Here is a 57,671-nt window from a genome sequence, read left to right on the forward strand (position 1 = left end):
GATGCCGGGCAGGGTCAGCGGTGTGTCCAATGGCGCCTCCCAGCGGCTATCGCCTTGCCAGCCGCTGACTGTCTGGAATGAAAAAGCCCGCCGATTCGGGCGGGCTGTGCTGACGGGGATGCCAAAAGCATGGCCCGGTCTATTCTTCCGTATCGGCCAGGGTGACGATGGCGCGCGCCCATTTCGAGTATTTCAGGTTCGCCAGATCGCGCACGGTCTTAATATTGAATGCCTGCTTGAGCAGCTCCGCATCTTTCTCGCTCACGCCTTGCAGCGCGTCGACGGGGGCATCAGCGATTTCCTTGAACGTCTTTTTTTCGTAAGCCTTGTCTACCGCTTTATTGATGTTCATATGTTGATACTCCTCAGTAAGTAGGAAAATTAATTCTACACGTTTTTGCGCACGATCAATTTACGCTTGCAAGTTGTGCCGAACTAAATATGATGGAGGTGGGCGCCTCGACAGTGAGGCTGTCTGTGCGTTCGCCTTGGGATTGTAATTATGTCACTGTTATTATTCATAGTATAATTATTTCCATGGCGGAGAATGGTCTGCGCCATACCGACGCCGCAGTCACGCGGCACTAATCGATAGCGTTCAGGAGAATACGATGAGTTTGCTAGACCAACTTGCAGGACAGGCGATGAGCGCTTTGGGCAATAAAAGTGCTGACGGGGAAGCCCCATCGGGATTGATGGCCAGCGTGATGGACCTGGTTAACCAGCATGGCGGCTTGCCCGGCCTGCTGCAGAAGTTTCAGGAAAGCGGCCTGGGCGACCAGGTGGCCAGCTGGATCGGCACGGGCGCCAATGCGCCCGTGTCCGGCGAACAGATCAAGGATGCGCTGGGCAGCGACACGATCACCCAGATCGCCGAAAAAGCGGGCGTCGCACCGGACGCGGCCTCGGGCGGTCTGGCAGCCTTGCTGCCCCAGCTGATCGACAAGCTGACGCCCGATGGTCAGGTACCGGAAGGCAATGACCTCGTCAGCCAGGGCTTGAATATGCTCAAGGGCAAGATCTTCGGTTGATTCCCTGGTCTTGCAAGTGAAAAACCTCGCAGCGATGCGAGGTTTTTTTGTTTTCAGGCGGCGGCCATCATGCCGAAGTGGGGCTGCTCAGCAGTCAGCCGCGCCGTACTCCCCTCGACCAGATACGAGCAATAGCGGCGCCGCTCGGCGATGCCGCCGCGCCGCTCCATCAGTTCACCCAGCATGGCGACGGCATCGGCGGCCATCTTTTGCACGGGCTGGCGCAGGGTGGTGATGTCGTAGCTGAGCCAGCCGGACGCTTCCAGCGCGTCGAAGCCGGCCACCGACATCTGCAGCGGCACCTGGATACCCATCTGGTGGCGCGCCGTGTCCAGGCAGCCGATGGCCATGATGTCGTTGCCGCAAATGACGGCGTCCGGCACACGGCCCAGGCGGTCGATGACCTTGCGCAAGCCCCGTCCGCCGCTGGCATAGTCGTAGTTGCCGCTGACGACGATGGGCGCGGGCAAGCCCAGGGTCAGCAGCCGGTCCAGCATGCCAGCCTTGCGTTCCTGCGCGACGGCCGAGTCGCCGGGGCCGTCGATGATGGCAAACTGGCGGTGGCCCGCCTCGGCCAGGCGCGAGACCAGCAGGCGCGCCGCTTCGGCCTGGTCGCACAGCACGGCGTGCACGGCATGTTCGCGCGGGCTGCGGTTGAACAGCACCAGCGGCACGTCGCGCCGGCCGAATTCAGCCATCTGCTCGTCCGACAGGCAGGCGGCCACGACCGCACCGTCGACCTGGTATTGCCACACATCGCACAAGACCTTGCCAATGTCCGCTTCGCGTTCCAGGGTAAACAATAAGAGACGCTTGCCCAGGCGGGCGATTTGCTGGCTCAGGTCGGACAACACTTGCGGATAGTACAGATTGGCCAGGTTGGAAATGATGACGGCCACCAGGTTCGAGCGGCGCGTGATCAGGCTGCGCGCGGCCGCGTTCGGGATGTAGTCGAGGGTGATGGCCGCCTGCATGACCTTGGCATGGGTGGCGGGCGAGATGCTGGCGCCCGGCTTGAAGCAGCGTGACACGGCCGATTGCGACACGCCGGCCAGCAGGGCCACGTCATACGAAGTCACGCGTCGTCCGGCGCCGGGTATGGCGCGGGTGGTGGTGATGGGTGTCCGGGCTACAGTATTCTTTTTTCGCATATTGGTCTGGCAAGCAACCTGTCTCAAAGTATTCCTGCAGGCCCGGCCGCTTGTGACGGCCTGGGCGGGCAGAATGAGCATAGCGCAAAAGATTGCCTTATGGCAAGACTGCATGCTTATTCACGCTTATTGTTCATGTTGCAAAGAAATATGACTGAATGGCAAGTGCTCGGGCAGCCCCTCAATCGCTGCTGTCGCACGGCCCGCTGCCATAGGGGCTGAGGCGTCCCGGCGGATCCACGCGGCGGGCGCTGAAATCGCTGGCCAGGGTAGGCAATGGCCATTCCGCCGTGGCGCTCGCCTCCGTACCGCTGACGCTGCCCCGCACAGTCAGGACGACGTCCACCCAGGAACCGTAGTTGCGCGGATAGCTGACGGTGACGGTCGCCATGCCCAGCGCGTCGCTCAGGCCGCTGGCGCTGACGGTCAGGGGGATGCCCGGGTCGAGCGCGCCATTGCCGTTGCGGTCGTAGGCGGCGTCAAAAATGCCGTTGCGCAAGACGTCCTCGTTGGCGCAGCTGTAGTGGGGCAGGGCCAGGCGCCAGACGCCCGTGTCGGGGAACTCGGGCTTGTCCGCTTGCCATACATAATATCCCTTGGCGTAGCGGCTGGGCCAGGCGGCGGCCGTGATGGCAACGCCGGGCACGGCATTGCCGGCGCTGTCGGACACGAATACGGCAAAGTCCTTCTGCAGCACGCTGGCCGAATGCTCGCGCAGCAGGCTGCCCGTGCCCAGCTTGATCGACAGCGCTTGCCGCGCCACCGTCAGGCGCACGAGGGCCGTGGCCGCCGCTTGCGGCGCGCCTTCGATGCGGGCCTGGATCAGCACGCCGTCGCGGCCGCTGTCGGCCGGCCCCGCCACATACACGGCGCGCGCCAGGCCGTCGCTGCCCGTCAGCACCCGGCCCGCCTGCCGCAGGTAGCCGCCGCTGGGGTCGCTCAAGATACTGAACAGCACAGGCGCGTTCTTGACCAGGTTGTTGACGGCGCCATCGCGCACGACGGCGCCGATGGTGCTGATGCTGGTCCTGGCATTGTCGGCCGAAGTGGTCGTATTCGCGCGCAGCACTGCCGGATCCGCTTGCACGGTCAGCTTGCTGGCAGGACTCAATGGCGCGATGAATTCCAGCCGTGTTTGCGCCGTGGGCCCGCCTGCCACGGCGGCCGTGATGGTGGCCACGCCCGCGTTGGCCGATTGCACATAGCTGCGCGGCAAGTTGCCATCGCTGAAAATCAGGCTGGCGGGCAAGGCCTGGCTGCAGGCACTGTCCGCAAACAGGCTGCCGCGCGAGGTCGACAGGCTGGCGCTGCCCGCTTGCGCCACGCCCGCTCTGTCATAGCGCGCGTCGATGGGCTGGCACGCCAGGGTGGCGATCTCCGGCAGCACGTCCGCACCGCTGGCGTCCTGGCCCACGGCCGGGCTCAGGCGCAAGTCGCTGCCGGCCACGGCATACACCTGCGTGGTGGCGGCGCCCAGGGCGCTGACGGACACGGCATCCTTGCCCAGGCTACCCGCCGTCAGGCGCAGCACCAGCTGGCCTTGCGCATTGCTGAGCGCCGCGCCGCCGTCCTTGACGCGCACGCCGTTGCCGCCACCCGTGCTGTAGGCGATGGCGGCGCCGGCCACGGGTTTGCGCGCCGAGTCGCGCACGGTGACGGTGAGGTCGGCACCCTGGCCCAGCAGCAAGGCGGCCGGCCCCAGCACTTCCACGCTGCTGCCCGTGACGGCCACCGTACCCTTGCCGCTGCGCGTGCCGACATGCGCCGTCACGGTGATGCTGCGGTTGCTGTTGGCGCCGCCCGTCCCCAGCAAGGCGCGCGCCTGGCCGTTCTTGTCCGTCACGGCATCGACGCTGCCGAGGATGCCGGAATCGGCGGCAAAAGAAATCTTTGCGTTTGGCAAGGCCAGGTTGGCGCCATCCTTGACGAGGGCCGTGACGCCCACTTCACTGCCAGCCAATCCCGCCGAGGCCAGTTCCGTGCTGGAAAAGACCAGGTTGACGGCGCTGGCCAGGCTGGCCGGCTCGGGCGGCGTGACCGGCGGAATCACGGGTGGCGTCACGGGCGGGGTGACTGGCGGCTTCACGGGCGGCACGGTGGGCGGCGGGCTGCCGCCGCAGCCTGCCGTGCTGTGCAGAGAGCAGCCGGCGCCGGCCTGGGTATCGGCCGAACCGCCGCCGCAGCCGGCCAGGGAAACGAGGAAGGCCGCCAGCAAGGTAGCAGGCAGCAAAACAGCGGGCAGGTGGCGCGGGTGGCGCAGGCGGGCGAGGGGCACGATGGGTCTCCGGGAGCTGGCCGAGTTGCTCGGCATCACTTCCAAGAGTAGCTTTTGCGCGCGGCCGCTACTTGATGCAAAGCAAGTTTATGCTGTTGACCCCGTCGAACGGGTTTTGCTGGTGCAATGGCCTGCCTTCTGATAACATAACGCCCCTTTATTCAGGGAAGGGTCGACATGGCCAATGCTTGCGGCGTCGATTTCGGCACGTCAAATTCCACGGTAGGCTGGGCACGTCCCGGGCAGAGCACCATGCTCGGCCTGGAAGATGGCAAGACGACCTTACCGTCCGTTGTCTTCTTCAATGCGGAAGACGAGGAAGTCAGTTTTGGCCGCGCGGCGCTGGCCGGCTATCTGGCCGGTTACGAGGGGCGCTTGATGCGCTCGCTGAAAAGCTTGCTGGGTACCAGTCTCATCGATGGCCAGACGGAAGTGGGTGGCCGCGCCTTGCCATTTCGCATGTTACTGGCGCAATTCATTGGCGAAGTGAAACGCCGCGCCGAGCAGTCCGCCGGCCGCGAATTCTCGTCCGCCGTGTTCGGCCGTCCCGTCTTCTTTATCGACGACAATGCGCAAGCCGACCAGCTGGCGCAAGACACGCTGGCCGAAGTGGCCCGCTCCGTCGGTTTCAAGGACGTCGCCTTCCAGTTCGAGCCGATTGCCGCCGCGTTCGACTACGAGTCGCAAATCGACAAGGAAGAACTGGTGCTGATCGCCGACATCGGCGGCGGTACGTCCGACTTTTCGCTGGTGCGGCTGTCGCCGGAACGGGCGAAAAAGACCGAGCGGCGCGACGATATCCTCGCCACCGGCGGCGTGCACATCGGTGGAACGGATTTCGATAAATACCTGAGCCTGTCTTCCGTCATGCCTCTGCTCGGCTACGGCAGCCGCCTGCATAACAATAGCGAAGTACCTTCCAGCTATTATTTCAACCTGGCGACCTGGCACACGATCAACCTGGCGTACACGAAGAAGATCTGGGTGCAGCTGGCCGACGTGTGCCGCGATGCGCGCGAGCAAGACAAGATGGGGCGTCTGCAAAAGCTGATCGACGAGCGCGCCGGCCACTGGCTGGCCATGAAAGTGGAAGAGGGCAAGATTGCCCTGTCCGACGCGGCCGAAGTGCAGCTGGAACTGGATCGTCTGTCGCCCGCGCAAAGCCTGTTGCTCAAGCGTACGCAGTTCGACGACGCCATCGGCCACCTGTGCGGTTCCGTGGAAGAAACCGTGCTGCGTCTGCTGCGCGACGCGGGCGTGGCGCCGGAAGCCGTCGACACCGTGTTCTTCACGGGTGGCTCCAGCGGCGTGCGCTTGCTGCGCGAAAAGATCGCCGCCCTGGTGCCGGCTGCGCGCAAGGTCGAGGGCGATCTGTTCGGCAGTATTGGCGCGGGACTCGCGCTGGACGCCGTGCGTAAATTTGGTTGATAATCATCACCCATTGCCGCACCCACGAAAGAACGCCCCATGAATGTGTTTGACAAACCGATCGTCATGATCGACTTCGAGACGACCGGTTTATCGCCCGACATGGGCGACCGCATCACGGAAGTGGCGGCGCTGCGCATCGAGGGCGGGCGGATCACGGACCGCTATGTAACCCTGATCAACTGCAATGCGCGCATTCCCTCGTTCATCACGGGCTTGACGGGCATCACGCAGGCGATGGTGGACAAGGCGCCGCCCGTGGCCGAGGTGGTGCCGCAGTTGCTGGATTTTATTGGCAGCGATGCCTTGTCGGCGCACAATGCCAGCTTCGATGAGAAATTCCTGCGCGCGGAAAGCGCCAGGCTGAACCTGACACCGGCGCACCAGTCGCTCGTGTGTTCCTTGAAACTGTCGCGCCGCGTGTTTCCCGGCATGGCCAGCTACAAGCTGGGCTTGTTGTCCAGCCAGTTGGGCATCGCCTTCAAGAGCGCCGCCCACAGGGCTGAGTCCGATGCGGAAGTGGCGGCGCAAGTGCTGATCCATATCGGCCGCCATTTGCGCAGCAGCTATGGCATCGCCGATGTCGACGCGGATTTGCTCGTGTCGCTGAACAAGTTGGCCGCCGCGAAAGTACCGCAATTCCTGCAAAAGCACCCGTCGCGCCGTTGAGCGCCGTTCCCCTCTAAGCAGGCTCATCAAAACGATATAATTTTGTTATTTCGTTTGAGCCTGCTCAAGTCCTTCCCCCGCATCGAATTTAAAATTTAAGCAACACACGATTTCGCCGCCCTGGGCCGCCGTTTTGCGCGTGCTGCCGGCAAGCGCAATGTGGATGGGGGCGCACATGGACAAGCACCATACTGCCAGAGATAGCCATCAGGCGTATATCTGGTTCCGCACGGCGGCCGAGCAGGGCAATGCCTACGCCCAGTTCAACCTGGGATTGATGTACAAGAAGGGTGAAGGCGTGGCGCAGGACGATGCGCGCGCCTTTGTCTGGCTACGCCTGGCCGCGTTGCAAGGGCTGGCCTTCGCGCAGAACCACCTGGGCGCCCTGTATTATCACGGCCGCGGCGTGGCGCAGAGCGACGAGGACGCCGTGCTGTGGTTTCGCCGCGCGGCCGCTCAGGGCGATGCCTCGGCCCAGCAAAACCTGGGGCAGATGTACCGCAAGGGACGGGGCGTGCTGCAGAGCGACGAGCTGGCCCTGGCGTGGTTTTACCGCGCCTCCGAACAGGGCGTGGCCAGCGCGCAATCGCTGTTGGGCGAAGCCTATGCGCAAGGGCTGGGGGCGAAAAAGAACGATGCGCTGGCCCTGGCCTGGTTCCGCAAGGCCGCCTTGCAGGGCGATGCGCAGGCGCAGCTGAACCTGGGACTCGTCTACAAGCGGGGCCAGGGCGTGGTGCAGAGCGATGCGCAGGCGCTGGCCTGGTTCCGCCAGGCCGCTGCCCAGGGCTTGGCCGTGGCGCAGCGGCAACTCGGCGTGGCGTATGCGGAAGGCCTGGGCGTGGCGCCCGACCAGCTGCGCGCGTATGCCTGGCTGCAGCGGGCGGCCGAGCAGGACGACGCCGACGCCCAGTTCAACCTGGGCCTGATGCTGGCGCGCGGCCAGGGCGTGGACAAGGACGAGGCGCGTGCCGTCGTCTGGTACCGGCGTGCCGCCATGCAAGGCCATTGCATGGCGCAATACAATCTGGGCGGCATGTTTGCGGGTGGACGCGGCGTGGGCCGCGACTTGCGCCAGGCACTGGACTGGTACGCCAGGGCGGCGGACCAGGGCGCGTCGAATGCGCAGTTCAACCTGGGCGTGATGTATGCCAACGGCCAGGGCGTGGAGCGCGACGAGGCGTGCGCCGTGCGCTGGTATCGCACGGCCGCCGAGCAGGGCGATGCGAGCGCGCAGAACAACCTGGGCGTCATGTATGCGAACGGCCATGGCGTGCCGCAAGACGACGGCCTGGCCGTGCAATGGTATGCGCGCGCGGCCGGCCAGGGCCATGCTCTGGCGCAATACAACCTGGGCGGCATGTATAACAGCGGGCGCGGCGTGGAGAAGGATCCCGTCTGTGGCTACATGTGGCTGGCACTGGCGGCCGAGGGCGGCGACAGCGGGGCTGCCAGGGCCAGGGAGGCGGCTGGCGCCAGGCTGGAGCCGGCCCAGCTGCAAGAGGCGCAGCAGCGCATGCGGCAATGGCACCAGGTGCGCTTCCCTGCGCGGCCTCCGCGCGACTGAAGCACTGGCACCGTGCGCGCGCGGACGCGTGCTGCATGCGATAATTGCCGGTAAGCATGTCGCGAAGGCGGCAAGGTTTTTGGCACAGTGAAAGGTGAACCATGGTAAGGCAGGCAGGCGAGGATGCATCCGAGCAAAAAGTCATCGATGACATCGCCACCCACGGCTGGCATGGCGTGCATATCGGTGCGGATGAAGAAGGTCCCGGCTATGCGTTCACGATAGGCGCTTGCCACAGTTTCGGCCAGCCTGAGTTCCTCATCATGGGCTTGCCGCGGGCCATGGCCCACCAGATACTCGATGTGGCGCTGGACGCCGCGCGCAGCGGCGCCATCACGGATTTCACGGCCACCACGGATGTCTTGCTGGAGGGCCATCAGTGCGCCTTCGTGCGCGTGCCCGTCGAGCAATACCGCAACTATGTCGGCTATGCGCGCTGGTATTACCAGGGCGATGATTTTACGCTGTACCAGATCGTCTGGCCGTCGCGCGATGGCCATTTTCCGTGGCAGGCGCAAGCCAGTGCGCAGTATGTGGAGAGCCAGCCCTTGCTGGGGCCGGCGCCGCTGCCCGCATGACGGCAGGCCCCGCCGTCAGCATTGTGACCGGCACGGCGACCGTGTGCGTGTTCGACCCGGCGCTCTTGCGCCACAAGCTGGAAGAGGACTGCGACTGGTGGAGCCTTCCCAGTGCGGAACTGGCGGCCGTGAATGCGGGGCAGGTGGCATTTTTCAACGTGGGCGGCGACGGCGCGTATGAACTTGCCTTGCACGCCGAACTTGCCGAACCGCATGTGGAAGTGCATCTGGCTGTCGTCTCGGGCCGCGTCTTCATCGGTGCCGGGGAGGATGTCACGGGTGGCGGCCTTGAACCGGACACGGCATACGGCGGCCTCTTCGTGGATGTGCCTGTGGGCAGCTACCGCGTGCAGGCGCGCCGCGACGGCGCGCATATCAGCCTGGCATTCGTGCCCGATGCCTGCGGCAGCAATGCGTTTGGCGACCTCGTGCGTATTTGATCGTGCGTCTCCGATTCCCGTTCAGCTTCTGATTCTTGGCCCTGGCTACGCATCCATGCGCGCCACGCCCCCACCTTGCCGCCGGTCCAGGAACAGGCTGTTGCCGTGGATTTTCTTTGCCTGTTTCTTTGCTTCGGCCGCTTGCGTGGCGATCTGATGGTGCGTGTAGTACTGGTGCGCCTCGACCTTGATGACGCCCAGCGATAGGCTGATCAATGAGTAAAACACTTTCTTGCCTTGCCGGTCTTCGCTGATATAGCCGCCCCGTTCGCAGTCGCTGGTGCTGTAGTAGGCGAGGATGGCGGCCGCGAAGTCGTCCAGCATGGCCTGGCAGCGCGCTTCCCAGTCTTCGCTCTGGAACAAAATCATGAAATCGTCACCGCCGATGTGGCCGATGAAGTCGCGGTTCGGATCGCAATGGCCGCTGAGGATTTCTCCCGTCAGCTGGATCACGTCGTCGCCCTTGCGGTAGCCGTACACATCGTTGAAGGGTTTGAAGTGGTCGAGGTCGCAATAGCAGACCCAGAAGCGGCTGCCGCTGTGCAATAAGCGGTCGATATGCTCGTTGATGGGCACGTTGCCGGGCAGTTGCGTCAGCGGGTTGGCATAGCGGGCCGCGTTGATCTGCATCTGCGTAATTTCGCGCATCAGGTCGTGTCCCGTGCCCATGCCCAGGTAGCGGCCGTGTTCGGTAATGATGAAGCCGTTGAACAGGTGGTGGGCATCCGACTGCACCATGGTGTAGCTGAGTTCCTGCAAGCTCGTTTCGTGGTCGGCGATCAGGGGCGTGGCATCCATGAACAGGCTGCATGATTTCTTGCCATACAGTTCACGCTGGTAGGGGCGGGCGAAGTGGTCGATCATTTCGAAGCGGCTGATCAAGCCCAGCGGCACGCCGTCGTCGACGACGGGGATGATCATCAGCTTCGGGTCTTTCAGGAAGATGTCGTACACCTCGTTATTGTTTTTCTCAGGCGAAACGGCGATCACCCGGTGCAGCAGCTTGCGGATGCTGGCGCCATTCTTTTCCAGGCTGCTGCGCTGCGGATACACGGCCACGCCATTGCGCCCCAGCGCCTGCACCACTTCCGCCGGCAGGGCCCGTGCCGGCACCGCATTGGGCCGGCCCAGATGATAGCCTTGTCCGAACGCCACGCCCAGGTCGCGCAAGACCAGCAATTCCGTCTGCGCCTCGATGCCTTCGGCGATCACCAGCGTGCCCGATTTCTCCGCGATTTCCTGGATCGAGCGCACGAACTGCAGTTTCACGGGATCATTATTGATACCCTGGATGAAATGCATGTCGATCTTCACGTATTCCGGGCGCAGTTCCGACCACAGGCGCAGGCTGGAAAAGCCTTCGCCCAGGTCGTCGATGGCGATCTGGAAACCCATGTTGCGGTAGTGCAGCACCGCTTCGCGCATCAGCTCGTAGTCATACGTGGGCTGGTTTTCCGTCAGCTCGATGATGACGCGGTCCGGATTGATGCCGATGTGCTCGATGTATTCCAGGGTTTCGCCATGGCGGGCATTGCGCAGCAGCAGGCATTCGGGGCTGACATTGAGAAACAGCTTGCCCGGCAGCTGCAGTTCGGCAAAGCGCTCGAGCACCACTTGCCGGCACAAATGCTCCACTTCCAGGGTCAGGTCATGCGCGCGCGCCACCTTGAACAGATTCATCGGCGCGTGCAGTGGGCTGTCGGACGGTCCCCGTATCAAGCCTTCGTAGCCGATGATGTCGCCGCTGTGCATGTGGATGATGGGCTGGAACAGCGCGTTGAGCTTGCGGCCCGCCAGGATCTCGTGCAAGGCATCCGTCCCTTCGATGCTCATGGTGGCCGATGGCGGCTTCAGGTAAGCCACATTCGATGGCGTCGGGCCGGGCGGCGCGGCGGTGGCGGCAGGGAGGGCGAGAGTGTGCATAGGCGGATGTGGCGGCACGGCCTCTGGACGGGCCATGAACATGTTGCCGATAGTAAAGAAGATTTATGACAACTTGATGAAACGACTTTGTTTTTGATAATGTTTCTTGCATGAACGTCAGTTTGCCGATTCCGGCGAAAGCGAGATTTATCATGGCCATCCATGTAAATTACCCAAACAAAAGACGGCAAATCCATCCGATAACTGTGTTTTAAAAGTGGCAATCCGCGCTATGATTTCTCTTGGCGAAAGTCAACATAGGCAGCCGTGCTTGAGCGGTATGCTTTCCCCGACATCCAACAATGAGACGACAACCCATGCAATTACGTAGTGCAACCCTCATATTCAGCTTGATGGCCGCCTTCGGTGGCAATGCCCTGGCGCAAAGCGCCGCGATGCCATCGTGCCCGGCCGGCGACGGCGCTGCCGTGACGTATCCTGTCAGCAAAAAAGTCGACCAGCAAGACAGCTATTTCGGCACCACCATCGCCGATCCGTATCGCTGGCTGGAAGACGCCAACAGCGCGGAAACGGGCGAGTGGGTGACGGCGCAAAACAAGCTGACGCAGTCGTATCTGGGGACCATCCCGGAGCGCGCCGCGATCAAGCAGCGCCTGACCAAGCTGTGGAACTATGAGCGTTTCTCTACGCCAACGAAGCAGGGTGGCCGTTACTTCTACAGCCGCAATGACGGCTTGCAGAACCAGGCCGTGCTGTACACGGTGAAAAAACTGACGGACGAGCCCCGTCTGCTGCTCGATCCGAACACCCTGTCCACGGATGGCACGGTGGCGCTGGCCGGTACTTCGATCAGCCCGAACGGCAAGTATTTGGCGTATGCCACGTCCGCTTCCGGTTCCGACTGGAACGACTGGAAAGTGCGCGACATCGAATCGGGCAAGGATTTGACGGACCACATCAAGTGGGCCAAGTTCTCCGGCGCTTCGTGGACCAAGGACAACACCGGTTTCTTCTACAGCCGCTATGACGCGCCGAACGAAGCCACCAAGCTGGCCGATATCAATTACTTCCAGAAATTGTATTTCCACAAGATCGGCACGCCGCAAAGCGACGACGTGCTGGTCTTCGACCGCCCCGACCAGAAGGAATGGGCGTTTGGCGGCAGCACCGTCAGCGACGATGGCAATTACCTGATCATCACGGCCACGCAAGGCACGGAACGCAAGAACCGCATCTTCTACAAGGACTTGCGCCAGAAGAACGCCAAGGTCGTCGGCTTGCTGGAAGCGTTCGATGCTTCCTACTCCTTCATCGACAATGACGGCCCCGTATTCTTCTTCAAGACGGACAACAAGGCGCCAAAATCGCGCGTGATCGCCATCGATACGCGCAAGCCGCTGCCCTCCGACTGGAAGGAAATCGTGCCGCAAAGCGCTGAAACCCTCGTGGCCGTCAACCTGATCAACAACCAGCTGGTGCTCGATTACTTGAAAGATGCGCAAACGCAAATCAAGATCGTCGACCTGAATGGCAAGCTGGTGCGCGAAGTGGCCCTGCCGGGCATCGGTTCGGCTGGCGGCTTTGCGGGCAAGCGTGGCGATACGGAAACGTTCTACTCGTTTACCAGCTTCACGACGCCAGCGACCATCTACCGCTACGACATGAAATCGGGCAAGAGCAGCGTGTACCGCCAGCCGAAGGTTGATTTCGACCCGAACGCCTTTGAAACGCGCCAGCAATTCTTCACCAGCCGCGACGGCACCAAGGTGCCGATGTTCATCGTCTCGAAAAAAGGCATGAAGCTGGACGGCACGAACCCGACCTATCTGTACGGCTATGGCGGCTTCAATATTTCGCTGACACCGAGCTTCTCCGTGGCGAATCTTGCCTGGGTGGAAATGGGCGGCGTCTACGTGATGGCCAATCTGCGCGGCGGCGGCGAATACGGCGAAGCCTGGCACCAGGCTGGCACCAAGCTGAACAAGCAAAACGTGTTCGACGACTTTATCGGCGCGGCGCAATGGCTGGTGGACAACAAGGTCACCTCGCCATCCAAGCTGGCGATCGGCGGCGGCAGCAATGGCGGCCTGCTGGTGGGCGCAGCCATGACGCAGCGTCCGGACCTGTTCGCCGCGGCTATTCCGCAAGTGGGCGTGCTCGACATGTTGCGCTTCCACAAGTTCACCGTGGGCTGGGGCTGGGTGCCTGACTACGGTTCGTCGGACGATGCCGAGCAGTTCAAGGCGCTGGTGAAATACTCGCCGCTGCACAACCTGAAGGCGGGCGGTTGCTATCCAGCCACCATGATCACGACGGCCGACCATGACGACCGCGTCGTGCCTGCCCACAGCTTCAAGTTCGCCGCTGCGGCCCAGGCAGCGCAAGGCGGCGCGGCACCCGTGCTGATCCGCATCGACAGCAAGGCGGGCCATGGCGCCGGCAAGCCGACGACCAAGCAGATCGAAGAAGTGGCCGACCGTTGGGGCTTCCTCAGCCGTTCGCTGAAGATGACGCCAGTCGCGGCGCCGGAACCGGCGAAAGTGGCGGCGCAGTAATCAGGTAGCGGTAGGTCGGATTAGCCCGCAGGGCGTAATCCGACACCACCAGCGCCAACAATGTGTCGGATTACGCGGCCTGCCGCCGCTAATCCGACCTACTCCGACCTGCCTCCGCAATCCTCGCCAGTACCCCCTCCCCAAACACGGCCTGGAACGGCAAATCCTTGCGCTGCGCATAGCCGATATAGCAATCGCACTTGAAGCGCGGGCAGGATTTTTCTTGCAGCATGTCAGCCAGGTCATCCTCATATAAATTCCCCAGGCGCTCGGGCACGAAGTGGCAGCGCGCCAGTTCGCCGTCGCCATCGACGGACAGCGACGTTTCGCCCGCCAGGCACGGTTTGCCGCGCGAGGAAGAGGGGCGGCGGTTGTGCGCGAACCACGGGTCGACGGCATCAAACCAGGCCAGGTCTTCCCCGCTGTAGTAGTGGGGACCACGCCGGTCATAGGCGTTCAGCCACAGGTAGACGTGCGCGGGCAGGGCCGCGCGCAGGGCGCGGATGGCGTCCAGGTGCTCGTTCATCGCCACGACGCCGACGGAATAGCGCACGCCCATCGTGTCCAGGCGCGCGCAGCGTTCGAGAAAACGGGCCAGTGTCGTCTGATCCGGGTGGTAGGTGCACCACAGGCCGATTTTTTCCAGCCCGTCCATCCCTTTTAGCCAGTTCAGGGGGCCGGACAGATTCGTCTGCAGCGCCACCTGGCGCACGTGCGGCAGGCTGGCCAGCGTCTGCATGGCTGCGCGGTAATGGCGCCGCACCAGGGCTTCGCCCCACGGCGTAAACAGGATGCCGATGTCCCGCTTTTGTGCCGCCACCCAGCTGGTAAAACGCGCCACTTCGCGCGCATCGCGTGCCAAGGTGGCGCGGCTGTCGCGCTTCTTGGCAAACGGGCAGTAGCCGCAGGCGTAGTTGCAGCTCGCCAGAGTACCCCGGTACAGCAGGGACAACGTGCCCGGCGGCGTTGTCAGCACGCCTGCCCCTCTTGCGCCATCAGCGCGCGCACGGTGTCGGAGGCCAGCCACGGGCCGATGGTGTCGGCGTAGCTGTAGCCCCGGTCGTTCAGGCGCAGCAGGGGGCCGCTTTCTTCCACCAGTTCCAGTGCGTGCAGTTCGGCCAGCTGCGGCAAGTCTGCTTCGCAGCGGCTGCCGAAGCGCGCCGTGTAGGCGTCGCGGTCCAGGCCTGGTTCCGTCAGCAGCGACTGGATCACGTAGCGGCGGCGCTGTTCTTCGCCATCGAGCTGGTAACCGTGTTCGGCCTGCGCGAAGCGCGCCTCGTCCAGCGCCAGGTATTGTTCGATGATGCCGATGGTCTGCGTGCGCGCCACCGCGTATTCGCTCGAATAATGGAGGCTGGCCGTGTAGGAGCGGGCGCCCGCGCCCAGTCCCACCATGCCATCGTTCTGGCAGCAGTACGAGGGGCCGTTCTGTTCCGGTGCATGCGGGGCGCGGAACATGCGCATCGATACCTGCTCATAGCCCTGGGCGCGCAAATGGTCGCGCGCGGCCGCGTACAGGGCCAGGCGGCTGTCGCCGTCGCGGGCCAGCATGATGGGGTTCAGCGTATCGGCGCCTTTGCGCCGCGCGATCTTGCCAAGGCCTGTCTGTTCGCGCACGTACAGCGGATACAGGTAGATTTCTTCCGGCTGGAAGGCCAGCGCGCTGTCGATGGACGCGAGCAGGCTGGCCACGGTTTGCCCGGCGATGCCGTAGATCAGGTCCAGGTTCAGCGTGGGAAAGCCGGCCGCGCGTATCAGGCCGATGGCGTGGTGCACGGTGGCGTTTTGCTGGGGGCGCGCCAGCGCGCGCATCTCGCCGGCGGCAAAGCTCTGGATGCCCAGGCTGACCCGGTCGATGCCGTGCGCGCGGCACACGGCCAGGCGCTCGGCCGTGATGGTTTCGGGCGACGCCTCGATGCCAGCCGGCGTGGCTTGCAGGTCGATGCCGAGGATGTCGCGCGCGCCGCACAGCAAGGTGTCCAGCTGCGCCGGCGACAGATAGGTGGGGGTCCCGCCACCGAGCGCGAAGCGGGCAAAGCGCCGTTCGCCCAGCGCGCCGGCCAGGGCGCGCATCTGCACCAGCACTTGCTGCACGTAGCGCTCGACCATGTCTGCACCGGGGCGTGCCATGGCGAACAGGTTGCAAAAGCCGCAGCGCATCTCGCAAAACGGGATGTGGATGTAGGCGAAGAGGGCGGAGCGGTCTTGCCGCGCCCACAGGGGCGCAAGCGGCGCCGCCTGTGGCAAGGCGCGATAGGCCGCCTTGTGCGGATACGAATATGAATACGCCTGATAGGGCGTGTGGCGCATGCGCTGCGCCAGGGTGCCAGGTTGTTCGGCTGGGTTCACGGTGGGGATTCCTTGGGAGGTGTATCGGTATCGGTCTCGGGGACGATGAAAAAGTGCGCGTACGGTACCTGCCACACGCTGTCGTGGGCGACCCTGTGGCCCCGGTAGCCGTCTTCGCCATACGCGCTGCCATGGTCCGAACAGACGATGGCAAACGTGGGCGCGCGCGCGGCGCACGTGGTAAACAGGGGCGCCAGGGCGCCATCCACATAGCGCAGGGCCGCCGCATGGCTTTCCAGGCAGTCGGCACGGCAGCCGGGCAGGTAGGCGCGGTTCGGCGTGTGCAGGGCGGCCACATTGATGAACAAAAAAGTGCGCTCGTCGCTGGCGGCCAGGCGGGCTATGGCCAGGGCCACCTGCTTTTGCGTCGAATGGCGGCTGGCCACGCCCATGCCGGCGCTCCAGTGGCTTTCCTGGAACAGCGACGGCAGCACCGTGCCCAGCGCCGTCTGTTTATTGAAAAAGCCCACGCCGCCGATGCAGATGGTGCGGTAGCCGCGCGCGGCCAGGGCGGCGGGAAGGTCCGCTTCCTCGAACGCAAACGTGTGCGGCGAAGTGGTTTCGCTGCCGGCAAAAGCGCTGGCGAACAGGCGCGGATGGCGGCCCGGCGCCGCGGGTGTGGGCAAAAAGCCGGCAAAAAAGGCCTGGTGCGCCGCATACGTGAACGTGGCGGGCGAGTGGCGCCGTTCCCAGCCGCCAGGTGGTAAAAAACGTCCCAGCACGGGCAGTTCGCCCGCTTCATACAGCGCCTGCGCCACGTCAAAGCGCAGGGTGTCGAGCGTGATGAAGACGATGTCGTGGCTGCCCACGACGGCGCGCATGTCGGGGATGGCTGGTGTGTCTTTAAACATGTGTCAGTTGCGCTGCGTAAGTGTCCGCGCCTTGCCACAGCAGGCCTGGCAGCAGGTCGCCGAAGGCGTTCGCTTCGAGCACATGGGCCTGGCCCTGGCGCACCACGAGGTCGTAGCCCGTCACGTGGCTCTCGGGGAAGGCGCGCGCGGCCAGGGCGCTGGCCGCTTCCAGAGCCGCCAGGTCGGCTGCGTTCAACAGGCCGGCCGCATCGCCGCGCCGGTTGTCGAGATGCAGATTCGTCATCATCCGGTCGCCGATGCGCGCCACCCGGTGCGCGGGCTGGCCCGCCAGGGTCACGACGCGCAAGTCGTAGTGGCTGTCGCCGCAGCGCGGCTTGTTCAGCCATGCCTCCGCATACAGCTGTTGCGCGGCCAGCGCGTCGACGAGGGCGGCGATGTCGTGCTGCGTCTCGTAGCGGGCCATGCGCTTGACGTTGAACAAGCGTATCTGGCCGTCCGCCCGCGATAAGGTTGCCGAGGTGGTGGCTTGCTGGCGGCCAGCTCTGTTCCTGCGGTAGGCAACGACGCCCGACGCGGACGAACCGTAGCTCGGTTTCAGGTACACGCGGTCAAGCTGGTGTTCGTGCAGCAGCGACTGGAGATGGTCATAGCCGTGCACGGGGCCGAGCAGGGCGGGAATGGCGATGCCGTGCGCGGCCAGATGGCGCTGGCAAGCCAGCTTGTCCGTCATGAGGGTGATGTCGGCCGGCGCATTGAAGACGCGCGCCTGCGGCAGCTTGGCCAGTTGCGCCGCCAGCGAGGCCATGGCAGAGGCAAAGCCCGCAAACCAGGCATCCATCGCCAGCAGCTCGCCATGCGCGGGCGCCTCGACCGGCGGCCGGCCCAGCCGCCGGCAACCGTCATGCAGCAGCCGCAGGTGGGCGGCCGGATCGTCGCCGGGCGGCTCGATCTTGAACAGGCAGGGCTGGCGCAGGGCTTCCTCCAGCAGCGCCGGCCGCGCCAGCCAGTCGCGCCATTCCAGCACTTGCGCGGGCGGCAGGCGCAGTTGCGCGCGCGCCGCCTGCATCAGGCGCACGCGCTTGCTGCCGCCGGTGGCCAGCAAAAGCATCCCTATTTATTCGCCGACGGCGACGTAGCGATAGACTTCGTCGTCGTCCTCGTCGTCTTCCTGCGGATCATCGAGCCTGACCGGGAAGGGCAGGGCCTTGAGTTTTTCCTGGTTCGCTTCCGAGATATAGTGGTGCGACAGGTCCATGCGCTTCAGATTGCCCAATTGCGTGCCGTGCAGCAGTGCTTCGGCGCCGACGTCGCCCAGAGTGCCCAGCGACAGATCCAGGGTCTCGACCGTGGCCAGCAGCGGCTCGTTGGCCAGCCAGACGGCCAGCTCGTCGGCGATCTGCGCATCGCGCAAGCCCAGGTAACGCAGGGTTGGCGTGGCCAGTTGCGCCAGTACTTTCTGGTACAGCGCCACGTCGCCCGAGAAGCCGTAGTCCTCCGTGCCCAGCCACAGTTCCAGGTATTCCAGCTTGGGCATGCTCGACTGGGCCAGCGCCTGCGCGATCTTCTGATCGAGGCCGCCGGACTCGATGGTGAACTTGCGCAGGTTCTGGTGCGCGAACGGTTCGATGATCAATTCATTGCCGCCACGGATGCGCAGTTCTTCCAGCTGCGGGAAAGCGTCCAGCAGCGGCTTGTAGCTGCCTTGCACGATCCACGAGATTTCGCATTCCTCGTACGTCATGTCGCCGATGAACAGGGCGCGCAAGTTCGGCAACTGCGGCGCGTGGCTGGCCAGCGCGGCGATCACCTCGTCGGCGCCTGCCTCGTACGGGTCGCCCCACATGCCGATGATCAGCGCCTCAAGCGCATGCTTGTCGGTTTTTTCCAGGAAGCCGGCGATCAGGTCCGGCATCTTGCGCTTGTCGTCATACTCGAGCGAGAGGCGGTAGACGATATCCTGCCCGGATTGCAGCGCAATATCAGGATCGTACTGGACGACCTTTTTTTGGTGGAAGAGGGTGGTGCTTTCGGAAATCGTCATTGCTAAGGCTCCATGAAAGACAGTGAAAATCTTGTCTAATCCAAAATCTTAGCATGGGCGAAAGAGCTTATTGCACACCGCTGAAAAGCAACTATCTATGGATTACCACCAATAAGGCCTTGCCTTCCGTCTTGCCCAGGTTGCGGATGGTATGCGGCTGGTCCGCCGGATAGCGTGCCGTGCCGCCATTCTTGACCTTTTTCTTCGCCGCGCCCACTTCCAGCTCCAGGTTGCCGTGGATCACCGTCAAATGCTCGGTGGTGCCCGGATCGTGCGGTTGCGACGCCAGTTCGCCGCCCGGCGCCAGCGTCACTTCATACCATTCGTATTTGCCGGCCAGTTCCATCGGCCCGAGGATGCGCAGCACGTAGCCCGCGTGGTCGCCGGGCAGGGTGGGGGTTTCGTGGGCGTCCGTGATGCGGATGGTTTCCACGGTTTTTTCCGCGCTGGACAGCAATTCGCCGATCTGCACGCCCAGGGCGTTGGCCAGGCGCCACGTGATGGCGATGGTGGGATTGGCTTTTTCGCGCTCGATTTGCGACAGCATGGACTTCGAGACGCCCGCGATGCGCGACAAATCCTCCAGTGTCAGGCCGCGCGCCAGGCGCAGCCGTTGCAGGGTGGCACCTACTTCAGGGGGAGAATTGGTCGAAACGCTGGTTTTCATCGGCAGGTGGCTTGCAAAGTTCAAAAGGCTTGGGTAATATCCACTATATTGAATTTCAGTTCGAAATAGTGGATTTTGAGGAAAAACACGGAAACGTGTAGACTTCAAACAGCGCTTCACGGTACAGCATTGTGCGCGCACCGGTCAAGCGGCCGCTTTTCCCTATGGCGGCTGAGGTCACCCGGATACCACACATACAACAGGGACACACAAGGATCATCATGAGCGAGCAAGCGAAGAACACCTTTTTCAGCGGTCTGCAACAGAATCTCGATCAACTGCGCCAGCAGGGCTTGTACAAGCCCGAGCGCGTGATCGCCTCGCGCCAGGGCGCCGAAGTGGTGTGCGACGATGGCCGTACCCTGATCAATATGTGTGCGAATAACTACCTGGGCCTGTCCGGCGACCTGCAGACGCAGGAAGCGTCTATTGCCGCCACGCAAAAGTACGGCTACGGCCTGTCGTCCGTGCGCTTCATCTGCGGCACGCAAACCGTGCACAAGGAACTGGAACAGGCGATTTCCGCGTTCCTGGGGACCGAAGACACGATTTTGTACGCGGCGGCTTTTGACGCCAACGGCGGCGTGTTCGAGCCACTGTTCGATGAAAACGACGCCATCATCTCCGATGCGCTGAACCACGCGTCCATCATCGACGGCATCCGCCTGTGCAAGGCTGGCCGCTACCGCTACCTGCATAACGACATGGCCGACCTGGAAGTGCAGCTGAAAGCGGCGATTGCCGCCGGCAAGCGCCATAAGGTCATCGTCACGGACGGCGTGTTCTCGATGGACGGCACGATTGCGCAGCTCGACAAGATCTGCGACCTGGCCGACCAGTACGGCGCGCTGGTGATGATCGACGAATGCCACGCTTCCGGCTTCATGGGCGCGACGGGCCGCGGCACGCACGAACACCACAATGTGATGGGCCGCATCGACATCATTACGGGCACCCTGGGCAAGGCCCTGGGCGGCGCCATGGGCGGCTTCACATCGGCGCGCAAGGAAGTCATCGACACCCTGCGCCAGAAATCGCGTCCCTACCTGTTCTCGAACACGCTGGCGCCATCGATCGCCGGCGCTTCGCTGTCGGTACTGGAGCGCCTGGCCAAGTCGACGGAACTGCGCGACCGCCTGCATGACAACACGGCTTTCTTCCGCAGCGAGATCGAACGCATCGGCTTCACCATCAAGCCGGGCACCCATCCCGTCGTGCCGGTGATGCTGTTCGACGCGCCCGTGGCGCAGAAATTCGCCGCCCGCCTGTATGAACTGGGCGTGCTGGTGACGGGCTTCTTCTACCCGGTCGTGCCGATGGGCCAGGCCAGGGTGCGCGTGCAGCTGTCGGCTGCCCACACCCGCGAACAGCTGGTGCAAGTGCTGGCCGCCTTCGAGCAGGCTGGCAAGGAACTCGGTCTGCTGACCACTACCAATTAACAAGAAATCAGGATAAGAAGATGGAACGTATTTTAGTCATTGGCGCAAACGGCCAAATCGGTAGTGAGCTGGTGGGCGCGCTGGCGCAGCAGCACGGCGCGGACAACGTCATCGCCAGCGACATCGGCACGAACAACCTGTACCAGGCCAAGCGCTATGCGCAATTGAATGTGCTGGACAAGGACGGCCTGGCGAAGATCATCGCCGATGAAGGCATCACCCAGGTGTACCAGCTGGCGGCCATGCTGTCGGCCACGGGCGAAGCGGCGCCGCTGAAGGCGTGGAGCCTGAACATGGACGGCCTGCTGAATATCCTGGAACTGGCGCGCGAGCGCGGCGAGGCAGGCAAGCCGCTGCGCATCTTCTGGCCATCGTCGATCGCCGCCTTCGGCCCGAATACGCCGCAGGTGAACACGCCGCAAATGACGGTGATGGACCCGACCTCGATGTACGGCATCAGCAAGCTGGCCGGCGAGCGCCTGTGCGAGTACTACTTCAACAAGTACGGCGTGGACGTGCGCAGCATCCGCTATCCTGGCATCATCAGCTACAAATCGCCTCCGGGTGGCGGCACCACCGATTACGCCATCGCCATCTTCCATGCGGCCTTGCGCGGCGAGCGCTATGACTGCTTCCTCGATGCGAACACCACCTTGCCGATGATTTACATGCCCGACGCCATCCGCGCCACCATCGAACTGATGGACGCTCCTGTGTCGCAGATCAAGATCCGTTCGTCCTACAATGTGGCCGGCGTGTCGTTCAACCCCGAGCAGCTGGCCAAGGCCATCGTGCGCATGGTGCCGGACTTCAAGATCAGCTACAAGCCGGACAGCCGCCAGGCCATCGCCGACAGCTGGCCGCAAAGCCTGGACGACAGCAAGGCCAGCGCGGACTGGGGCTGGAAGGCGCAGATCGGCGTCGAGCAGATGGTCACGGACATGCTGGCCAATGTCGACGTGGGTCACGCCGCCAAGGCTGCCTGAAGCACGCCCGCGCATTTAAAAACATACTAATATAAAGAGACACTACATGGATATGAGCGTATTTGACCTGTTCAAGATCGGCATCGGGCCGTCGAGTTCCCACACGGTGGGGCCGATGGTGGCGGCGCGGCGGTTTCTGGTCGAATACGGTCCGCTGGACCAGGTAGTGGGCGTCGAGGCGGCCCTGTATGGCTCGCTGGCGCTGACGGGCGTGGGCCATGCCACGGACAAAGCCGTCATTCTTGGCCTGATGGGCGAAACGCCGCAGGACGTGGCGCCCGATGCCGTCGACAGCAAGCTGGCCGCCATCGAGGCGGCCGGCGAGATCGCCTTGCTGGGCACGCACGTGGTGCCGTTCACGGCCGCCACGGGCTTGATCTGGCACAAGAGCGAATCCCTGCCCGAACATCCGAACGGCATGCGTTTCACCCTGAAACTGGCGGACGGCAGCCGGGTCGACAAGGTGTATTACTCGATCGGCGGCGGTTTTATCCGCGAAGCGGGCGAGGCGCAAGCCGAAGCGGTCGTGGAGTCGGCCGCCAGCGCGCGGGTTGTCTTCCCTTTCGATACCATGGAGCAGTTGCTGGCGCACGGCGTGGAAAGCGGCCTGTCGATCCCTGAAATGCTGCGCGCGAACGAATGCGTCAAGCGCAGCGACGCGGAACTCGATGAGGGACTGGACCGCATCTGGCACGTCATGCGCGACTGCATCGCGCACGGCCTGGAAACGACGGGCAACCTGCCGGGCGGCTTGAACGTGAAGCGCCGCGCCGCGAAATTGTGGCGCCTGGCGCAGGAAGCGAAGGCATCCGACAACCGCGCCAACGACTTGCCGCACGACGCCGTGCACCTGGTCAGCCTGTACGCGATGGCCGTCAACGAGGAAAACGCGGCCGGCGGGCGCGTGGTCACTGCCCCGACCAACGGCGCCGCCGGCATCATCCCGGCCGTGCTGCGCTACTATGCGCAGGATTGCCGCCCCAGCGATCCGGTCGGCGGCGTGCGCCGCTTCATGCTGACGGCAGCCGCCATCGGCATGCTGTGCAAGCGCAATGCCTCGATCTCGGGCGCCGAAGTGGGTTGCCAGGGCGAAGTGGGCGTGGCGTGCGCCATGGCGGCCGCCGGCCTGGTGGCGGCATTGGGCGGCACCAACGAGCAGATCGAAAACGCGGCCGAAATCGGCATCGAACACCACCTGGGCATGACGTGCGACCCTATCGGAGGCCTGGTGCAGATTCCCTGCATCGAACGCAATGGCATGGGCGCCGTGAAAGCCATCACGGCCGCCTCGCTGGCGCTGAAGGGCGATGGCACCCATTTCGTCAGCCTCGACGAAGTCATCGAAACCATGCGCCAGACGGGCGCGGACATGCAGGACAAGTACAAGGAAACGTCGCTGGGCGGCCTGGCCGTGCATGTAATCACCGTCAACCACGCCGCTTGCTGATGTGTTGCTGGTAGTGTCGGATTACGCGCGGAGTGCTAATCCGACCTACGATACGCCACCGCCGGCGTAGGTCGGCTTAGCGCAAAGCGCGTAAGCCGACATCACCACGGCAGCAAGCCATCACCCTCATTCCTCCTCGAACAGCTGCTCCAGCCTCCTGGGGTAGTTATTCAAGAAATCGCGCGTCACGGCGAAGTGCTCGGTGTCTTCATATGCCACCTCGTGGATGCCGCCGCCCGTAAACATCAGGATTTTCGCGTTCGGGTAGGCCAGCAGGATGGGCGAATGGGTGGCGATGATCAGCTGGGAGTCGTCCTGCACCAGCTGGTGGATCACCGATAGCGCCGCCATCTGGCGGCTGGGCGACAGGGCCGCCTCGGGCTCGTCCAGCAGATACAAGCCCTTGCCGCGCAGCTTGTTGATCAGGGTCGCCATGAATGCTTCGCCGTGCGATTGCGCGTGCAGCGACTTGCCGCCGTAGCTGGCCAGGTATTCGGGCATGTCGTCCATGTAGGTGGCGACGTTGAAAAAGCTTTCGGCGCGCAGGAAATAGCTGTCCTCGGGCTTCTTGTAGCTCTTGCTCAGGCGCAAGTGCGCGTGCAAGCCCGATTCCTCGTCCGACGGCAGGGCGATGCGCACGTTGCGCGTGCCGCCATCCTTGCCGAAGCCCAGCGCCACGGCCAGCGCTTCGAGCATGGTCGACTTGCCGCTGCCATTTTCGCCCACGAAAAACGTCACGTCGCGGTGGAAGTCCATGTGCACGAAGTCGCGGATGGCGGGGATGGTGAACGGATAGTGGTCCATGTCGACGACAGCGTCGGGGCGCAGCGCGGCGCTTTGCAAATACGGTTTTTTACTGATCGGCATGGCCGGTTTTCGACTCCATGATTGGCACTTTACAGGGCAGAAAGCACAGTGTGGCGCAAATCGGCGGCGCACGCCAGTACGCACGCCGGCCATGTTTGCCTGGCTTGATCTCATGCCATTATGGCTGCATTGACAATATCCAGGCTCTCCAATTGTCACATCCTGAGCTGGCTGGCGCCACGCGATTCGCCTTGGACGGCGGCTGGCACTATAATATCCGCTGCCATTCATGATTAACCGCTCTCAGCTCAACTGGACTCTTCAAATCTATGCATTACGTGTCTACCCGCGCTGATAAAGCGCCATTGCAGTCGCAACAGTCATCTTTGCAGCAATTTTCCGACATCCTCCTGGGCGGCCTCGCCCCCGATGGCGGATTGTATCTCCCTGAACACTACCCGCAAGTCACTGGTGCCGAGCTGAACGCCTGGCGCACATTGTCGTATGCCGACCTGGCCTACGAAATCCTGAAGAAGTTCGCCACCGATATCCCGGCCGCGGACCTGAAGGCACTGACGGCGAAAACCTATACCAAGGCAGTCTACAAGAACGCCCGCGCCGGCGAAAACGCGGCCGACATCACGCCGCTGCGCGTGCTCGAAGAAAACGTCGTCAAGGGCGGCCAGACCACCCTGATGCTGCAGGCGCTGTCGAACGGCCCGACCCTGGCCTTCAAGGACATGGCCATGCAGCTGCTGGGCAACCTGTTCGAATACACCTTGGCCAAGCACGACGCCGAACTCAATATCTTCGGCGCCACGTCGGGCGACACGGGCAGCGCGGCCGAATACGCGATGCGCGGCAAGAAGGGCATCCGCGTCTTCATGCTGTCGCCGCACAAGAAAATGAGCGCCTTCCAGACGGCGCAGATGTTCAGCCTGCAAGACCCGAATATCTACAACATCGCCGTCGAAGGCGTGTTCGACGATTGCCAGGACATGGTCAAGGCTGTCTCGAACGACTTGCCGTTCAAGGCGAAACAGAAGATCGGCACCGTCAACTCCATCAACTGGGCGCGCGTCGTGGCGCAGGTCGTGTACTACTTCCGTGGCTACCTGGCGGCCACCACCAGCAACGAGCAAAAAGTGTCGTTCACGGTGCCGTCGGGCAACTTCGGCAATATCTGCGCCGGCCATATCGCCCGCATGATGGGGCTGCCCATCTCGAAACTGGTGGCGGCGACGAATGAAAACGACGTGCTTGACGAATTCTTCCGCACGGGCGTCTACCGCGTGCGCAAGTCCGCCGAGACCTACCATACGAGCAGCCCGTCGATGGATATCTCGAAAGCGTCGAACTTCGAGCGCTTCGTCTACGACCTGGTGGGTCGCGACAGCGACCGCGTGCGCGCCCTGTTCACGAAAGTGGAAACGCACGGCGGCTTCGACTTGTCCGGCAAGCCTGGCAGCGACGGCGACGAATTCAAGCTGGTGGCCAAGTACGGCTTCAAGTCGGGCAAGTCCACGCACCAGGACCGCCTCGATACCATCCGCGACGTGGCCGACGACTACGGCATCACCATCGACACGCACACGGCCGACGGCATCAAGGTGGCGCGCGAGCACCTGGAGCCCAACGTGCCGATGATCGTGCTGGAAACGGCGCTGGCGGCCAAGTTCAACGAAACCATCCTCGAAGCGCTGGGCGTGGACGCGGAACGGCCAAAGGGCTTCGAGAACATCGAAGACTTGCCGCAAAAGTTCGTCGTGATGGATGCGGACGTGGAAAAGATGAAGGCGTATATCGCCGCCAATACGGGCTTGTGATGAGCGGGCCTGTGATGAACGATCCGAGCGCACAACGCAAGCCGATGCTGTCGGTGGCCGAGGCGCAAGCCTTCATGCTGGGGGCGGCGCGCCCGGTGGCCGAGGTGGAGCTGGTCGACACCATGCGCGCCAACGGCCGCGTGCTGGCGGCCGCGCAAACGTCGACCCTGAACGTGCCCGAGCGGGACAACACGCAGATGGATGGCTATGCCGTGCGCGCGCAGGATTGCGCCAGCGGCGCGGCCAGCTTGCCCGTGTCGCAGCGCATCGCGGCCGGCCACGTGGGCCAGCCCCTGCAGCCGGGGACGGCGGCGCGCATCTTCACGGGCGCCCTGATCCCGGACGGCGCCGATTGCGTCGTGATGCAGGAGCAGTGCACCTTGCTTGACGGCGTGGTGACGGTCAATCACGTGCCGCAGGCGGGTGAATGGGTGCGCCGCCAGGGCGAGGATATCCGCGCCGGCGGCGAGATCCTCGGTGCCGGTCGCCGCCTGCGCAGCCAGGAAATGGGCCTGGCCGCCTCGGTGGGCCTGGCGCAGCTGCCGGTGCTGCGCAAGCTGCGCGTCGCCGTCTTCTTCACGGGCGACGAGCTGGCCATGCCCGGTGAACCCCTGGCGCCGGGCGCCGTCTACAACTCGAACCGCTTTACCTTGCGCGGCCTGCTGGAAAATCTGGGCTGCGAGATCACGGACCTGGGCATCGTGCCCGACAGCCTGGAAGCGACAAAGGCCGTGCTGCGCCAGGCGGCCCAGGGCAATGATCTGATCATCACCTCGGGCGGCGTGTCCGTGGGCGAGGAAGACCATATCAAGCCGGCCGTGGAAGCGGAAGGGCGGCTGAACATGTGGCAGATCGCCGTCAAGCCGGGCAAGCCGCTGGCGTTTGGCGAAGTGCAGGATGCGTTCTTTATCGGCTTGCCTGGCAATCCCGTCTCCAGCTTCGTCACGTTCCTGCTGTTCGTGCGCCCCTTCATCCTGCGCCTGCAAGGTGTGGCGGGGAATCTGGCGCCGCGCAGCTACAAGCTGCCGGCCGCGTTCGAGCGCCTGAAGGCGGACAAGCGCAATGAGTTCTTGCGCGCCAAGGTCAATGAGGAGGGCGAGCTGGAACTGTTCGCCAACCAGAGTTCGGGCGTGCTGACGTCCACCGTGTGGGGCGACGGCTTGATCGATTGCCCGCCGGGGCTGTCGATTGCGCGTGGCGACATGCTGCGGTTTATCCCGTTTAACGAATTGCTGTACTAAGGAAGTAGCGATGAAGATCAATCTGCGATTTTTTGCCAGCGTGCGCGAGCTGGTGGGAACCGGCCATGAAGTGCTGGAAGTGAGCGCGGAGGCCGCGTCACGGCTGACGGTGGGCGAGGTGCGAAATCTCCTGATCGCCCGCGGCGGCAACTGGGAATACGCGCTGGCGCAGGGGCGCGCGCTGCGCATGGCGCATAATCAGGTGATGTGCGATGCCGCTACCGTGGTAGGCGACGGCGACGAGGTGGCGTTCTTTCCACCCGTGACGGGCGGCTGATCCCGCTTCCCAAATGAGACGGCCACTTCATCGAAGTGGCCGTTTTTTCATGAAGACTTGGTTTTCGGTTTGTCCCCGCTGCACGTGGCGCAGGCGATGGCTTTCTTGTAGCGCCAGTATTTCGAACCGATGAAGATGGCCGACGCCACCAGCGACCAGGCCAGCGCGCTGAGGATGTCAGCCTGGCTGGTGGTGCCCTTGCTGTACTCGACCACCGTCAGGATGATGAATAAGATCGAACTGGCCAGCAAATAACGGGAAATCCAGAATCCTGCACCCATGTGTTTCTCCTCTTGTCGTCTCGTTGTCTCGTGAAGTCAAAGTGCCGATCGCTGCAGCATGTTGGCGCAGTATGCATCATTTTTCGGCATTCTTGCCATCCCCGCGCCTTATCTCGACTAAAATGCCGGGGTTTTCACCGTCTTTCCAGCTTGCCATGACCCATTCCAGCCTTCCTCCCTTTCACATCGCCGTCATCGGCGGCGGCCCTGCCGGCCTGATGGCCGCCCAGGCTGCCACCGACCAGGGTGCCAGGGTGGAGCTGTTCGACGCCATGCCGTCCGTCGGCCGCAAATTCCTGCTGGCGGGACGCGGCGGCATGAATATCACGCATGCGGAAGACTACCAGTCCTTCGTCTCGCGCTACGGCAGGCAGGCCCGCTGGCTCAAGCCGGCGCTGGACCAGTTCGGCCCGCAAAAGGTGCGCGACTGGGTGCACGGCCTGGGCGTGGATACTTTCGTTGGCTCCTCGAACCGCGTCTTCCCGACGGACATGAAGGCGGCGCCCTTGCTGCGCGCCTGGCTGCACCGCCTGCGCGAAGCGGGCGTGCAATTGCACATGCGCCACCGCTGGACAGGCTGGCGCGACGGCCAGCTGGCGTTTGCCACGCCGGACGGCGAGCGGTTATTCGCTTTCGACGCCGTGATCCTGGCGCTCGGTGGCGGCAGCTGGGCGCGGCTGGGATCGGACGGCGCCTGGGTGCCGCTGCTGCGAGAGCAGGGCGTGGCCGTGGCGCCCCTGGCGCCGGCCAATTGCGGCTTCGACGTGGACTGGAGCGAGTATTTCAGCAGCCGCCATGCCGGCGAACCGCTGGCGACGGTGGCCATCACGGCGCGCGACATCGATGGCTTGCTCATCAAGCGCCAGGGCCAGTTCGTCATCACGGCGGGCGGCGTCGAGGGCAGCTTGATCTACGCGCTGTCGGCTGCGCTGCGCGAGCAGATCGCCGCCGAGGGCAGCACCACCATCTGGCTCGACCTGGCGCCCGACCACACGCATGAACGCGTGTTCGAGGAAGTGACGCGCCCGCGCGGTTCCCGCTCCATGTCCAGCCACCTGAATAGCCGTCTGGGCATCAAGGGCGTGAAATCGGGCTTGCTGCGAGAATGCCTGAGCGCGTCCGACTTCGCCGATGAAGCCAGGCTGGCGGACGCCATCAAGCTGCTGCCCGTCCGACTTGTGCGTCCGCGCCCCATCGATGAAGCCATCAGCAGCGCCGGCGGCGTGGAATTCGAGGGTGTCAAAGGCAGCATGCTGCGCGCCATGCCGGGCGTGTTCCTGGCGGGGGAAATGCTGGACTGGGAAGCGCCGACGGGCGGCTACCTGCTGACGGCCTGCCTGGCGCAAGGCAAGGCGGCCGGCGAGCAGGCGGTCAGTTGGCTGGAAGAGAACGTTAGTGCCAGGTAATTTCGCCCGAGCCGCTTTTCTGCGTCTCGCGCTGACGCGGGTTGCCGTGGACGTGGATGTCGCCGCTGCCGCGCAGGGTCAGGTTGCTGGCGTCGCGCACGAAGACGGTGCTCGTGCCGGAGCCTTGCAGGCTGACGCTGGCCTTGTCGGCGGCCAGGTGCTCGGCATCGATATCGCCTGAACCGCTCAGATCGGCACGCAGGAACTTGGTATTGCCGCTGGCGGCGATGCGACCGGAGCCCACCATTTCCAGCACCACGCTGTCGCTGTTGCCGCCATTGATGTCGAGGTCGCCGCTGCCGTTGACCGTGGCTTGAACCTGCTTGTAGCGTCCCGTGAAACTGACATCGCCCGATCCCGTCAATTCCAGGATGAAACTGTCTCCGGAAAATCCCGTGATCTTGCTGTCGCCGTTACCGTGCACTTCGACGCGGACGAGGGCGGGCAGCACCAGTTCCACCTGCAGGGGCTGGCGGTGGTGGAACAGCATGCCTTTCGGGCCGATATGCAGGGTCGTGCCATCCTGCGTGGTGTCGACGTTGGACAGCAGACGCTGTTCGCCGCTGACCTTCAGCGATGGCGTGGCGCCGCGGCGCAGCACCAGGTCGATGGGACCGGCCAGGTCGATGCTGTTGATATTGGGGGAAACCGGGCGCGTTTCGCTGCGCACGGCGCGGCCGGCGGCGCTGCTGGGATTGCTGATTCCCTTGGCGCGCAGCGCCGCATACGACATGGCGATCAGGACCAGTGCCAGCAAGAGCATGGACAGGCCAACTTTGAGCAAGCGTTTCATGGCAGCCTTTCTAGTGACCTTTGAGCAGGGAAACATTCATGGCAACGTAGCGCTTGATGCCGATCAAGGTATAGCGCGTTACGACCAGACTGAGCAGGAAGATGGCGATGCCGCCGAGCAGCATACCCACGCCAAAGACGGTTTGCGTGGTGCGCGCATCGCGGTCCATGTCGGTGGAGATGCGGATGCCCCCGCCGGCCAGCGCTTCGGCCCGCTCCATCATGCGCGAGGAAGCGCCGGGCGCCCCGGGCTCGGACTCGGCCGGGTCATGCTGCAAGCGGCCCGGCAGGTGATCGACTTCGATGCCCGTGTCGCCGATGGTGATGCGCGTTTCGCGCCGTTCGCCGTTTTCGCCGCCGTCATCGTCGTGGATGAAGACGTGGCGCAGGGGACCGTCGAGCACCAGTTCGTTGGCGCCGGACAAACCGCTGGCCGTGATGGCGATGCCGGCCAGGTAAAAGCTCAGGCCGACGGCGTACAGGGTAGCCAGCAGGGCTGCGTACACGGCGGCAGGCACGACCATGAACAGGTTGAAGATGGCCAGGCCCACCAGCGAGACGAGCAGGCGCAGCAGGTTGACGGGGGTTTTCTTTTGTTCGAAAGCCTGGCGGTGCGTGCTGTTGCGCAAGGTAAGGGCGATTTTTTTCGGGTCGCCCAGGTCTTCTGCGATCTCGTGCTCGCTGCGGCCGGCCGCAGCGCCTTCGATGAAGGTCTGTTCGTAATAGTCGAGCGTCTTGGCGACCAGGTCTGGTGGTAAACCTGCCAGCGCGCGCCGCAGTGCGTCGAGATAATCTTGTTTGTTCATCATATTCTTCCTGTCCGCCGCTTCAGCCCATGGCCGGCAGCAGCATGCTTGCCTGGCTCAGCAGCAATGGTGCCTGTGGCGCCTGCTGTGCGTGAATGACGATGAATGTGGCCAGCACCACACCAGCCAGCAGCGCCAGGGCTTTCAAGCTGTTTTTCAAGTGCAAGGTGGTGTGCATGGTATTCCCCGTGGCATGGCCGTTGTCGATGATCAGACTGTACCCAAGCGCACGCGAGCGCACCAGCGCGGTGCGACAGAATGCAATTTCGCGGGGGCGAGCGACACCAGGGGAGGATGCACCGTCAAGTCTACTTTGCCACCTTGCCCGTGGTAATGGCCTTTGCCGCCGCCACGCCGCTGCGCACGGCGGCCTCGATGGTGGCCGGATAGTCTTGCGTCCGGTCATCATTGGCCGTGTAGTCGCCAGCCAGCAGCAAGCCAGGCACGCCGCTGGCGTTGCCGGGGCGAGCCAGGTCGGGCGTGCAGGCAAAGGTGGCGCGCTTTTCCGTGATCAGCTGGGTCCACAGGGGCTGCGCCAGGGCAGGGCGCTGCAACACCTGGGCCAGCTGCGCCGCGATGGCTTGCGCCAGCGGTCCATGGCCTTGCTCGGCGGCATAGCCGGAGGCGCTGATGACGACGGCCAGCAAGCCCGCCTGGTTGCTGTCGAGCTGGCCCCGGTCGAAGACGAACTGGCCCCAGTGCTGTTGCTCCGGCGCATCGACGAGGGCGTAGAACGGCAAGTCCAGGCGCACCGAGGCATCGTACTGCAGGTAACAGGTGCTGATGGCTTCTGGCGTGAACGCTTGCATGCGCTCAATTGCATCGGCAAGGCGCGCATCGTGCAAGCCTTGCAGCAGGCTGGTCGCCTGCGCGGACGAGGTGGCCACGATCACGCCATCATAGTGCTCGCCGTCATCGACGCCGTCATCAAGCCCCCAGCGGCCATCGGGCAGCGCCTGCAAGGCGGTGATTTTGGCGCCGGTGCGGACTGTACCGCCATGCTGCACCACGTAGCGGCTTGCCGCGTCGGGTAACAGGGCGCTCAGGTCCGCCTTCGGGATCAGCATGTCGGAGGCGCGGCGGCGGCTGGCGCCCAGGCTGTCGCGCAGCACGTTGAGGAAGACGCGGGCCGAGGCGCGCTCGGGCGGGGTATTCAATGCGGCCAGGCACAGCGGGTGCCACATCAGCCGGTTCAAACGGTCCGTCTGGTCGAAGCGCTGCAGCAATTCGCTGACCGAGCAATCGTTATACAGCTGCCAGCCCATCGTCCGCATGGCGGTGGAAAAGCGCATCAGGGCTAGCTTGTCGGCGCGCAATAATCCCTGGGCGCGCAGCAGGGCCCATGCCAGGTGCAGGGGCGCGGGCAGGCGCGGCGCGATGAAATCCATGCCGCCCGAGCCGGCCGGATAGCGCATCTGCAGGGGCAGGGTGAGGATCAGCTCGTCCGGGTCTTGCCCCGCCAGCTTGATCAGGCGCAAGGTTTCCGTGTAAGCGCCCAGCAAGATGTGCTGGCCGTTGTCGAGCACAGTGCTTTCGCGTTCGACCCGGCGCGCGCGCCCGCCCAAGGTGCGCGCCGCCTCGAATACGCTCACCGCGTGACCGGCGCGCGCCAGTTCCATGGCCGCCGCGCAGCCAGCCCAGCCGGCACCGATGACGGCGTAGCGTTGCTTCACGCTGCTCTTAGCCACGAACCCAGGTCTTCCAGGCCAGCCACAGTTTGCGGATCGGCGTGAGCGAGATGCGCTGTTTCAGCACGTGGTAGCCGTCGCGTTCGACTTCATTGAGCAGGGTGCGGTAGATGGCGGCCATGATCAGGCCCGGGCGCTGGGCGCGGCGGTCTTCTGCCGGCAAGAGCGCGAAGGCTTCGTCGTACGCCTTTTGCGCGCGCGCCACCTGGAAACGCATGAGGTTTTCAAAGTTTTCGCTGTGGCGCGCGTTCAGCAAGTCGGCCGCCGTCACATTGAATTGTTGCAGTTCGCTGATCGGCAGGTAGATGCGCCCCTTGCGCGCGTCCTCGCCCACGTCGCGGATGATATTGGTGAGCTGGAAGGCATGGCCCAGCTTTTCCGCGTACAGCAGGGTTTCCGGGCGGGTCGCGCCGAAGATGCTGGCCGACAAGATTCCCACCACGCTGGCCACGTGCCAGCAATAGCGGCTCATGGCCTGGTAGTCGAGGTAGCGGGTCTGGTTCAAGTCCATTTCCATGCCGTCGATGATGGCCTGCAAATGCTTTTCTTCCAGTTTATATACGTCCAGGTGCGGCTGCAGCGCGCGCATCACGGGATGCGTGGGATTGCCCTCGTACATGGCCTTGACTTCCTTGCGCCACCAGACCAGCTTGGTGCGTGCCACGGCTTCGTCCGTGCATTCGTCGACCGTGTCATCGACTTCGCGGCAGAAGGCGTACAGGGCCGTGATGGCCTTGCGGCGCTCGGCGGGCAGGAACAGGAAGCTGTAGTAGAAGCTGGAGCCGCTCTGGGCGGCCTTTTGTTGGCAGTATTCGTCGGGAGACATAGTCAAAAGAGCAAGGGTTGCAGATCGAAGCCGCTATTCTATCGTCTTACAGAGTGGGCGACGGTGGAAAAGCCGTTTTTACTTGTGTCTCTTGATGCAAGCTTTTGCGCGACATGCGCAGGGCGCGCCAGAAAATGATCAGCCAGTCGCGTTTCTCCAGCTTGGGACGGCGCCGGAACACGTCGTAATTGACGGCTTCGATGCACTCGAGGATGCGCAAGCCCCCTTGCACCACCAGGCGCAACTCCCAGCCGATGCGCCCGCGCAAACGCAGGGCCAGCGGCGCGCCGGATAGCATCAGGGCGCGCGTGCGGGCCACTTCAAAGCGCATCAGGGCGCTCCACTTGCCGTGCGCCTCGGGCCGCTCGAAGGCGGCGGCGGAGACGGCAAAGCGGGTCAGGTCTTCCATCGGCAGGTAGATGCGCTCTTTTTGCTGGTCGATGGCGACGTCTTGCAAGAAATTAATTAGTTGCAAAGCTGAACATATGGCATCGGAATCGCGTACATTCTGTTCATCGGCCGCGCCATACAGGTGCAGCATCAGCAGCCCCACGGGGTTGGCGGAACGGGCGCAGTAATCGAGCACGTCGTCATAGCTGGCGTAGCGCGTCGTTTCCACATCCTGCTTGAAGGCGGACAACAGATCGTGGAATGGCTTCAGCGGCAACTGGTGTTTGGCAATGACGGCGGCCAGGCGCTCGAACATGGCGGCGTTCTCGCCCCCATGGCCTTCGTGGCGGGCGATGCGGCCCAGCGCCTCTTCGTAGGCGTGCAGGGCCGCCAGGCGCTCGGACGGCGTGGCGTCGCCTTCGTCGGCAAGGTCGTCGGCGCTGCGGGCGAAGGCATAGATGGCTTCGACGGCGGGCACCAGGCGGCGCGGCAGTAAAAATGATGCAACAGGAAAATTTTCGTAATGGTCTACAGGCATGAACACACTTCTCTAGTCTTGCGTTTGTCCGGCACCCTCAAACGCTGGAATGTGGCCGGGCGTTGTACGTCTCAAGATTAATGACGCATAAGTCACTAAAAACTTTTACGCACGATTATAATTAATAACCAGAAAGTCATTAGGCGAAGAGTACTTCCGCCATGACCAAACTGATATTGTCACAAATTTAAGGATATCGCGTGCGAAAAAGTTTGGCCTGGCCCAAAGGACAGGCAAAAAGTTTCTCCGCATAAAAATATTACAGCCCGCATAGTAAAGGAAAATACCTTGTTTGCCCTGAAAACCCTGCGCCGCGAGACCGGCGCTTTCGCACTTCCTGCCCTGCGGCTGATTGCCGCCGCCGCCCTGGCGACGACCCTGGCGGCCTGTTCCAAGCCTGCCGTCAAAGTGGAAGACGTGCGCCCCGTGCGCGCGATTGTGTTGTCTAGCAGTAATGTTGACGTGAGTGCCGAGCTGTCGGGCGAGGTCGTGCCCCGTGTCGTATCGCAGTTGGGCTTCCGCGTGGGCGGCAAGATCGTGGCGCGCAAGGTGGACGTGGGCGCCAGCGTGAAGAAGGGGCAAGTCCTGATGCAGCTCGATCCTGTCGACTTGCAGCTGTCGCAGGCGCAGGCCAAGGCCTCGCTGGTCAGCGCGGAGACGAGCCGCGACCTGGCGCGCGCGGAATTGAAGCGCTACCAGGATTTGCGCGAGAAGAACTTTGTCAGCCAGGCCGTGCTTGACGGCAAGGATGCCACCTACAAGGCGGCGCAGGCAAACGTGGAAGCGGCCCAGGCCCTCTACCGGGGCCAGGCGAACCAGTCCGGCTATGCCAGCTTGCTGGCTGACGTCGATGGCGTCGTCACGCGCATCGAGGCTGAAGTGGGGCAGGTGGTGGCGCCCGGCGCGCCCGTGGTGCAAGTGGCCAGGAGCGGCGAGAAGGAAGTCGTGATCGGCATTCCTGAAGATAAGGTTGAAACCTTGCGTGGCGTCAAGGATGTGGTGGTGCGCCTGTGGGCCGACCCGAAGCAGGCGTTGCCGGGCAAGATACGCGAAGTATCGCCCGTGGCCGATGCCGCCACGCGCACCTACCTGGCGAAAGTCAGCATCCCGGACGCGCCGCAGGCACGCCTGGGCATGACGGCCGTGGTGCAGTTCGCCTCGCAAACGACCACGCCGCAGATCAAGGTGCCGTTGACGGCCCTGTTCAATGAGAAATCGCAAAGTTCCGTGTGGGTGGTGGAAAACGGCGCCGTGAAGCTCGTGCCGGTGACGGTGGGCGGCGTGGCGGGCAATGAGTTGCTGCTGACCTCGGGCGTGAAGGAAGGCCAGACGGTCGTCACGGCCGGCGTCAACCTGCTCAAGCCGGGCCAGAAAGTGACCATTCTCGGCGCCGAACTGGCCAGCAAGCCTGAAGTAGCCGCCGCCCCCGTCAGCGTGGGTGCGGCCAAATGAAGGGCGGCTTCAATCTGTCGCGCTGGGCGCTCGAACACATCCCGCTGACGCGCTACCTGATGGCCGTGCTGCTGATCGGCGGCATGCTCAGCTACGCCAGCCTGGGCCAGGATGAAGATCCCCCGTTCACCTTCCGCGCCATGGTCTTGCAAGCCTACTGGCCCGGCGCCACGGCCTTGCAGATGGCCGAGCAGGTGACGGACAAGCTGGAAAAGAAACTGCAGGAAACGCCGTACATCGACGAGATCACCAGCTATTCGAAGCCGGGCGAAACCTTGATCCTGCTGGAGCTGCGCGAATCGGCGCCGCCCAAGGAAACGGCGGCCGCCTGGTACCAGGTGCGCAAGAAGATCGGCGACATCCAGGGCAGCTTGCCGGCCGGCGTCGTGGGCCCGTTCTTCAATGACGAGTTCGGCGACACGTACGGCTCCATCTTCGCCCTGTCCGGCGATGGTTTTACGTACGCGGAAATGAAGGATTACGCGGACAAGGTGCGCCAGGAACTGCTGGCCGTGGGGCAGGTATCGAAGGTGGAACTGTTCGGCGTGCAGGATGAAAAGATCAATATCATCTTTTCGCACAAGAAATTTGCCCAGCTGGGCATTCCATTCGACGCCATCGTGCAGCAACTGTCCGCGCAAAACAGCATCAACGCCACCGGCGTGCTGGTGACGCCGACGGACAATCTGCAAGTGCGCGTGACGGGCGCCATGGTGACCGTCAAGGACCTGGAAAACCTGGAACTGCGCGCCAACGGCACGACTTTCCGCCTTGGTGATTTTGCCACAGTAAAGCGTGAACTCGTCGATCCTCCCAAGGACAAGATGCGTTTCAATGGCAAGGAAGTGATCGGCCTGGGCGTGTCGATGGAAAAGGGCGGCAATATCATCGACATGGGCAAGGCCTTACAGGCAACGGTGATGCGCATGAAGAGCGAATTGCCGGTTGGCATAGAGCTGCAGCGCGTGTCGAACCAGCCGGAAGCCGTTTCCGCCTCCGTGGGTGAATTCGTGCATACCCTGATCGAAGCCATCCTGATCGTGCTGGCCGTCAGCTTCGTCGCGCTGGGCTTGCACACGAAACCGCTGCGCATCGACGTGCGGCCCGGCCTGGTGGTGGCGCTGACCATCCCGCTGGTGCTGGCTGTCACCTTCCTGTTCATGCGCCTGCTCGACATCGATTTGCACAAGATTTCCCTGGGCGCCCTGATCATCGCGCTGGGCTTGCTGGTCGATGACGCCATCATTGCCGTCGAGATGATGGTGCGCAAGATGGAAGAGGGCATGTCGCGCTTCGACGCGGCCACCTTCGCCTACACATCGACGGCCATGCCCATGCTGACGGGCACCTTGATCACGGTGGCGGGCTTCTTGCCCATCGGCCTGGCCAAGTCGGCCGCCGGTGAATACACGTTCTCCTTGTTCTCCGTCAATGCGCTGGCCCTGATTATCTCGTGGGTGGTGGCCGTCGTCTTCACGCCTTACATCGGCTACGTCTTGCTGAAGGTCAAGCCGCACGCGCACAACGACCATGAATTGTTCGATACGCCGAACTTCCGCCGCTTCCGCCGCGCCGTCACCTGGTGCGTGGAATGGCGCAAGACGACGATCGCCGCTACGCTGGCGATCTTTGCGCTGGGCATCTATGGCTTTAACTTTATCGAAAAGCAATTCTTCCCCGATTCCAGCCGTCCCGAGCTGATGGTGGAGCTGTGGTCGCCCGAAGGCACGACCTTTGCGGCGAATGAAAAGCAGGTCAAGAAATTCGAAGCGTTCGTCGGCAAGCTCGACGGCGTGGAAAGCGTGACCAGCTATGTGGGCACGGGCAGCCCCCGTTTCTACCTGCCGCTGGACCAGATTTTCCCGCAGACCAATGTGTCGCAAGTGGTGGTCTTGCCGAAGAGCCTGGCTGACCGCGAACGCTTGCGCCAGCAAATCGTCGATGTCTTCAAGAAGGATTTTCCGGAAGTGCGGGGCCGTGTAAAACTGTTGCCGAATGGGCCGCCGGTGCCGTATCCCGTGCAGTTTCGCGTCACGGGACCGGAAGTGGCCGGTGTGCGGGCCATTGCCGACCAGGTCAAGGACATCATGCGCGCCAATCCGAACACCTTGGGCGTGAACGACAACTGGAATGAATCGGTGAAAGTGCTGCGCCTGGACCTGGATCAGGACAAGATGCGCGCGCTGGGCGTCACCTCGAAAACGGTGATGCAGGCGGCCAATACGATTCTGTCGGGCACCGTCATCGGCCAGTTCCGTGAAGATAACAAGCTGATCGACATCCAGGTGCGCCAGCCGCTGGAAGAGCGGGCGACGATTTCCGTGCTGAATGACACGAATATCCCGACGGCGACGGGTAAGTCCGTGCCCATTTCGCAGCTGGCCCGCGCGCATTTCGTGTGGGAGCCGGGTGTCGTCTGGCGCGACAAGCGTGAATGGGCCATTACCGTGCAATCGGACGTGATCGATGGCATCCAGGGCGCCACGGTGTCGACGCAGCTGGCGCCGCAGCTGGATGCCTTGCGTGCCAAGTTGCCGGCCGGCTACCGCATCAATGTGAAGGGCGTGGCGGCCGACAGCGGCGAGGCGGAAGCGTCGATCTCGGCGAACTTGCCGCTGGCTATCTTTATCATCTTTACCTTGCTGATGCTGCAGTTGCACAGTTTTTCGCGTTCCCTGCTGGTGTTCCTGACGGGGCCGCTGGGCGTGGCGGGCGCCGCCTTTGCCTTGCTGCTGCTGCACCGCCCGCTGGGTTTCGTGGCCAACCTGGGCGTCATCGCGCTGTTCGGCATGATCATCCGCAACTCGGTGATCCTCGTCGACCAGATCGAGCAAGACATCCGCGATGGTTCGGCCCCATGGGACGCCATCATCGACTCGGCCGTGCGCCGCTGCCGGCCCATCGTGCTGACGGCCGCCGCCGCGGCGCTGGCCATGATCCCGTTGTCGCGCTCGGTGTTCTGGGGGCCGATGGCAGTCGCCATCATGGGCGGCCTGATCCTGGCGACGGCCTTGACCTTGCTGTTCTTGCCGGCCCTGTATGCGGCCTGGTTCCGGGTCAAGAAGCCGGAGCCGGCGACCGCAAAAGAAGGCTAGCAGCCAGCGCCAGGGCGCGGGCATAAAAAAGGCGGCATTCCTCTGGGAAATCCAGTAGAATGCCGCCTTTGCTTTACCGAGGGCTTGCTCGTTTAGTCCACGGTAGCCAGATCGCTCCCGAGTTGTTAAAATCAGGGGAGTCGCCTGTGGCAAGCAGTGCAAAGTAGTACAAAATGCGGATGTGGTGGAATTGGTAGACACGCTGGTCTTAGAAGCCAGTGCTTCGGCTTGGGAGTTCGAGTCTCCCCATCCGCACCAATCCGGGTTGTTCCAGCCCGGACGTGCAGCACCATCAAGTTGTTCTTCAGCCTCGTTGCAGGCGTCTTTCCTGTTTTTCCTGTTGCCTTTCCTGTATTTTCGTCATCCGGGCTGCCTTTGCTTGCGCCATTTTTCGCCAGAGATCGCGCGGCAGGGAAGAGCCCGGGCGGAGATTTGCCTGAAAAATGGCCAAATTGAGGTAAATCAAAGGTTTTTTGCCCGAAATCTTCGCTCTGGGCGCATTTCTTTGTTTCGGACGGGGCGCCAGTTCGCATATACTAATGAACGAAGCAGGCTGGAAAGCCTGTCTCTGGCGAAATAAAGAATGCCGGGGCAAGAGTAAAGACAGGGCACCCCCAGGCTGTGGCGATTCATTCGCCGCCGCTGGTATCCTCTGTGGCCGGGCTGCAAAGCCAGCCACTTTCCCGAAGTCCTTTGTTATAATGCCACGCTTTACCGAATGATGGCCGGCCCTGCATTTACTTAGAAGCAAGGCTGGACGCTCGGAGCCCTGTCGCAGTACTGGAAGCGGCGGATTGTTTGGTGCCTGGTGCGGGTTTTTCCCTCAGCCGGGTAGACCAGGTCCATTGTCCTGCTTGCAGTACTTTTACAGATGAATATGCGAGCGAGTGAAGCTGGACCCATGTCTTGTTGCCAGTGATGGCGCAAGGGGTCGGGTCTTCTTTTCTCGCACCAACAGTGTTTATTTTTTGGACGATTTTTTACATGGCAACTGCAGTCGAAACCTTGGGCAAACTCGAACGTCGTATCACGATCTCCTTCCCGCTGACGGACGTCCGCACGGAAGTTGAGAAGCGCCTGAAAGTGCAAGCCCGTACGGCTAAGGCACCGGGCTTCCGTCCGGGCAAAGTGCCGTTGAAAATGGTCGCAGCACAATACGGCTACCAAATTGAATCCGAAGTGCTGAACGACAAAGTCGGCCGCGCGTTCAACGACGCCGCCAACGAAAACAATCTGCGCGTGGCCGGTTTCCCGAACATCGTGCCGAAAGAAGAAGCAGCCGAAGGCCAGCTGGCTTTCGACGCAACGTTCGAAGTGTATCCGGAAGTCGCCATCGGCGACCTGACGGCCGTTGAAATCGAAACCGTGCAAGCCGACGTGTCGGAAGCCGAAATCGACAAGACCATCGACATCCTGCGCAAGCAGCGCGTGCACTTCCACACCAAGGGCGAAGCTGGCGAACACGGCGACGGCGGTGAGCCGATCGCTGCCAACGGCGACCGCGTGACCGTCGACTTCGTCGGCTCGATCGACGGTGTTGAATTCCCAGGCGGCAAAGCTGAAGGCTACGCTTTCGTGCTTGGCGAAGGCCGCATGCTGCCAGAATTCGAAGCAGCGACCCTGGGCCTGAAAGTAGGCGAGTCGAAGACTTTCCCGCTGTCGTTCCCAGAGGACTACCACGGTAAAGACGTTGCCGGCAAAACCGCTTCGTTCACCATCACCCTGCAAAAGCTGGAATGGGCGCACCTGCCGGAAGTCGATGCCGAATTCGCAAAGTCGCTGGGCGTTGCCGATGGCGACCTGGCCAAAATGCGCGAAGACATCAAAGTCAACCTGCAACGTGAAGTCGCTGGCCGCGTAAAAGCACGCAACAAGGAAGCCGTCATGGACGCGCTGATCAAAGTTGCTGAGCTGGAAGTGCCAAAAACGCTGATCGCTCAGGATTCCGAGCGCCTGGCCGAAATGACCCGCCAGGACATGGCGCAGCGCGGCATGAACGTCAAGGACGTGCCTTTCCCAGCAGAACTGTTCGCAGAAAAAGCCGAGCGTCGCGTACGCCTGGGCCTGATCCTGTCGCAACTGGTTGGCGACAACAAGCTGCAGGCTACGCCTGAGCAAGTCAAGGCGCAAATCGAAGATTTCGCCCAAAGCTACGAAGATCCACGCGAAGTGCTGAAGTACTACTACAGCGACCGTCGTCGTCTGGGTGAGATCGAAGCCCTTGTATTGGAAGAAAACGTCGTCACCTACGTGTTGGGCCTGTCGAAAGTCACGACGAAAGCAGTTGCTTTCGACGAACTGATGGGAAGCAACGCACAAGCGTAAACCAGTTGGTATTGGGATGCCATGATAGCTTTTAACACCTGATAAAACCGTAGCGAGCGGATGGGAGTTGTGGCTGAGAAGCGGAGCTGTGCGAATGCACGGGGACGCCGAGTCAGTGAGCATCGGAGGCCGCAAATCGCGACGCGCAGTAGGTTTTGTCAGGTGTCTCAAGGTGGTGGTAGTATCCCCTAACTGCTTCACAAGGAAATGAAATGACAGGTATGAACCGTAATCCGGCGCTGGACACAGAGATGCTCGGCCTGGTGCCGATGGTGGTGGAACAAAGCGGTCGCGGCGAGCGCTCGTATGATATTTACTCGCGCCTGCTGAAAGAACGCTTGATTTTCATGGTCGGCCCGGTCAATGACCAGATGGCCAACCTGGTTGTCGCCCAGCTGCTGTTCCTGGAAAGCGAAAATCCGGAAAAGGAAATCTCGCTCTACATCAACTCGCCAGGTGGTTCGGTCTCGGCCGGCATGGCCATCTACGACACCATGCAGTTCATCAAGCCGGACGTCTCGACCCTGTGCACGGGCATGGCTGCTTCGATGGGCGCTTTCCTGCTGGCCGCTGGCGCCAAGGGCAAGCGTTTCTCGCTGCCGAACTCGCGCATCATGATTCACCAGCCGTCCGGTGGTTCGCAAGGCATGGCGTCCGATATCGAGATCCAGGCGAAGGAAATCCTTTACCTGCGCACCCGCTTGAACGGCATCATGGCCGAGCGCACGGGCCAGACGATCGAACAGATCGCCAAGGACACCGACCGCGACCGTTTCATGTCCGCCGACGAGGCCGTTGAGTATGGTTTGATCGACAAAGTGTTGACCAGCCGCGCTTGATGAGCCCCTACCGGTATTGCTAAGTACGTAAGTTAACGCCCGGGCGCTCAAACGTTCGGGCGTTTCGCTTTTATTTCGGGTAGCATGGAGCTTGTGCGCGTTGTTGACTTGCGCCATGGCTAGCGGCCTTTACGGGCGGCAACCAACATCCGGCTTGCGATTTTGCAATATTGTTAATGCAGTTCCAACCAAAATGCCTTATGTCAGACAAAAAATCCTCTAGCGGCGAAAAATTACTGTATTGCTCGTTCTGCGGCAAAAGCCAGCACGAGGTGAAGAAACTCATCGCCGGCCCGTCCGTATTCATTTGCGACGAGTGCATCGACTTGTGCAACGACATCATCCGTGATGAAACGTCGAGCATCGAGACGGTGACCGGTACCAAATCCGACCTGCCGACGCCGCAAGAAATTGCCGCCTTGCTCGATCAGTACGTGATCGGCCAGCAGACTGCCAAGCGCATCCTGTCGGTGGCGGTGTACAACCATTACAAGCGCCTCAAGCACCTGGGCAAGAAAGACGACATCGAACTGGCCAAGAGCAACATCTTGCTGGTCGGTCCTACCGGTTCGGGCAAGACCCTGCTGGCACAGACCCTGGCGCGCATGCTCAACGTGCCGTTCGTGATCGCCGACGCCACCACCCTGACCGAAGCCGGTTACGTGGGTGAAGACGTGGAAAACATCATCCAGAAGCTGCTGCAAAGCTGCAACTATGACGTCGAGAAAGCCCAGCGCGGCATCGTCTACATCGATGAGATCGACAAGATTTCGCGCAAGTCCGACAATCCGTCCATCACGCGCGACGTGTCGGGCGAGGGCGTGCAGCAAGCCTTGCTCAAACTCATCGAAGGCACGATGGCTTCCGTGCCGCCACAAGGCGGCCGCAAGCACCCGAACCAGGATTTCGTGCAGATCGACACGACCAACATCATGTTCATCTGCGGCGGCGCCTTTGACGGCCTGTCGAAAGTGATCGCCAACCGTTCCGAAAAGAGCGGCATCGGCTTCTCGGCCACGGTGCGCAGCAAGTCGCAAAGCACGGCCAGCGAACTGATGTTGCAAGCGGAACCGGAAGATCTGGTCAAGTTCGGCCTGATCCCGGAACTGGTGGGCCGTCTGCCCGTCATCGCCACCCTGGCTGAATTGACGGAAGAAGCGCTGATCCAGATTCTGGTCGAGCCGAAGAATGCGCTGATCAAGCAGTATTCGAAGCTGCTCGAGATGGAAGGCGCGGAACTGGAGATTCGTCCGGCCGCCTTGCATGCGATCGCCAAGAAGGCGCTGGCGCGCAAGACCGGTGCCCGTGGCCTGCGTTCCATCCTGGAACATGCTTTGCTGGACGTCATGTACGAACTGCCGAGCGAACAAAATGTGGTGAAAGTCGTCATCGACGAAAATACCATCACCAGCGGCGCCAAACCTTTGTTGATTTATCAAGAGACTGCCAAGGCCTCCGGAGAAAATTGATTACTGCCGAGACAAATGCATAAAAAGGGTTTTGATTCCTTAATGCATGGCAGTACAATTTAAATCAATGAGTGCAGGCTTCAATCGGAAAGCCACTCGCGGCGCTTAGCTGCGCGTGGCTTTTTTACTGTGAAAACTGCATTTATTACCGTCATGCGGGTGTGTTTTGCGAAATAGACAGAAAAATGTTTGTTTCACAGAATTATTTATTCTCGCCGGTCTTGTGTTTTGGCAGCGAGCGCCAACATCGTAAACACGCTTTCTATAAGGTACGCCATGACAACTTCCAAATTAACTGAGCAAACTCAACTGCCGTTATTGCCGTTGCGGGATGTCGTCGTTTTCCCGCATATGGTGATACCGCTGTTCGTTGGCCGTCCAAAGTCGATCAAGGCGCTGGAAGCTGCGATGGAGCAGGGCAAGAGCATCATGCTTGCCGCTCAAAAAGCAGCCGCGAAGGACGAGCCGTCTCCTTCGGATATCTATGAAATTGGCTGCGTCGCCAATATTCTGCAAATGCTGAAGCTGCCCGATGGCACCGTCAAGGTGCTGGTCGAAGGCGCGCAGCGTGCCCGCATCAACCACATCAGCGATGCGCCGACGCACTTCATCGCCGACCTGACGCCGCTCGAGTCCGAGCCGGGCGACGAGTCGGAAGTCGAAGCCATGCGCCGCGCGATCGTGCAGCAGTTCGACCAGTACGTCAAACTGAACAAAAAGATTCCACCGGAAATCCTTGCTTCGCTGTCGGGCATCGACGATGCCGGCCGCCTGGCCGACACGGTGGCCGCGCATCTGCCGCTGAAGCTTGAGCAAAAACAAGTCATCCTGGAAATTTTCAGCGTGGCCAAGCGCCTCGAGCACCTGCTGGGCCAACTCGAAGGCGAGCTCGACATCCTGCAGGTGGAAAAGCGCATCCGCGGCCGCGTCAAGCGCCAGATGGAAAAGTCGCAGCGCGAGTACTACCTGAACGAGCAAGTCAAGGCGATCCAGAAGGAACTGGGCGAGGGTGAAGATGGCGCCGACCTCGACGAGCTGGAGAAAAAAGTCGCTTCGGCAAAGATGCCGAAGGAAGCGCTCGACAAGGCCACCAACGAGCTGAAAAAACTCAAGCTGATGTCGCCGATGTCGGCCGAAGCCACCGTCGTGCGCAACTACATCGACACCCTGGTCAATTTGCCTTGGAAAAAGAAATCCAAGGTCAATAACGACCTGGCGAATGCGGAAAAAGTGCTCGAGGGCGACCACTACGGCCTCGACAAGGTCAAGGAACGCATCCTGGAATACCTCGCGGTGCAACAGCGCGTCGACAAGCTGAAAGCGCCTATCCTGTGCTTCGTCGGCCCTCCGGGCGTCGGCAAGACTTCGCTGGGCCAGTCCATCGCCCGCGCGACGAACCGCAAGTTCGTGCGCATGGCCCTGGGCGGCGTGCGCGACGAAGCCGAGATCCGCGGCCACCGCCGCACCTACATCGGCTCGATGCCGGGCAAGATATTGCAATCGCTGTCGAAAGTCGGCGTGCGCAATCCCTTGTTCCTGCTCGATGAAGTCGACAAGATGGGCGCCGATTTCCGTGGCGATCCATCGTCGGCCCTGCTGGAAGTGCTCGATCCGGAACAGAACCACACGTTCTCCGACCATTACATCGAAGTCGATTTCGACTTGTCCGACGTGATGTTCGTGGCCACGTCGAATTCGTACAATATTCCGCCAGCCTTGCTTGACCGCATGGAAGTGATCCGTCTGTCCGGTTACACGGAAGACGAAAAGACCAGCATCGCGCAGCGTTATCTGCTGCCCAAGCAGATCAAGAACAATGGCTTGAAGGAAGAGGAAATCTCGGTGGCCGAGTCGGCCTTGCGCGACATCATCCGCTACTACACGCGGGAAGCCGGTGTGCGTTCGCTCGAGCGTGAAGTGTCGAAGATCTGCCGCAAGGTGGTCAAGATGCTGCTGCTGAAGAAATCCGACAAGAAGGTCATCGTCAACTCGAAGAACCTGGATAAATTCCTTGGCGTGCGCCGCTATGATTTCGGTGTCGCAGAGAAAGAAAACCAGGTAGGCCAGGTGGTCGGTCTGGCATGGACGGAAGTGGGCGGCGATCTGCTGACCATCGAAGCCGTGTCGATGCCGGGCAAGGGCGGCATCATCCGCACGGGTACCTTGGGCGACGTCATGAAAGAGTCGATCGAGGCAGCCCGCACGGTGGTGCGCAGCCGGGCACAGCGCCTGGGCATCAAGGCGGACGTGTTCGAGAAGAGCGACATCCACATCCACGTGCCGGAAGGCGCGACACCGAAGGACGGTCCTTCGGCTGGCGCGGCCATGACGGTGGCGATGGTGTCGGTCTTCACGGGCATCCCCGTGCGCGCCGACGTGGCGATGACGGGCGAGATCACCTTGCGCGGCGAAGTATTGCCGATCGGCGGCTTGAAGGAAAAGCTGCTGGCAGCCCATCGCGGCGGCATCAAGACGGTCCTGATTCCAGAGCAGAATGTGAAAGACCTGGCCGATATTCCGGACAACGTCAAGAACAAACTGGAGATCGTTCCCGTGCGCTGGATCGACAAAGTGCTGGAAATCGCCCTCGAACGCATGCCTGAAGCGTTGGCGGACGTCGCTGCGGTGGAGGCTGTCACGGCTGCCGCGGCCAAGCCTGACGCGGCCGGCGAGGTAGTAAAACACTAACGTTTTACCCCTGTTTTCCCCAAACAAGCGCTTTTAGAGCGCTTGTTTTATATTGAAACGTGAATTGCGCCCCCAAAGCGCTTGACACATATACAGTGTGGCTTGTTTAATACGCCTGCACATTTTTTTCGCCGGACAGCTGTGGTGCCAAAAGTGCCGCAACGATACGGTAAACGTTTTATACCTTTGTAATTGGGGATGCTAGTGAACAAGACTGAATTGATCGACCACATTGCTGAAAAAGCTGACATTTCCAAAGCCGCCGCTGCGCGCGCACTCGACGCTGTTATCGGCGGCGTGACGGAAACTTTGAAAAACAACGACAGCGTGACGCTGGTTGGTTTTGGCACTTTCTCGGTCAGCGAACGCGCTGAGCGTACCGGCCGCAATCCGCGTACCAAAGAAGCGATCACGATCGAAGCTGCAAAAGTTCCAAAATTTAAAGCTGGTAAAGCTTTGAAGGATGCTGTAAACTAACGGACTTCGGTGAGGTGACAATCACCGGAAACATTTGGCGGCGCCTTCGGGTGCCGCGATTTCAGGGTTGAAGTTCTTTGAATCGCAACCCTGGATACAAATGCAAGTAGTACTGTGTATTTTTCGGAGTGGTAGTTCAGTTGGTTAGAATGCCGGCCTGTCACGTCGGAGGTCGCGGGTTCGAGTCCCGTCCGCTCCGCCAAAAAAATACGCTCTTAAGGAGTGGTAGTTCAGTTGGTTAGAATACCGGCCTGTCACGTCGGGGGTCGCGGGTTCGAGTCCCGTCCGCTCCGCCAGAATATAGAAGCCCGCGCTGCTGAATAAGTAGCGCGGGTTTTTCTTTTATGCGCCCGATTATCTTTGCCCCCCCCTCGTTTTAATTCTGCCGCCATGCTTTTCCGAATGGCCCGCGCGCGCATTTAAATCCGCTTTAAGCTTTGCCAGGTTTAATGTCCAGGCTGCCGCCTTGCCGGCCATGCGCCGCCAGGGCAGGGCGCGCGCCCTGATTTACTCTTGCTATAGCGCTATGGGCATTGTAGAATCAGGAGATAATGGCTTGGGCGTCAGAATCCTGCTTTAGTTCCAGCGCCAAGTTGTTGAATCTAAAGGGGAAGTGGACATCTGTCCCGTCCATTCCGCCGAAGAAATCAAGGCGAACGCATGTTCGCCTTTTTTTATAGTGATCCACTCATCCCGAATTGGCTGACCATGTTTGAATTTATTCGTACCCATCGACGCTTGATGCAGTTTCTCTTGATGCTGGTCATCGTCCCGTCTTTTGCACTGGTCGGTATCAGCGGCTACCAAAGCTTCGGCGATGGCGCGAACACCATCGCCAAGGTCGGCGACCAGGTCGTTACGCAGCAGCAATATGAAGAAGCGCAACGCCAGCAGATCGACCGCTACCGCCAGATGATGGGCGAGCAGTTCGACCAGAAAATGTTTGACACGCCGGAAGCGCGCCAGAGCATCCTCGACAACCTGATCGCCGAGCGCGCCGTGGCCGCCGAAGTGGGCCGTAGCCACCTGGTCATCAGCGATGCCGTGCTGCAAAAGGAAGTGCTGGAAATCCCGGGCTTGACCTTGCCGGACGGTAAATTCGACCTGGAACGCTACAAGGCCATGCTGGCAGCCCAAGGCATGACGCCGCAGATGTACGATGCGCGCCGCCGCAGCGACCTGGCCCTGCAGCAACTGGCCGGCGCCGTGCAAGGCACCGCCTTCGCGCCGAGCACCGTCTCCAAGCGTTTGTCCGACATCACTTCGGAAGAGCGCGAAGTGCAGGAACTGCTGCTGCCGATCGCCCAGTACGTGCCGGAAGTCAAAGTGACGGACGCCATGATCAAGGCTTTCTATGACAAGAACAGCAAGTTCTTCGAAATCCCGGAACAAGCCAAGGTCGAATACGTCGTGCTGGACGACAGCGCTGCAGGCGAGCAAGTCGACGTCACCGACGCCGACGTGACCGGCTACTACGCGAAGAACCAGAAAGCCTACACGACGGAAGAAGCGCGCCAGGCCAGCCACATCCTCGTAGCCGTCAAGAAAGACGCCTCGGCCGCCGACAAGGCAGCCGCCAAGGCCAAGGCCGAAGCTATCCTGGCCGACGTGCGCAAGACGCCTGCCAGCTTTGCCGCCGTGGCGAAAGCCAAGTCGGAAGATCCGGCGTCCGCAGAGCAGGGCGGCGACCTTGGCGTGATTGGCAAGGATGGCTTGCCGGCACCGCTGCTGAGCGCTGTCGCGAAACTCAAGCAAGGCGAAATCAGCGACGTCGTCGCTTCCGATTTCGGCTTCCACATCCTGACCGTCACCTCGCTCAAGCCACAGCACGTGCGTGCGCTGGACGAAGTGCGCGGCGAAATCACGGCGGACCTGCGCAAGCAATTTGCCGCCAAGAAATACTCGGAAATGGCGGAAACGTTCACCAACACGGTCTACGAGCAATCGGACAGCCTGAAGCCGGTGGCCGACAAGCTGAAACTGAAAGTGGAAACCGTCGCCAACCTGTCGCGCACGCCGTCGCCAGCACTGGGCAAGGCGCCGTTCAATAATGCCAAGTTCCTGTCGGCCATCTTCTCGAACGATTCGCTGAAAGACAAGCGCAACACGGAAGCCGTGACCGTTGCGCCGAACGTGCTGATCGCCGGCCGCGTGGTGGAATTCAAGCCAGCAACCAAGCGTCCGCTGGCCGAAGTCGAAGCGATGATCCGTCAGCGCGTGACCCTGGAAGAAGCGGAAAAGCTGGCCAAGAAAGCGGGCGAGACCAAGCTGGCAGCCTTGAAGGCATCCGGTGACGCCACCGGTTTCGGTGCGGCGCAATGGGTATCGCGCAGCAAGCTGGACGGCATCAACCGTGCCGCCATCGCGCAAGTCATGAAAGCGGACACGAGCAAGCTGCCAGCCTATGTGGGCGTGGACCTGCCAGCCCTGGGCTACGGCATCTACCGCATTGCCAAGGTGCAGCAGCCGGAGCAAGTGGACGCGGCGCGCCGCCAGCAAGAGAAAGACCAGATCGGCGGCATCCTGGCGCAACAGGAAATGTTCGATTATGTCGAATACCTGAAAGCCAAGGCCAAGGTGAAGATCGTCAAGCCGGTCACCGCCCCAGCCACCCCAGCGCCGGAAGCACCGTAAGATTTAGTTTCCACGCATAAAAATAGCCGCTTTCGAGCGGCTATTTTTTTGTCTGCGGAATCGACGGACTTACTTGGCTTTCAGCAATGGCGCCAGCTGTGGCCAGATGTTTTTCAGGATGGTTGGATGGGCTAGCGCATTCGGGTGCATGCGGTCGGCCTGGAACAGCTGCGGCTGGTCGGCGATGCCTTCGAACATGAAGGGCACCAGCGGCGCCTTCCATTCCCTGGCCAGCTTGCCGTACACGCCGTAAAACTGTTCGCCGTAGGCGCGGCCATAGTTGGGCGGCATGCGCATGCCCACCAGCACCACCTGCGCGCCCGATTTCTTGGCCGCCTCACCCATGGCGCGCAGATTCGCTTCGGCCGCCGCCACGGGCAAGCCGCGCAAGCCGTCGTTGGCGCCCAGTTCGATCAGCACGACATCGGGCTGGTGCTTGGACAGCAGGGCGGGCAGGCGCGCGCGGCCGCCGCTGGTGGTCTCGCCGCTGATGCTGGCATTGACGATGCGCGTATCGTTCTTTTGCGCCTGCAGCCGCTGTTCCAGCAGCGCCACCCAGCCCGTGCCCCGTGCCAGCCCATACTCGGCCGAGAGGCTGTCGCCGAGCACCAGCAGCGTTTTTGGTGCAGAATAGGCGTTCGTCATGCTCGATACCAGCAGCAGGGCTGCCGCAGGAAGCAGGGACAGCGTGCGCCGCCGCATGCGGCTGCTGCCCTTGACACTTATTTGTTCACGAAATTTTTTAAGATAGATCAGCATGCCCGAATTCCCTAAAGCGACTTCCACCAGTTTTCTCCCGTCAGAAGCAGCGGCCCAGCGGCCCGCCGCACCCCACAGCCAAAATGCCCAGCCGGCCATCGAAGTGGTCCAGCTGGCCAAGCGCGTACCCGATGCCGATGGTGAGCTGACCATCCTGCATCAAGTCGATTTTACCGTGCAAACGGCGGAGACGCTGGCCATCGTCGGCGCCTCCGGTTCCGGCAAGTCGACTTTGCTGGGCTTGCTGGCGGGCCTGGACACGCCGAGCGAGGGCAAGGTCATCCTCGATGGCACGGATATCTTCGCCCTCGACGAAGACGGCCGCGCCGGTTTTCGCAAGGAAAAGCTCGGTTTCGTGTTCCAGTCCTTCCAGCTGCTGGCCCATTTGACGGCGCTGGAAAACGTCATGCTGCCGCTGGAATTGCGCGGCGATCCTGACGCGAAGGAAAAGGCGCAAGCCATGCTGGGCAGAGTCAACCTGGGCAGCCGCCTGAAGCACTATCCGAAATACCTGTCCGGCGGGGAGCAGCAGCGCGTGGCCCTGGCCCGGGCGTTCGTGACGGAACCGCCGCTGCTGTTCGCCGACGAACCGACGGGCAGCCTCGATGCGGCCACCGGTGAGGCCGTGATCCAGCTGATGTTCGAGCTGAACCGCGAACGCGGCTCGACCCTGGTGCTGGTCACGCATGACAGCTCGATCGCGGCCCGCTGTGGCCGCACCATTACCATCTCGGCAGGCAGGCTGGTGTGATTGGTGCCGGTGATTGTCGGATTACGCGCTGGCGCGCTAATCCGACCTACTTGCCTGCCATCATCGCAGCCGTAGCTTGGATTGGCGCAGCGTAATCCAACACTCCCACGCCATACGCTTATGCCGACAAGGCATTGATCAACTTGCGTATCGCCGGGATCAGTTCCCCTGCCGTCAGCCCGATGGGGCCGCTGCCTGCCGCCACCAGCGCATCGGCGGCCGCGCCATGCAGCCAGACGGCGCCCAGCGCCGCTTCCCATTCGGGCCAGCCTTGCGCCAGCAGGCTGCCGCACAGGCCGGACAACACGTCGCCCGTGCCGGCCGTCGCCAGCGCGGGGCCGCCCGTGTTGTTGACGACGACCTGGCCGTCGGGCGCGGCGATCACCGTGCCCGAACCTTTTAGTACCACGATTGCGCCCAGCTGCGTGGCCAGCTGGCGCGCCGCGCCCAGGCGGTCGGCCTGCACTTCGGCCGCCGTCATGTCGAGCAGGCGTGCCGCTTCCAGCGGATGCGGCGTCAATATCGTCGCTCCGGCACCCGTGCGCACGGCCAGCGCCGATTGCAGCTCCGGTTCGGCCGCCATCAGGTTCAGCGCGTCCGCGTCCAGCAGCAGGGGGCTGTCGCTGTCAATGGCGCGCTGCAGCAGTTCCACCGTATCGGCCTTGTCGCTGAGGCCGGGGCCGGCCACCAGGGCCGCGAAGTGCAGGCCCGAGAAATCCACGTCCCTGGCGTGCCGGCACATGAGTTCCGGCTGTCCGCTGTCGAAGGCGGGCGGTGCGTCGGGAAACGCGATATACACTCTTCCCGCGCCCGCATGCAGGGCCGTGCGGGCGGCCAGGATGGGCGCGCCGGCCATGCCTTGCGCGCCGCCGATGACGGCCACGCTGCCGTAGCTGCCCTTGTGGGTATTCTGGCGCCGTGGCTGCAGCTGGCGGGCGAACAGGTGCAGGCCGCCCAGCTGCGCCTTCGCCGCAGGCAGCAGGGCAGGGGCTATGGCCAGCGCCGCCACTTCCACTTCCCCCGCATGGTCGCGGCCATTCGCCGTGTGCAGGCCTGGCTTGTCGCCGATGAAGGTGAGCGTATGCGTGGCGCGGATGGCGACGCCGTCGATGGCGCCCGTGTCCGCGTGCAGGCCGCTGGGCACGTCGAGCGCCAGCACGGGGCAATCGAGATTGTTGACCAGCTGCGCCATGTCGCGGCATTCGCCGTCCAGGGGACGCGACGCGCCGATGCCGAACAGGCCATCGATGACGAGGTGCCAGGGCGCCGCGCCCACTGCCGCAGACGCCATCGAAGTTGCCGCTTCCATGAAGCGGGCGGCGCTGTTGCGCGCGCGGCTCAGCGCCTGTTCGCGCTCGGGCGACGTGGCTTGCGCCTCGGGCGCCAGCCAGACGAGCACCTCGGTGCCGCTGCTGGCCAGGTGCGCGGCCGCTTCCAGCGCGTCGCCGCCGTTGTCGCCGGGGCCGGCCAGCACCAGTACGCGCCGGTGGCCCGCGCCGTCGCCATCTTCCTGGGCGTGCAGCAGCTTCAGGGCGGTACTGGCGGCAGCCTGGCCCGCGCGCTGCATCAGCAACCCTTGCGGCAGGTCTTGCATGGCCGCTTGTTCGATGGCGCGCAGTTCGGCGATGGAGTACAGCGGTGTTGCAGAGTCGATCAGGGGCATGGAGCGTGTTCCGTTAGTCAGCATGTCTTCAACATAAGGCCGAAGCGGTCGAAAGGCAAGGCGCGCACGCCTGAAACGCGTCCCTGTTTGGCGGCTACAATAGCCATCTCACATAAGCACGGGGGCAAGGCGATGGATTGGCAATTCTGGATCGACCGGGGCGGCACCTTTACGGACATCGTGGCGCGCCGTCCTGACGGCAGCCTGGCCACCTTCAAGCTGCTGTCGGAAAACCCGGGCCAGTACCGCGACGCGGCGCTGGCCGGCATGCGCCAGCTGATGGGCCTTGCGCCTGGCGCGCCGCTGCCCGTGGAGCAGGTGGGCGCCATCAAGATGGGCACGACGGTCGCCACCAATGCGCTGCTCGAACGCAAGGGCGAGCCCACCGTGCTGGCCATCACGCGCGGTTTTCGCGACGCCTTGCGCATCGCCTACCAGAACCGCCCGCAGCTGTTCGCCCGCCAGATCATCCTGCCCGAACTGCTGTACCGCGACGTGATCGAGATCGATGAAAGGGTGGGCGCCCATGGCGACGTCGTGACGTCGCTCGACGAGGCGGCCGCGCAGGCCGCGCTGGACCAGGCCTATGCGCGCGGCGTGCGCGCCATTGCGATCGTGCTGATGCACGGCTACCGTTACCACGCGCACGAGGCGCGGGTGGCGCAGCTGGCGCGCGAGGCCGGTTTTACGCAGGTGTCCGTGTCGCACGAGGTCAGCCCCATGATGAAACTGGTGGCGCGCGGCGACACCACGGTGGTCGATGCCTATCTGTCGCCCATCCTGCGCCGCTACGTCGACCAGCTGGCGATGGAGCTGCCCGGCGTGCACCTGCAATTCATGCAGTCGAACGGCGGCTTGACGGATGCGCGCGCCTTCCAGGGCAAGGACAGCATTCTGTCCGGTCCCGCGGGCGGCATCGTCGGCATGGTGCGCGCCAGCGCGCTGGCCGGTTTCGATAGAGTCATCGGCTTCGACATGGGCGGCACGTCCACCGACGTGTCGCATTACGCGGGCGAGTTCGAACGCGTGTTCGAGACGCAGATCGCCGGCGTGCGCATGCGCGCACCCATGATGAGCATCCACACGGTGGCCGCGGGTGGCGGCTCCATCCTGCATTTCGACGGCGCCCGCTACAAGGTGGGGCCGGACAGTGCGGGTGCCAACCCGGGGCCCGCCAGCTACCGGCGCGGCGGCCCGCTGGCCGTCACCGACTGCAACGTCATGCTGGGCAAGCTGCAGCCCGCATTCTTCCCCCGCGTTTTCGGCCCCGACGCGAATGAAGCGCTGGATGTGGCCACGGTGCGGTCCCAGTTCGAGGCGCTGGCGCGCACGGTGAGCTCCACCCCGGAGCAGGTGGCCGAAGGCTATATCGCCATCGCAGTCGGGAACATGGCCAACGCCATCAAGCAGATTTCCGTGCAGCGCGGCCACGACGTCACCGAGTACACCTTGACCAGCTTTGGCGGCGCGGGCGGCCAGCACGCCTGCCTGGTGGCCGATGCGCTGGGCATGCGCACGGTGTTCATCCACAGCCTGGCGGGCGTGATGTCGGCCTACGGCATGGGCTTGGCCGACCAGAGCGCCATGCGCGAACAGGCCATCGAGGCGGTATTGGGCGTGGATCTCGCTGGCGATTTCGCGCAACTGGGCGAACTGGCGCGGGGCGACTTGCTGCGCCAGGGCGTGGCAGGGGAGCGCATCGCGCTGGTGTCGCGCGTGCACCTGCGCTATGAAGGCACGGATTCGGCCCTCGTCGTGCTGTTCGATACGGTCGCCAGCATGCAGGCGCAGTTCGAAGCGGCCTACAAAAAACGCTTTTCCTTTCTGATGCCGGCGCGCGCGCTGATCGTCGAGGCGATCTCCGTGGAAGCCATCGGTGCATCCGATGCGCCGCAGCCGGCCGCGCCGGTCCATGCGGCGCGCGCGGGCGCGCTGGCGCCCGCGCAGACGGTGGACATGTACTGCGCCGGGGCGTGGCGCGACAGCGGCCTGTATGCGGCGGACAGCCTGCGCCCCGGCGATGCCATCGATGGCCCGGCCATCGTCAGCGACGCCAACGCCACCACCGTCATCGAACCGGGCTGGCGCGCCGACGTCACGGCGCATGGCCATTTGATTTTGCGCAGGGTCGCCGCCTTGCCCGAGCGGCACGCCATCGGGACGCACGCCGATCCCGTGATGCTGGAAATCTTCAACAACCTGTTCATGTCGATTGCCGAGCAGATGGGGCTGCGCCTGCAAAATACGGCCCATTCCGTCAACATCAAGGAGCGGCTCGATTTCAGCTGCGCCATCTTCGATGCGCAAGGCCACTTGATCGCCAATGCGCCGCACATGCCCGTGCATCTGGGGTCCATGGGTGAGAGCATCCGCACCGTCATGACGCGCAATGCGGGAACCATGCGGCCGGGCGACGTCTTCATGCTGAACGACCCGTACCACGGCGGCACGCATCTGCCCGACGTGACGGTGATTTCGCCCGTCTTCGATGAAAAGGGAGAATCCATCCTGTTCTACGTGGGCTCGCGCGGCCACCATGCCGATATCGGCGGCACCACGCCCGGCTCGATGCCGCCCGACTCCACGCGCATCGAGGAAGAGGGCGTATTGATCGACAATTTCAAGCTGGTCGACGGCGCCACGGGTTTGTTGCGCGAGGCGGAAACACTGTCCCTGCTGGCGGGCGCCAGCTGGCCGGCCCGCAATCCCCGGCAAAACCTGGCCGACCTGCGCGCCCAGGTGGCGGCCAATCAGAAGGGGGCCGAGGAACTGCACAAGATGGTCGCGCATTTCGGCCACGCCGTCGTGCAAGCCTACATGGGCCACGTGCAGGACAATGCCGAGGAAGCCGTGCGCAGGGTCATCACGACCCTGAAGGATGGCAGCTACGCGCTGGACCTCGATAACGGCGCGCGCATCCAGGTGGCGATCAAGGTCGACGTGGCGCGGCGCAGCGCCGTCATCGACTTTACGGGGACCTCAAGCCAGCTGCCGAACAATTTCAATGCGCCGTCCGCCGTCTGCATGGCGGCCGTGCTGTATGTGTTCCGCACCCTGGTCGACGACGAGATTCCCTTGAACGCGGGCTGCCTGAAACCTTTGACCGTGATCATCCCGCCCGGCTCCATGCTCAACCCGCAGTATCCGGCCTCCGTCGTCTCGGGCAACGTGGAAACCTCGACCTGCATCACGAACGCCCTGTATGGCGCGCTGGGGGCGATGGCGGCCTCGCAGGGGACGATGAACAATTTCACGTTCGGCAGCGCCAAATACCAGTATTACGAGACGATATCGGGCGGCTCGGGCGCCGGCCCCGGCTTCGACGGCACGGACGTGGTGCAGACGAACATGACCAATTCGCGCCTGACGGACCCGGAAATCCTCGAGTGGCGCTTCCCCGTGCGCCTGGACAGCTACAGCATCCGCGCCGGGTCGGGCGGGGCGGGGCGCTGGCACGGCGGCAATGGCGGCGTGCGCCGGGTGCGCTTCCTGGAGCCGATGACGGCGGCGATCCTGTCGAACAACCGCATCCATCCGCCTTTCGGCATGGACGGCGGAGAGGCGGGCGCGCTGGGACGCAATTACGTGGAGCGGGCGGACGGCACGGTGGAGCACCTGGCGCATATCGGCAAGACCGGCATGCTGGCGGGCGACGTGTTCGTCATCGAGACGCCGGGCGGCGGCGGTTACGGCAAGACGGAATAGGCCATGTCAGCACTGGCACCGCTGAGCTGCGCGCGCACCTGGCCCACGTCGCGCATGGGCGCGCGGCCGAACTGACGGCTGTATTCGCGGCTGAACTGCGATTCGCTGGCGTAGCCGACGCGGTAGCCGGCCGTGCCCGCGTCGATCTGCTCGACCAGCATCAAGCGCCTCGCTTCCTGCAGGCGCAGCAGCTTCTGGTACTGCATCGGCGTCATGGCCGTGATCGCCTTGAAGTGGTGGTGCAGCGACGACATGCTCATGTTAGCCATGCCGGCCAGGTGCTCGATGCGCAGCGGTTCGCAATAATTGTGCTTGATCCAGTCGATGGCTTGCCCCACCTGGTGCGACTGGCTGCTGGCCAGCGCCATGTGGCGCAGGCGCGCGCCGACAGGGCCGTTGAGCAGGCGGTAGGTCAGCTCGCGGCGGATCAAGGGCGCCAGCGTGGCGATTTCTCCCGGCTTGTCGAGCAGGCGTACGAGGCGCAGCATGGCGTCGAGCAGTTCAGCCGACACGTCGCTGACGGAAATGCCGCGCGTGGCAGGCAGGATTTTTTGCTGCGCCGCGTTTTCGCTGCTGCTTTCGCTGTCGAGCAGCGCGGCCACGTCGGCGATGTCGATCCCCAGCACCACGCACAGGTGCGGCTTGTCCACGCTCGCCTCCACCACGCGCACCTGCACCGGCAGGTCGACGGAGGTCAGCAGATACTGCATGCGGCTGTAGTGGAAGGTTTCGCTGCCCAGGGTGACGTCCTTCGCCCCTTGCGCAATGATGGCCACGCTGGGGCGCGCCGCATGGAACAGCGATTCCGTGACGGACGACTGGCGGTGGAAGGTGAGGTTGCCGATGGCCGTCGTGTAGTCGCCCGTGCGCGGCGCATGGCGGCTGATCAGGGCGGCGATTTCATCTTGCGGCGGGAGTGGTGTGGACAGGGTGGACATGTGGGCCAGTATGCGTTAGGTAGGAAAGGGCAGGGGCTGATCTTACGCAGATTTGGAGGATCGTGCAAAGGTCTTGCAGGATCGCGATAACGGCGGCCGGGCATCTCGGGCACACTTGTGCAATCGCATGCACGGCACGCGTCCCCCCTCGTCACACACATATAGATACAGGAGTTTTCATGACCACCATCGCCAAAGGCTACGCCGCACTGGGCCCGACTTCCGCACTGCAACCGTTCACGTTCGAGCGCCGCGCCCCGCGCGAAGACGACGTGGCCATCTCGATCAAATATTGTGGCGTGTGCCATTCCGACATCCACCAGGCGCGCGACGAATGGGGCGGCGCCGCCTTCCCGATGGTGCCCGGCCATGAAATCGCCGGCGTCGTCACGGCCGTTGGCGCCAACGTCAGCAAGTTCAAGGTGGGCGACCACGTGGGCGTGGGCTGCTTCGTCGATTCCTGCACCACTTGCAAGACGCGCAATGTGGACCTGGAGCAGTATATGCCCGGCCTGATCCAGACCTACAACGGCCTGGAAGCGGACGGCAAGACGGCCACGCAGGGCGGCTACTCGGACAGCATCGTCGTCAAGGAAGGCTATGTGCTGTCGATTCCCGACAACCTGCCGCTGGACGCGGCCGCACCGCTGCTGTGCGCCGGCATCACCCTGTATTCGCCGCT

Annotated in this window: 47 protein-coding genes and 3 tRNA genes (2 of these 50 running past the window's edge); 28 read left to right on the forward strand and 22 right to left on the reverse strand. The window is 62.8% G+C overall.

Annotated elements, in window-relative coordinates; all coding sequences use genetic code 11:
• Positions 1-30, reverse strand: the 5' end (the start) of a protein-coding gene (locus BLT98_RS00240; RefSeq protein WP_092604771.1) for a hypothetical protein. Its footprint begins 699 nt before the window's first position; the window shows 30 of its 729 coding nt (coding positions 1-30); its start codon is at positions 28-30; the stop codon falls past the left edge of the window.
• Between the two features lie 109 nt (positions 31-139).
• The gene (locus BLT98_RS00245) at positions 140-352 is read right to left on the reverse strand and encodes a hypothetical protein (protein WP_034751103.1); all 213 of its coding nucleotides are present in this window, start codon (positions 350-352) and stop codon (positions 140-142) included.
• 259 nt (positions 353-611) lie between these two features.
• Here BLT98_RS00245 and BLT98_RS00250 point away from each other — a divergent pair, with 259 nt between their 5' ends.
• A complete protein-coding gene (locus tag BLT98_RS00250; RefSeq protein ID WP_034751100.1) occupies positions 612-1,031 on the forward strand; it encodes a YidB family protein in 420 nt (139 codons plus the stop codon).
• Between the two features lie 53 nt (positions 1,032-1,084).
• Here BLT98_RS00250 and BLT98_RS00255 read toward each other — a convergent pair whose 3' ends face one another.
• Complete coding sequence (locus BLT98_RS00255; protein ID WP_244517331.1) at positions 1,085-2,110, reverse strand: LacI family DNA-binding transcriptional regulator; 1,026 nt, start codon at positions 2,108-2,110, stop codon at positions 1,085-1,087.
• 253 nt (positions 2,111-2,363) lie between these two features.
• On the reverse strand, positions 2,364-4,457 hold the full coding sequence (locus tag BLT98_RS00260; protein WP_170846244.1) for an Ig-like domain-containing protein: 2,094 nt from the start codon (positions 4,455-4,457) through the stop codon (positions 2,364-2,366).
• A 177-nt stretch (positions 4,458-4,634) separates the two neighbouring features.
• Between BLT98_RS00260 and BLT98_RS00265 the strand changes: the two genes are divergently transcribed.
• From BLT98_RS00265 to BLT98_RS00285, 5 genes are all read left to right on the forward strand, one after another.
• Positions 4,635-5,885, forward strand: coding sequence for an Hsp70 family protein (locus tag BLT98_RS00265; protein ID WP_092604774.1), 1,251 nt, complete (start codon positions 4,635-4,637; stop codon positions 5,883-5,885).
• Positions 5,886-5,924: 39 nt separating this feature from the next.
• Positions 5,925-6,554 (forward strand): 3'-5' exonuclease, encoded by a 630-nt coding sequence (locus tag BLT98_RS00270; RefSeq protein ID WP_170846245.1) that lies wholly within the window; start codon positions 5,925-5,927, stop codon positions 6,552-6,554.
• 175 nt (positions 6,555-6,729) lie between these two features.
• Positions 6,730-8,118, forward strand: a complete 1,389-nt coding sequence (locus tag BLT98_RS29625) for a tetratricopeptide repeat protein (RefSeq protein ID WP_070279859.1) — start codon at positions 6,730-6,732, stop codon at positions 8,116-8,118.
• 101 nt (positions 8,119-8,219) lie between these two features.
• Entirely contained in the window at positions 8,220-8,696 is a 477-nt protein-coding gene (locus BLT98_RS00280) for a DUF4262 domain-containing protein (protein ID WP_092604775.1), read from the forward strand.
• Positions 8,693-9,136, forward strand: coding sequence for a DUF6386 family protein (locus tag BLT98_RS00285; RefSeq protein ID WP_092604776.1), 444 nt, complete (start codon positions 8,693-8,695; stop codon positions 9,134-9,136). The genes BLT98_RS00280 and BLT98_RS00285 overlap by 4 nt, the downstream gene beginning before the upstream one ends.
• Positions 9,137-9,181: 45 nt before the next feature.
• On the opposite strand, the gene BLT98_RS00290 is transcribed toward BLT98_RS00285, so the two are convergent.
• Entirely contained in the window at positions 9,182-10,969 is a 1,788-nt protein-coding gene (locus BLT98_RS00290) for a GGDEF domain-containing protein (protein WP_092606680.1), read from the reverse strand.
• 407 nt (positions 10,970-11,376) lie between these two features.
• Between BLT98_RS00290 and BLT98_RS00295 the strand changes: the two genes are divergently transcribed.
• On the forward strand, positions 11,377-13,575 hold the full coding sequence (locus BLT98_RS00295) for a prolyl oligopeptidase family serine peptidase (protein WP_092604777.1): 2,199 nt from the start codon (positions 11,377-11,379) through the stop codon (positions 13,573-13,575).
• An 88-nt stretch (positions 13,576-13,663) separates the two neighbouring features.
• Here the strand turns inward: BLT98_RS00295 and BLT98_RS00300 are convergent, their stop codons facing one another.
• The 6 genes from BLT98_RS00300 to BLT98_RS00325 form a co-directional block, all read right to left on the reverse strand.
• Positions 13,664-14,551 carry an STM4011 family radical SAM protein gene (locus tag BLT98_RS00300; protein WP_092604778.1) on the reverse strand — a complete coding sequence of 296 codons (888 nt, stop codon included), beginning with the start codon at positions 14,549-14,551 and terminating at the stop codon, positions 13,664-13,666.
• The gene (locus BLT98_RS00305; RefSeq protein WP_211614766.1) at positions 14,545-15,924 is read right to left on the reverse strand and encodes an STM4012 family radical SAM protein; all 1,380 of its coding nucleotides are present in this window, start codon (positions 15,922-15,924) and stop codon (positions 14,545-14,547) included. The genes BLT98_RS00300 and BLT98_RS00305 overlap by 7 nt, the downstream gene beginning before the upstream one ends.
• Positions 15,921-16,775, reverse strand: coding sequence for an STM4013/SEN3800 family hydrolase (locus BLT98_RS00310; protein WP_092604779.1), 855 nt, complete (start codon positions 16,773-16,775; stop codon positions 15,921-15,923). Before BLT98_RS00310 ends, BLT98_RS00305 begins: the two co-directional genes overlap by 4 nt.
• Positions 16,768-17,844, reverse strand: a complete 1,077-nt coding sequence (locus BLT98_RS00315; RefSeq protein ID WP_092604780.1) for an STM4014 family protein — start codon at positions 17,842-17,844, stop codon at positions 16,768-16,770. The genes BLT98_RS00310 and BLT98_RS00315 overlap by 8 nt, the downstream gene beginning before the upstream one ends.
• Positions 17,845-17,850: 6 nt before the next feature.
• Entirely contained in the window at positions 17,851-18,777 is a 927-nt protein-coding gene (locus BLT98_RS00320) for an STM4015 family protein (protein WP_070279495.1), read from the reverse strand.
• 91 nt (positions 18,778-18,868) lie between these two features.
• Positions 18,869-19,444: a helix-turn-helix domain-containing protein gene (locus BLT98_RS00325; protein ID WP_034781438.1), complete on the reverse strand. Its 576-nt coding sequence runs from the start codon at positions 19,442-19,444 to the stop codon at positions 18,869-18,871.
• 221 nt (positions 19,445-19,665) lie between these two features.
• Between BLT98_RS00325 and kbl the strand changes: the two genes are divergently transcribed.
• Genes kbl through BLT98_RS00340 form a run of 3 tightly spaced genes read left to right on the forward strand, consistent with a single transcriptional unit; the run spans position 19,666 to position 23,316 of the window.
• Positions 19,666-20,883 carry a glycine C-acetyltransferase gene (kbl, locus tag BLT98_RS00330; RefSeq protein ID WP_070279496.1) on the forward strand — a complete coding sequence of 406 codons (1,218 nt, stop codon included), beginning with the start codon at positions 19,666-19,668 and terminating at the stop codon, positions 20,881-20,883.
• Between the two features lie 20 nt (positions 20,884-20,903).
• On the forward strand, positions 20,904-21,869 hold the full coding sequence (locus BLT98_RS00335; protein ID WP_034781432.1) for an NAD-dependent epimerase/dehydratase family protein: 966 nt from the start codon (positions 20,904-20,906) through the stop codon (positions 21,867-21,869).
• 46 nt (positions 21,870-21,915) lie between these two features.
• Positions 21,916-23,316, forward strand: a complete 1,401-nt coding sequence (locus BLT98_RS00340; RefSeq protein ID WP_092604781.1) for an L-serine ammonia-lyase — start codon at positions 21,916-21,918, stop codon at positions 23,314-23,316.
• Positions 23,317-23,442: 126 nt separating this feature from the next.
• Here BLT98_RS00340 and BLT98_RS00345 read toward each other — a convergent pair whose 3' ends face one another.
• A complete protein-coding gene (locus BLT98_RS00345) occupies positions 23,443-24,183 on the reverse strand; it encodes an AAA family ATPase (RefSeq protein WP_070256164.1) in 741 nt (246 codons plus the stop codon).
• Between the two features lie 269 nt (positions 24,184-24,452).
• Here BLT98_RS00345 and thrC point away from each other — a divergent pair, with 269 nt between their 5' ends.
• The 3 genes from thrC to moaD are packed head-to-tail and all read left to right on the forward strand — an operon-like array spanning position 24,453 to position 27,467.
• On the forward strand, positions 24,453-25,949 hold the full coding sequence (thrC, locus tag BLT98_RS00350; RefSeq protein ID WP_070256163.1) for a threonine synthase: 1,497 nt from the start codon (positions 24,453-24,455) through the stop codon (positions 25,947-25,949).
• A 14-nt stretch (positions 25,950-25,963) separates the two neighbouring features.
• Positions 25,964-27,190: a molybdopterin molybdotransferase MoeA gene (gene glp / locus BLT98_RS00355; protein WP_092606686.1), complete on the forward strand. Its 1,227-nt coding sequence runs from the start codon at positions 25,964-25,966 to the stop codon at positions 27,188-27,190.
• 10 nt (positions 27,191-27,200) lie between these two features.
• A complete protein-coding gene (moaD, locus tag BLT98_RS00360) occupies positions 27,201-27,467 on the forward strand; it encodes a molybdopterin converting factor subunit 1 (RefSeq protein ID WP_092604782.1) in 267 nt (88 codons plus the stop codon).
• Positions 27,468-27,514: 47 nt separating this feature from the next.
• Here the strand turns inward: moaD and BLT98_RS00365 are convergent, their stop codons facing one another.
• Positions 27,515-27,748, reverse strand: coding sequence for a hypothetical protein (locus BLT98_RS00365; RefSeq protein WP_034781412.1), 234 nt, complete (start codon positions 27,746-27,748; stop codon positions 27,515-27,517).
• A 155-nt stretch (positions 27,749-27,903) separates the two neighbouring features.
• Here BLT98_RS00365 and BLT98_RS00370 point away from each other — a divergent pair, with 155 nt between their 5' ends.
• A complete protein-coding gene (locus tag BLT98_RS00370; protein WP_092604783.1) occupies positions 27,904-29,154 on the forward strand; it encodes a TIGR03862 family flavoprotein in 1,251 nt (416 codons plus the stop codon).
• On the opposite strand, the gene BLT98_RS00375 is transcribed toward BLT98_RS00370, so the two are convergent.
• The 6 genes from BLT98_RS00375 to hpnC form a co-directional block, all read right to left on the reverse strand.
• A complete protein-coding gene (locus BLT98_RS00375; protein ID WP_034787287.1) occupies positions 29,141-29,947 on the reverse strand; it encodes a head GIN domain-containing protein in 807 nt (268 codons plus the stop codon). The two genes, BLT98_RS00370 and BLT98_RS00375, sit on opposite strands and share 14 nt — an antisense overlap.
• Before the next feature lie 10 nt (positions 29,948-29,957).
• A complete protein-coding gene (locus BLT98_RS00380) occupies positions 29,958-30,755 on the reverse strand; it encodes a DUF1700 domain-containing protein (RefSeq protein ID WP_230521744.1) in 798 nt (265 codons plus the stop codon).
• 19 nt (positions 30,756-30,774) lie between these two features.
• The gene (locus tag BLT98_RS29035; protein ID WP_161789615.1) at positions 30,775-30,930 is read right to left on the reverse strand and encodes a hypothetical protein; all 156 of its coding nucleotides are present in this window, start codon (positions 30,928-30,930) and stop codon (positions 30,775-30,777) included.
• A gap of 130 nt (positions 30,931-31,060) precedes the next feature.
• Positions 31,061-32,425 carry a hydroxysqualene dehydroxylase HpnE gene (gene hpnE / locus BLT98_RS00390; RefSeq protein WP_348272720.1) on the reverse strand — a complete coding sequence of 455 codons (1,365 nt, stop codon included), beginning with the start codon at positions 32,423-32,425 and terminating at the stop codon, positions 31,061-31,063.
• A gap of 7 nt (positions 32,426-32,432) precedes the next feature.
• Positions 32,433-33,266, reverse strand: coding sequence for a presqualene diphosphate synthase HpnD (hpnD, locus tag BLT98_RS00395; RefSeq protein WP_058050483.1), 834 nt, complete (start codon positions 33,264-33,266; stop codon positions 32,433-32,435).
• Between the two features lie 46 nt (positions 33,267-33,312).
• Positions 33,313-34,194, reverse strand: coding sequence for a squalene synthase HpnC (gene hpnC, locus BLT98_RS00400; protein WP_092606692.1), 882 nt, complete (start codon positions 34,192-34,194; stop codon positions 33,313-33,315).
• A 288-nt stretch (positions 34,195-34,482) separates the two neighbouring features.
• Between hpnC and BLT98_RS00405 the strand changes: the two genes are divergently transcribed.
• The 11 genes from BLT98_RS00405 to BLT98_RS00455 all read left to right on the forward strand — a co-directional run bounded on the left by BLT98_RS00405 (position 34,483) and on the right by BLT98_RS00455 (position 49,173).
• Positions 34,483-35,646 (forward strand): efflux RND transporter periplasmic adaptor subunit, encoded by a 1,164-nt coding sequence (locus BLT98_RS00405; protein ID WP_092604785.1) that lies wholly within the window; start codon positions 34,483-34,485, stop codon positions 35,644-35,646.
• Positions 35,643-38,741, forward strand: coding sequence for an efflux RND transporter permease subunit (locus BLT98_RS00410; RefSeq protein ID WP_092604786.1), 3,099 nt, complete (start codon positions 35,643-35,645; stop codon positions 38,739-38,741). The genes BLT98_RS00405 and BLT98_RS00410 overlap by 4 nt, the downstream gene beginning before the upstream one ends.
• Before the next feature lie 175 nt (positions 38,742-38,916).
• Positions 38,917-38,999, forward strand: a tRNA-Leu gene (locus BLT98_RS00415).
• A gap of 726 nt (positions 39,000-39,725) precedes the next feature.
• Entirely contained in the window at positions 39,726-41,066 is a 1,341-nt protein-coding gene (gene tig, locus BLT98_RS00420; protein WP_070256539.1) for a trigger factor, read from the forward strand.
• A 212-nt stretch (positions 41,067-41,278) separates the two neighbouring features.
• Positions 41,279-41,905 carry an ATP-dependent Clp endopeptidase proteolytic subunit ClpP gene (clpP, locus tag BLT98_RS00425; RefSeq protein ID WP_034787300.1) on the forward strand — a complete coding sequence of 209 codons (627 nt, stop codon included), beginning with the start codon at positions 41,279-41,281 and terminating at the stop codon, positions 41,903-41,905.
• A 200-nt stretch (positions 41,906-42,105) separates the two neighbouring features.
• Positions 42,106-43,374 (forward strand): ATP-dependent Clp protease ATP-binding subunit ClpX, encoded by a 1,269-nt coding sequence (clpX, locus tag BLT98_RS00430; RefSeq protein ID WP_034787303.1) that lies wholly within the window; start codon positions 42,106-42,108, stop codon positions 43,372-43,374.
• Between the two features lie 276 nt (positions 43,375-43,650).
• A complete protein-coding gene (lon, locus tag BLT98_RS00435) occupies positions 43,651-46,062 on the forward strand; it encodes an endopeptidase La (RefSeq protein WP_034787304.1) in 2,412 nt (803 codons plus the stop codon).
• A gap of 204 nt (positions 46,063-46,266) precedes the next feature.
• Entirely contained in the window at positions 46,267-46,539 is a 273-nt protein-coding gene (locus BLT98_RS00440) for an HU family DNA-binding protein (protein ID WP_010398442.1), read from the forward strand.
• A 125-nt stretch (positions 46,540-46,664) separates the two neighbouring features.
• Positions 46,665-46,741, forward strand: a tRNA-Asp gene (locus BLT98_RS00445).
• 17 nt (positions 46,742-46,758) lie between these two features.
• A tRNA-Asp gene (locus BLT98_RS00450) sits at positions 46,759-46,835 on the forward strand.
• A gap of 412 nt (positions 46,836-47,247) precedes the next feature.
• Complete coding sequence (locus BLT98_RS00455; protein ID WP_170846246.1) at positions 47,248-49,173, forward strand: SurA N-terminal domain-containing protein; 1,926 nt, start codon at positions 47,248-47,250, stop codon at positions 49,171-49,173.
• A 69-nt stretch (positions 49,174-49,242) separates the two neighbouring features.
• Here the strand turns inward: BLT98_RS00455 and BLT98_RS00460 are convergent, their stop codons facing one another.
• Positions 49,243-49,875, reverse strand: a complete 633-nt coding sequence (locus BLT98_RS00460; RefSeq protein WP_034787626.1) for an arylesterase — start codon at positions 49,873-49,875, stop codon at positions 49,243-49,245.
• Between the two features lie 160 nt (positions 49,876-50,035).
• Between BLT98_RS00460 and BLT98_RS00465 the strand changes: the two genes are divergently transcribed.
• A complete protein-coding gene (locus BLT98_RS00465) occupies positions 50,036-50,683 on the forward strand; it encodes an ABC transporter ATP-binding protein (RefSeq protein ID WP_092606695.1) in 648 nt (215 codons plus the stop codon).
• Between the two features lie 118 nt (positions 50,684-50,801).
• On the opposite strand, the gene BLT98_RS00470 is transcribed toward BLT98_RS00465, so the two are convergent.
• Positions 50,802-52,346: an NAD(P)H-hydrate dehydratase gene (locus tag BLT98_RS00470; RefSeq protein ID WP_092604788.1), complete on the reverse strand. Its 1,545-nt coding sequence runs from the start codon at positions 52,344-52,346 to the stop codon at positions 50,802-50,804.
• Positions 52,347-52,478: 132 nt separating this feature from the next.
• Here BLT98_RS00470 and BLT98_RS00475 point away from each other — a divergent pair, with 132 nt between their 5' ends.
• Positions 52,479-56,051: a hydantoinase B/oxoprolinase family protein gene (locus BLT98_RS00475; protein WP_092604789.1), complete on the forward strand. Its 3,573-nt coding sequence runs from the start codon at positions 52,479-52,481 to the stop codon at positions 56,049-56,051.
• Here the strand turns inward: BLT98_RS00475 and BLT98_RS00480 are convergent.
• Positions 56,033-56,989 (reverse strand): AraC family transcriptional regulator, encoded by a 957-nt coding sequence (locus BLT98_RS00480; RefSeq protein WP_139178923.1) that lies wholly within the window; start codon positions 56,987-56,989, stop codon positions 56,033-56,035. The two genes, BLT98_RS00475 and BLT98_RS00480, sit on opposite strands and share 19 nt — an antisense overlap.
• A gap of 179 nt (positions 56,990-57,168) precedes the next feature.
• On the opposite strand from BLT98_RS00480, the gene BLT98_RS00485 reads away from it, so the two are divergent.
• On the forward strand, positions 57,169-57,671 hold the beginning of the coding sequence (locus BLT98_RS00485; protein WP_034787320.1) for an NAD(P)-dependent alcohol dehydrogenase. 544 nt of this gene lie beyond the right edge of the window; only the first 503 of its 1,047 coding nucleotides appear in the window; it begins with the start codon at positions 57,169-57,171; its stop codon lies off the right edge, out of view.

It is taken from the genome of Janthinobacterium sp. YR213 (assembly GCF_900099875.1).
Classification (GTDB): domain Bacteria; phylum Pseudomonadota; class Gammaproteobacteria; order Burkholderiales; family Burkholderiaceae_D; genus Janthinobacterium; species Janthinobacterium lividum.

Bases quoted from the DNA above. Each gene is read 5' to 3' on its own strand.
- BLT98_RS00245 (WP_034751103.1), bottom strand. From the start codon at position 352: ATGAACATCAATAAAGCGGTAGACAAGGCTTACGAAAAAAAGACGTTC.
- BLT98_RS00250 (WP_034751100.1), top strand. From the start codon at position 612: ATGAGTTTGCTAGACCAACTTGCAGGACAGGCGATGAGCGCTTTGGGC.
- BLT98_RS00265 (WP_092604774.1), top strand. From the start codon at position 4,635: ATGGCCAATGCTTGCGGCGTCGATTTCGGCACGTCAAATTCCACGGTA.
- BLT98_RS00270 (WP_170846245.1), top strand. From the start codon at position 5,925: ATGAATGTGTTTGACAAACCGATCGTCATGATCGACTTCGAGACGACC.
- BLT98_RS29625 (WP_070279859.1), top strand. From the start codon at position 6,730: ATGGACAAGCACCATACTGCCAGAGATAGCCATCAGGCGTATATCTGG.
- BLT98_RS00280 (WP_092604775.1), top strand. From the start codon at position 8,220: ATGGTAAGGCAGGCAGGCGAGGATGCATCCGAGCAAAAAGTCATCGAT.
- BLT98_RS00285 (WP_092604776.1), top strand. From the start codon at position 8,693: ATGACGGCAGGCCCCGCCGTCAGCATTGTGACCGGCACGGCGACCGTG.
- BLT98_RS00290 (WP_092606680.1), bottom strand. From the start codon at position 10,969: ATGAGCATCGAAGGGACGGATGCCTTGCACGAGATCCTGGCGGGCCGC.
- BLT98_RS00295 (WP_092604777.1), top strand. From the start codon at position 11,377: ATGCAATTACGTAGTGCAACCCTCATATTCAGCTTGATGGCCGCCTTC.
- BLT98_RS00310 (WP_092604779.1), bottom strand. From the start codon at position 16,775: ATGTTTAAAGACACACCAGCCATCCCCGACATGCGCGCCGTCGTGGGC.
- BLT98_RS00315 (WP_092604780.1), bottom strand. From the start codon at position 17,844: ATGCTTTTGCTGGCCACCGGCGGCAGCAAGCGCGTGCGCCTGATGCAG.
- BLT98_RS00320 (WP_070279495.1), bottom strand. From the start codon at position 18,777: ATGACGATTTCCGAAAGCACCACCCTCTTCCACCAAAAAAAGGTCGTC.
- BLT98_RS00325 (WP_034781438.1), bottom strand. From the start codon at position 19,444: ATGAAAACCAGCGTTTCGACCAATTCTCCCCCTGAAGTAGGTGCCACC.
- kbl (WP_070279496.1), top strand. From the start codon at position 19,666: ATGAGCGAGCAAGCGAAGAACACCTTTTTCAGCGGTCTGCAACAGAAT.
- BLT98_RS00335 (WP_034781432.1), top strand. From the start codon at position 20,904: ATGGAACGTATTTTAGTCATTGGCGCAAACGGCCAAATCGGTAGTGAG.
- BLT98_RS00340 (WP_092604781.1), top strand. From the start codon at position 21,916: ATGGATATGAGCGTATTTGACCTGTTCAAGATCGGCATCGGGCCGTCG.
- BLT98_RS00345 (WP_070256164.1), bottom strand. From the start codon at position 24,183: ATGCCGATCAGTAAAAAACCGTATTTGCAAAGCGCCGCGCTGCGCCCC.
- thrC (WP_070256163.1), top strand. From the start codon at position 24,453: ATGCATTACGTGTCTACCCGCGCTGATAAAGCGCCATTGCAGTCGCAA.
- glp (WP_092606686.1), top strand. From the start codon at position 25,964: ATGAACGATCCGAGCGCACAACGCAAGCCGATGCTGTCGGTGGCCGAG.
- moaD (WP_092604782.1), top strand. From the start codon at position 27,201: ATGAAGATCAATCTGCGATTTTTTGCCAGCGTGCGCGAGCTGGTGGGA.
- BLT98_RS00365 (WP_034781412.1), bottom strand. From the start codon at position 27,748: ATGGGTGCAGGATTCTGGATTTCCCGTTATTTGCTGGCCAGTTCGATC.
- BLT98_RS00370 (WP_092604783.1), top strand. From the start codon at position 27,904: ATGACCCATTCCAGCCTTCCTCCCTTTCACATCGCCGTCATCGGCGGC.
- BLT98_RS00375 (WP_034787287.1), bottom strand. From the start codon at position 29,947: ATGAAACGCTTGCTCAAAGTTGGCCTGTCCATGCTCTTGCTGGCACTG.
- BLT98_RS00380 (WP_230521744.1), bottom strand. From the start codon at position 30,755: ATGATGAACAAACAAGATTATCTCGACGCACTGCGGCGCGCGCTGGCA.
- BLT98_RS29035 (WP_161789615.1), bottom strand. From the start codon at position 30,930: ATGCACACCACCTTGCACTTGAAAAACAGCTTGAAAGCCCTGGCGCTG.
- hpnD (WP_058050483.1), bottom strand. From the start codon at position 33,266: ATGTCTCCCGACGAATACTGCCAACAAAAGGCCGCCCAGAGCGGCTCC.
- hpnC (WP_092606692.1), bottom strand. From the start codon at position 34,194: ATGCCTGTAGACCATTACGAAAATTTTCCTGTTGCATCATTTTTACTG.
- BLT98_RS00410 (WP_092604786.1), top strand. From the start codon at position 35,643: ATGAAGGGCGGCTTCAATCTGTCGCGCTGGGCGCTCGAACACATCCCG.
- tig (WP_070256539.1), top strand. From the start codon at position 39,726: ATGGCAACTGCAGTCGAAACCTTGGGCAAACTCGAACGTCGTATCACG.
- clpP (WP_034787300.1), top strand. From the start codon at position 41,279: ATGACAGGTATGAACCGTAATCCGGCGCTGGACACAGAGATGCTCGGC.
- clpX (WP_034787303.1), top strand. From the start codon at position 42,106: ATGTCAGACAAAAAATCCTCTAGCGGCGAAAAATTACTGTATTGCTCG.
- lon (WP_034787304.1), top strand. From the start codon at position 43,651: ATGACAACTTCCAAATTAACTGAGCAAACTCAACTGCCGTTATTGCCG.
- BLT98_RS00455 (WP_170846246.1), top strand. From the start codon at position 47,248: ATGTTTGAATTTATTCGTACCCATCGACGCTTGATGCAGTTTCTCTTG.
- BLT98_RS00460 (WP_034787626.1), bottom strand. From the start codon at position 49,875: ATGCGGCGGCGCACGCTGTCCCTGCTTCCTGCGGCAGCCCTGCTGCTG.
- BLT98_RS00470 (WP_092604788.1), bottom strand. From the start codon at position 52,346: ATGCCCCTGATCGACTCTGCAACACCGCTGTACTCCATCGCCGAACTG.
- BLT98_RS00475 (WP_092604789.1), top strand. From the start codon at position 52,479: ATGGATTGGCAATTCTGGATCGACCGGGGCGGCACCTTTACGGACATC.
- BLT98_RS00480 (WP_139178923.1), bottom strand. From the start codon at position 56,989: ATGTCCACCCTGTCCACACCACTCCCGCCGCAAGATGAAATCGCCGCC.